General features: G+C 65.6%; 53 protein-coding genes and 1 pseudogene (1 of these 54 cut by a window edge). 38 read left to right on the top strand and 16 right to left on the bottom strand.

Translation table 11 applies throughout. The features are described 5' to 3' along the window. The 3 genes and pseudogenes from BM115_RS27330 to map form a co-directional block, all read right to left on the bottom strand. Positions 1-596, bottom strand: a pseudogene (locus tag BM115_RS27330) (16S rRNA pseudouridylate synthase); the annotation flags it as partial. A gap of 30 nt (positions 597-626) precedes the next feature. Then, positions 627-3,200, bottom strand: a complete 2,574-nt coding sequence (locus tag BM115_RS19170) for a [protein-PII] uridylyltransferase (RefSeq protein ID WP_092297604.1) — start codon at positions 3,198-3,200, stop codon at positions 627-629. Positions 3,201-3,279: 79 nt separating this feature from the next. Next, on the bottom strand, positions 3,280-4,098 hold the full coding sequence (map, locus tag BM115_RS19175) for a type I methionyl aminopeptidase (RefSeq protein ID WP_092297607.1): 819 nt from the start codon (positions 4,096-4,098) through the stop codon (positions 3,280-3,282). Between the two features lie 334 nt (positions 4,099-4,432). Between map and rpsB the strand changes: the two genes are divergently transcribed. The 16 genes from rpsB to BM115_RS19255 all read left to right on the top strand — a co-directional run bounded on the left by rpsB (position 4,433) and on the right by BM115_RS19255 (position 20,595). After that, on the top strand, positions 4,433-5,176 hold the full coding sequence (rpsB, locus tag BM115_RS19180; RefSeq protein ID WP_092297610.1) for a 30S ribosomal protein S2: 744 nt from the start codon (positions 4,433-4,435) through the stop codon (positions 5,174-5,176). Between the two features lie 253 nt (positions 5,177-5,429). Then, positions 5,430-6,308, top strand: coding sequence for a translation elongation factor Ts (tsf, locus tag BM115_RS19185; protein WP_092297613.1), 879 nt, complete (start codon positions 5,430-5,432; stop codon positions 6,306-6,308). A 336-nt stretch (positions 6,309-6,644) separates the two neighbouring features. Then, positions 6,645-7,355 carry a UMP kinase gene (gene pyrH / locus BM115_RS19190; protein WP_092297616.1) on the top strand — a complete coding sequence of 237 codons (711 nt, stop codon included), beginning with the start codon at positions 6,645-6,647 and terminating at the stop codon, positions 7,353-7,355. A 108-nt stretch (positions 7,356-7,463) separates the two neighbouring features. Beyond that, entirely contained in the window at positions 7,464-8,024 is a 561-nt protein-coding gene (gene frr, locus BM115_RS19195; RefSeq protein WP_092297619.1) for a ribosome recycling factor, read from the top strand. A gap of 48 nt (positions 8,025-8,072) precedes the next feature. After that, the gene (locus BM115_RS19200; RefSeq protein WP_092297622.1) at positions 8,073-8,843 is read left to right on the top strand and encodes an isoprenyl transferase; all 771 of its coding nucleotides are present in this window, start codon (positions 8,073-8,075) and stop codon (positions 8,841-8,843) included. A gap of 55 nt (positions 8,844-8,898) precedes the next feature. Next, entirely contained in the window at positions 8,899-9,720 is an 822-nt protein-coding gene (locus tag BM115_RS19205) for a phosphatidate cytidylyltransferase (RefSeq protein WP_092297625.1), read from the top strand. A 30-nt stretch (positions 9,721-9,750) separates the two neighbouring features. Beyond that, positions 9,751-10,929 carry a 1-deoxy-D-xylulose-5-phosphate reductoisomerase gene (ispC, locus tag BM115_RS19210; RefSeq protein ID WP_092297628.1) on the top strand — a complete coding sequence of 393 codons (1,179 nt, stop codon included), beginning with the start codon at positions 9,751-9,753 and terminating at the stop codon, positions 10,927-10,929. 54 nt (positions 10,930-10,983) lie between these two features. After that, positions 10,984-12,387: an RIP metalloprotease RseP gene (rseP, locus tag BM115_RS19215; RefSeq protein WP_092297631.1), complete on the top strand. Its 1,404-nt coding sequence runs from the start codon at positions 10,984-10,986 to the stop codon at positions 12,385-12,387. A gap of 144 nt (positions 12,388-12,531) precedes the next feature. After that, on the top strand, positions 12,532-14,871 hold the full coding sequence (gene bamA / locus BM115_RS19220; protein ID WP_369823500.1) for an outer membrane protein assembly factor BamA: 2,340 nt from the start codon (positions 12,532-12,534) through the stop codon (positions 14,869-14,871). A gap of 21 nt (positions 14,872-14,892) precedes the next feature. Next, positions 14,893-15,420 (top strand): OmpH/Skp family outer membrane protein, encoded by a 528-nt coding sequence (locus BM115_RS19225; RefSeq protein ID WP_092297637.1) that lies wholly within the window; start codon positions 14,893-14,895, stop codon positions 15,418-15,420. 49 nt (positions 15,421-15,469) lie between these two features. Continuing rightward, complete coding sequence (gene lpxD / locus BM115_RS19230) at positions 15,470-16,576, top strand: UDP-3-O-(3-hydroxymyristoyl)glucosamine N-acyltransferase (protein ID WP_092297640.1); 1,107 nt, start codon at positions 15,470-15,472, stop codon at positions 16,574-16,576. Next, positions 16,573-17,025 carry a 3-hydroxyacyl-ACP dehydratase FabZ gene (fabZ, locus tag BM115_RS19235; protein WP_092297643.1) on the top strand — a complete coding sequence of 151 codons (453 nt, stop codon included), beginning with the start codon at positions 16,573-16,575 and terminating at the stop codon, positions 17,023-17,025. The genes lpxD and fabZ overlap by 4 nt, the downstream gene beginning before the upstream one ends. An 85-nt stretch (positions 17,026-17,110) precedes the next feature. After that, complete coding sequence (lpxA, locus tag BM115_RS19240) at positions 17,111-17,914, top strand: acyl-ACP--UDP-N-acetylglucosamine O-acyltransferase (protein WP_092297646.1); 804 nt, start codon at positions 17,111-17,113, stop codon at positions 17,912-17,914. An 87-nt stretch (positions 17,915-18,001) separates the two neighbouring features. Then, positions 18,002-19,135, top strand: coding sequence for a lipid-A-disaccharide synthase (lpxB, locus tag BM115_RS19245; protein WP_369823505.1), 1,134 nt, complete (start codon positions 18,002-18,004; stop codon positions 19,133-19,135). Beyond that, on the top strand, positions 19,135-19,797 hold the full coding sequence (gene rnhB / locus BM115_RS19250) for a ribonuclease HII (RefSeq protein ID WP_092297649.1): 663 nt from the start codon (positions 19,135-19,137) through the stop codon (positions 19,795-19,797). The genes lpxB and rnhB overlap by 1 nt, the downstream gene beginning before the upstream one ends. A 9-nt stretch (positions 19,798-19,806) precedes the next feature. Then, on the top strand, positions 19,807-20,595 hold the full coding sequence (locus tag BM115_RS19255; protein ID WP_092297652.1) for a TrmH family RNA methyltransferase: 789 nt from the start codon (positions 19,807-19,809) through the stop codon (positions 20,593-20,595). A gap of 2 nt (positions 20,596-20,597) precedes the next feature. On the opposite strand, the gene BM115_RS19260 is transcribed toward BM115_RS19255, so the two are convergent. Both BM115_RS19260 and BM115_RS19265 read right to left on the bottom strand, forming a co-directional pair. Then, positions 20,598-21,080, bottom strand: a complete 483-nt coding sequence (locus BM115_RS19260; RefSeq protein ID WP_092297655.1) for a hypothetical protein — start codon at positions 21,078-21,080, stop codon at positions 20,598-20,600. Between the two features lie 78 nt (positions 21,081-21,158). After that, positions 21,159-22,094: a posphoenolpyruvate synthetase regulatory kinase/phosphorylase PpsR gene (locus BM115_RS19265; RefSeq protein ID WP_255370907.1), complete on the bottom strand. Its 936-nt coding sequence runs from the start codon at positions 22,092-22,094 to the stop codon at positions 21,159-21,161. Positions 22,095-22,340: 246 nt separating this feature from the next. On the opposite strand from BM115_RS19265, the gene ppsA reads away from it, so the two are divergent. The 3 genes from ppsA (at position 22,341) to BM115_RS19280 (ending at position 26,290) form a co-directional block, all read left to right on the top strand. Continuing rightward, entirely contained in the window at positions 22,341-24,725 is a 2,385-nt protein-coding gene (gene ppsA, locus BM115_RS19270) for a phosphoenolpyruvate synthase (RefSeq protein ID WP_092297658.1), read from the top strand. Positions 24,726-24,877: 152 nt separating this feature from the next. Then, positions 24,878-25,303, top strand: a complete 426-nt coding sequence (locus tag BM115_RS19275) for an NfeD family protein (protein ID WP_092297661.1) — start codon at positions 24,878-24,880, stop codon at positions 25,301-25,303. A gap of 57 nt (positions 25,304-25,360) precedes the next feature. Further along, entirely contained in the window at positions 25,361-26,290 is a 930-nt protein-coding gene (locus BM115_RS19280; RefSeq protein ID WP_092297664.1) for an SPFH domain-containing protein, read from the top strand. A 60-nt stretch (positions 26,291-26,350) separates the two neighbouring features. Here BM115_RS19280 and smpB read toward each other — a convergent pair whose 3' ends face one another. After that, positions 26,351-26,803: an SsrA-binding protein SmpB gene (gene smpB, locus BM115_RS19285; protein ID WP_092297666.1), complete on the bottom strand. Its 453-nt coding sequence runs from the start codon at positions 26,801-26,803 to the stop codon at positions 26,351-26,353. Between the two features lie 186 nt (positions 26,804-26,989). Between smpB and BM115_RS19290 the strand changes: the two genes are divergently transcribed. Continuing rightward, the gene (locus BM115_RS19290) at positions 26,990-27,430 is read left to right on the top strand and encodes a type II toxin-antitoxin system RatA family toxin (protein WP_092297669.1); all 441 of its coding nucleotides are present in this window, start codon (positions 26,990-26,992) and stop codon (positions 27,428-27,430) included. Further along, the gene (locus tag BM115_RS19295) at positions 27,414-27,773 is read left to right on the top strand and encodes an RnfH family protein (protein WP_255370908.1); all 360 of its coding nucleotides are present in this window, start codon (positions 27,414-27,416) and stop codon (positions 27,771-27,773) included. The genes BM115_RS19290 and BM115_RS19295 overlap by 17 nt, the downstream gene beginning before the upstream one ends. Positions 27,774-27,809: 36 nt before the next feature. Here BM115_RS19295 and BM115_RS19300 read toward each other — a convergent pair whose 3' ends face one another. Together BM115_RS19300 and BM115_RS19305 are read right to left on the bottom strand one after the other, a co-directional pair. Next, on the bottom strand, positions 27,810-28,370 hold the full coding sequence (locus BM115_RS19300; RefSeq protein WP_092297675.1) for a DUF4124 domain-containing protein: 561 nt from the start codon (positions 28,368-28,370) through the stop codon (positions 27,810-27,812). A gap of 105 nt (positions 28,371-28,475) precedes the next feature. Beyond that, positions 28,476-29,435 carry a DMT family transporter gene (locus BM115_RS19305; RefSeq protein WP_092297678.1) on the bottom strand — a complete coding sequence of 320 codons (960 nt, stop codon included), beginning with the start codon at positions 29,433-29,435 and terminating at the stop codon, positions 28,476-28,478. 115 nt (positions 29,436-29,550) lie between these two features. Between BM115_RS19305 and guaB the strand changes: the two genes are divergently transcribed. The 6 genes from guaB to BM115_RS19335 all read left to right on the top strand — a co-directional run bounded on the left by guaB (position 29,551) and on the right by BM115_RS19335 (position 37,618). Further along, on the top strand, positions 29,551-31,014 hold the full coding sequence (guaB, locus tag BM115_RS19310; protein ID WP_092297681.1) for an IMP dehydrogenase: 1,464 nt from the start codon (positions 29,551-29,553) through the stop codon (positions 31,012-31,014). Between the two features lie 107 nt (positions 31,015-31,121). Continuing rightward, positions 31,122-31,799, top strand: a complete 678-nt coding sequence (locus tag BM115_RS19315; RefSeq protein WP_092297684.1) for a hypothetical protein — start codon at positions 31,122-31,124, stop codon at positions 31,797-31,799. Continuing rightward, positions 31,774-33,393 (top strand): glutamine-hydrolyzing GMP synthase, encoded by a 1,620-nt coding sequence (gene guaA, locus BM115_RS19320; RefSeq protein WP_092297687.1) that lies wholly within the window; start codon positions 31,774-31,776, stop codon positions 33,391-33,393. The genes BM115_RS19315 and guaA overlap by 26 nt, the downstream gene beginning before the upstream one ends. A gap of 235 nt (positions 33,394-33,628) precedes the next feature. Continuing rightward, positions 33,629-35,797: a TonB-dependent siderophore receptor gene (locus tag BM115_RS19325; RefSeq protein WP_369823501.1), complete on the top strand. Its 2,169-nt coding sequence runs from the start codon at positions 33,629-33,631 to the stop codon at positions 35,795-35,797. 142 nt (positions 35,798-35,939) lie between these two features. Next, positions 35,940-36,983 (top strand): endonuclease/exonuclease/phosphatase family protein, encoded by a 1,044-nt coding sequence (locus tag BM115_RS19330; RefSeq protein ID WP_092297693.1) that lies wholly within the window; start codon positions 35,940-35,942, stop codon positions 36,981-36,983. 128 nt (positions 36,984-37,111) lie between these two features. Further along, the gene (locus BM115_RS19335; protein WP_092297696.1) at positions 37,112-37,618 is read left to right on the top strand and encodes a DUF1993 domain-containing protein; all 507 of its coding nucleotides are present in this window, start codon (positions 37,112-37,114) and stop codon (positions 37,616-37,618) included. A 7-nt stretch (positions 37,619-37,625) separates the two neighbouring features. On the opposite strand, the gene dkgB is transcribed toward BM115_RS19335, so the two are convergent. Then, on the bottom strand, positions 37,626-38,426 hold the full coding sequence (gene dkgB / locus BM115_RS19340) for a 2,5-didehydrogluconate reductase DkgB (RefSeq protein ID WP_092297698.1): 801 nt from the start codon (positions 38,424-38,426) through the stop codon (positions 37,626-37,628). A 34-nt stretch (positions 38,427-38,460) separates the two neighbouring features. Next, entirely contained in the window at positions 38,461-39,669 is a 1,209-nt protein-coding gene (locus tag BM115_RS19345; protein WP_092297947.1) for an MFS transporter, read from the bottom strand. 105 nt (positions 39,670-39,774) lie between these two features. Here BM115_RS19345 and BM115_RS19350 point away from each other — a divergent pair, with 105 nt between their 5' ends. The 6 genes from BM115_RS19350 to BM115_RS19375 all read left to right on the top strand — a co-directional run bounded on the left by BM115_RS19350 (position 39,775) and on the right by BM115_RS19375 (position 45,206). Further along, on the top strand, positions 39,775-40,662 hold the full coding sequence (locus BM115_RS19350) for a LysR substrate-binding domain-containing protein (protein ID WP_092297701.1): 888 nt from the start codon (positions 39,775-39,777) through the stop codon (positions 40,660-40,662). 75 nt (positions 40,663-40,737) lie between these two features. Then, positions 40,738-41,382 (top strand): 7-carboxy-7-deazaguanine synthase, encoded by a 645-nt coding sequence (gene queE, locus BM115_RS19355; RefSeq protein ID WP_092297704.1) that lies wholly within the window; start codon positions 40,738-40,740, stop codon positions 41,380-41,382. A 3-nt stretch (positions 41,383-41,385) separates the two neighbouring features. Continuing rightward, the gene (locus BM115_RS19360; protein WP_092297707.1) at positions 41,386-41,862 is read left to right on the top strand and encodes a 6-pyruvoyl trahydropterin synthase family protein; all 477 of its coding nucleotides are present in this window, start codon (positions 41,386-41,388) and stop codon (positions 41,860-41,862) included. 9 nt (positions 41,863-41,871) lie between these two features. Next, on the top strand, positions 41,872-42,423 hold the full coding sequence (tadA, locus tag BM115_RS19365; RefSeq protein WP_092297710.1) for a tRNA adenosine(34) deaminase TadA: 552 nt from the start codon (positions 41,872-41,874) through the stop codon (positions 42,421-42,423). After that, positions 42,420-43,343 carry a muramoyltetrapeptide carboxypeptidase gene (gene ldcA / locus BM115_RS19370; protein WP_092297713.1) on the top strand — a complete coding sequence of 308 codons (924 nt, stop codon included), beginning with the start codon at positions 42,420-42,422 and terminating at the stop codon, positions 43,341-43,343. Before tadA ends, ldcA begins: the two co-directional genes overlap by 4 nt. 240 nt (positions 43,344-43,583) lie before the next feature. Next, positions 43,584-45,206: an ABC-F family ATPase gene (locus BM115_RS19375; protein WP_092297716.1), complete on the top strand. Its 1,623-nt coding sequence runs from the start codon at positions 43,584-43,586 to the stop codon at positions 45,204-45,206. Between the two features lie 39 nt (positions 45,207-45,245). Here the strand turns inward: BM115_RS19375 and BM115_RS19380 are convergent, their stop codons facing one another. Next, positions 45,246-45,863 carry a hypothetical protein gene (locus BM115_RS19380; RefSeq protein ID WP_092297719.1) on the bottom strand — a complete coding sequence of 206 codons (618 nt, stop codon included), beginning with the start codon at positions 45,861-45,863 and terminating at the stop codon, positions 45,246-45,248. Between the two features lie 147 nt (positions 45,864-46,010). Here BM115_RS19380 and BM115_RS19385 point away from each other — a divergent pair, with 147 nt between their 5' ends. From BM115_RS19385 to BM115_RS19400, 4 genes are all read left to right on the top strand, one after another. After that, positions 46,011-47,441, top strand: coding sequence for an aldehyde dehydrogenase family protein (locus tag BM115_RS19385; protein ID WP_092297722.1), 1,431 nt, complete (start codon positions 46,011-46,013; stop codon positions 47,439-47,441). Positions 47,442-47,573: 132 nt separating this feature from the next. Beyond that, a complete protein-coding gene (locus BM115_RS19390; protein ID WP_092297725.1) occupies positions 47,574-50,036 on the top strand; it encodes a penicillin acylase family protein in 2,463 nt (820 codons plus the stop codon). 18 nt (positions 50,037-50,054) lie between these two features. Beyond that, positions 50,055-50,768, top strand: coding sequence for a glutamine amidotransferase (locus tag BM115_RS19395; RefSeq protein ID WP_092297728.1), 714 nt, complete (start codon positions 50,055-50,057; stop codon positions 50,766-50,768). Further along, positions 50,765-51,499 carry an MOSC domain-containing protein gene (locus tag BM115_RS19400; protein WP_092297731.1) on the top strand — a complete coding sequence of 245 codons (735 nt, stop codon included), beginning with the start codon at positions 50,765-50,767 and terminating at the stop codon, positions 51,497-51,499. The genes BM115_RS19395 and BM115_RS19400 overlap by 4 nt, the downstream gene beginning before the upstream one ends. Here BM115_RS19400 and BM115_RS19405 read toward each other — a convergent pair. Together BM115_RS19405 and BM115_RS19410 are read right to left on the bottom strand one after the other, a co-directional pair. Next, complete coding sequence (locus BM115_RS19405) at positions 51,486-51,710, bottom strand: DUF1289 domain-containing protein (protein WP_092297733.1); 225 nt, start codon at positions 51,708-51,710, stop codon at positions 51,486-51,488. The genes BM115_RS19400 and BM115_RS19405 overlap by 14 nt on opposite strands. 102 nt (positions 51,711-51,812) lie before the next feature. Beyond that, positions 51,813-52,682 (bottom strand): acyltransferase, encoded by an 870-nt coding sequence (locus tag BM115_RS19410; RefSeq protein ID WP_092297736.1) that lies wholly within the window; start codon positions 52,680-52,682, stop codon positions 51,813-51,815. Between the two features lie 223 nt (positions 52,683-52,905). Between BM115_RS19410 and BM115_RS19415 the strand changes: the two genes are divergently transcribed. Then, positions 52,906-53,340: a PaaI family thioesterase gene (locus BM115_RS19415; RefSeq protein WP_092297739.1), complete on the top strand. Its 435-nt coding sequence runs from the start codon at positions 52,906-52,908 to the stop codon at positions 53,338-53,340. A gap of 56 nt (positions 53,341-53,396) precedes the next feature. Here the strand turns inward: BM115_RS19415 and BM115_RS19420 are convergent, their stop codons facing one another. The 3 genes from BM115_RS19420 to acnD all read right to left on the bottom strand — a co-directional run. Then, positions 53,397-54,545, bottom strand: a complete 1,149-nt coding sequence (locus BM115_RS19420; RefSeq protein ID WP_255370909.1) for an asparaginase — start codon at positions 54,543-54,545, stop codon at positions 53,397-53,399. Between the two features lie 237 nt (positions 54,546-54,782). Further along, complete coding sequence (gene prpF / locus BM115_RS19425) at positions 54,783-55,979, bottom strand: 2-methylaconitate cis-trans isomerase PrpF (protein ID WP_092297742.1); 1,197 nt, start codon at positions 55,977-55,979, stop codon at positions 54,783-54,785. Positions 55,980-56,007: 28 nt separating this feature from the next. Beyond that, positions 56,008-56,511, bottom strand: partial view of a Fe/S-dependent 2-methylisocitrate dehydratase AcnD gene (gene acnD, locus BM115_RS19430; protein ID WP_092297745.1) — the 3' portion only. The gene runs 2,094 nt beyond the window's last position; 504 of the gene's 2,598 nt are visible here — the last part of the coding sequence; its start codon lies off the right edge, out of view — the gene reads right to left on this strand; it ends in the stop codon at positions 56,008-56,010.

Genomic DNA, 56,511 nt, shown 5'->3' on the forward strand with positions numbered 1-56,511 from the left:
GGACGGCGGTCGTCGCCGCTGAAACCACGCTGCGGGGGACGGCGGTCATCGCCGCCGAAGCCACGTTGCGGCGGGCGGCGCTCGTCATCGCCATAACGGCGCGGCGGGCGGGCCTCGTCATCGCCGAAACGGCGGGGACGCGGCGCACCGCGATCATCGTTCCCGAAGCTGCGCTGGGGCGGACGGCGATCATCGCCGCCGAAGCCACGTTGCGGCGGGCGGCGTTCGTCATCGCCATAGCGGCGCGGCGGACGGGCTTCGTCGTCACCAAAACGACGGGGGCGGGGCGGACGGTCGTCGCCATAGCGGCGCGGCGGCCGATCCCCCTCGGGGCGCGGACGGGCAGGGCGCGCCGGGCGCTCTCCACGATCCGCCCGATCAGGCCGGGCGGCGCCCTCGGCGGGAGCGGCCTTGCGCTTGTTGCGCTCGCCCGCGCGTTCCCGCGCCTCCTTGATGCCCGTCACCACGTCCTGCACGCGCTTGCGGTTCAGGTCGGAGACGCGCACCGGGCGGGTGGGCTTGCGCGGCGCGTCCGAGGTGGACGTGGCGGTCTTGATGCCCAGCGTCTTGCGGCCGGGCGTTTTGCTGTCTGTCATATCGTTGCGTTTGCCCGACCCGCGTTGCCATCAGATGGCTAGCGCGTCGAGCAAATCCTGTTCAAGCTGAATCTGCAATCGGTTGTCGGCGGCAAGACGGCTGCCATCGACCAGGAACACGTCTTCGACGCGCTCCCCCAGGGTGTTGATGCGCGCCGAATGCACGGACACGCGATGTTGGGCCAGTACGCGGGCGATCGCGTAGAGCAGGCCGGTTCGGTCGTTGGCGGACAGGGACAGCAGGTAGAACTGCCCGCGCTCGTCGGCCCGCAGGTCCACGCGGGGCTTGATCGGGAAGCTGCGCGACTGGCGCGACAGCCGGCCCTGCGCCGGATCGGGCAGCGGGCACTCCAGCCGCAGCCGTTCCGCCAGTTCGTGTTCGACCAAAGCGAGGATGTCGCGATAGTCGCCCGCCAGGCCAGGGTCGGTCACCTGGAAGGTGTCCAGCGCGTAGCCGTGGCGTGTGGTGTGGATCTTGGCGTCCTGAATCGAGAACGCCTTCCGTTCGAAATAGCCGCAGATGCGCGCGAAGAGGTCAGGCTGGTCCTTGACGTAGACGGCAATCTGCAGGCCCTCGCCAGCCGGCGAGATGCGTGCCTTGACCACCGCCGCGTCGCTATCCACCTTGTTGAACAGATGGCGCGTGAGCCAGGCGATGTCGCGGGCATCGTGGCGCAGGAAGAACGAGACGTCGAGCTTGTCCCAGAGCGGCCTGCCCAGTTCGGGGTCGAACGCCTTGAGCCGCAACTGGGCGATGGTGTCGTCCCGGCGCTGGGCCCAGAGCGAATGCGGGTCGAGCTGCGCGCCGCCGAGCACGCGCAGGGTGATGCGGTACAGGTCTTCGAGCAGCTTGCCCTTCCAGGCATTCCACACCTTGGGGCTGGTGCCGCGGATATCGGCCACGGTCAGCAGGTAGAGCGCGGTCAGGTAGCGTTCATTGCCCACCACGCCTGCGAAGGCCTTGACCACGTCCGGATCGGTCAGGTCCTGCTTCTGCGCCACGTGGCTCATGGTCAGGTGATGCTCCACGAGCCAGGCGATCAGGTCGGTGTCCTCGCGCGAAATGCCGTGCTGCTTGCAGAAGCGGCGCGCATCGACGGTGCCGAGCTTGGAGTGGTCCCCGCCCCGGCCCTTGGCGATGTCGTGGAACAGCGCGGCCACCCAGAGCACCCACGGGCGGTCGAAGCTGGCCATCAACTGGCTGCAGAACGGGAACTCGTGCGTGTGCTCGACGATGGCGAAGCGGCGGATATTGCGCACCACCATCAGGATGTGCTGGTCCACGGTGTAGACGTGGAACAGGTCGTGCTGCATCTGGCCGACGATGCGCCGGAAATTGATCAGGTAGCGGCCCAGCACGCTGGTCTGGTTCATCAGCCGCAGCGCGTGGGTGATACCCTGCGGCTCCTGCATGATGGCCAGGAACAGGCGGCGGTTCTCGGGATCGTTGCGCCAGCTCGCGTCCATGACCGTGCGCGCGTTGTAGAGCCCGCGCAGCGTACGGGGGGAGATGCCTTTCACGCCCGGCGTGCGCTCGTAGAGCAGGAAGGTCTCCAGGATTGCGTGCGGATCGCGCTCGTACAGGTCGTCGCTGGTGATTTCCAGCATGCCCTGGCGTTCCACGAAGCGGTCGTTGATCACGCGTGTGACCTTCGATTCACTCGGAAACAGCATCGCCTCGATATTGAGCAGCAGTACGCTGTTGAGCTGCGTCACCGCCTTGGCGGCCCAGTAGAAGCGGCGCATCAACTGTTCGCTGGCGCGCTTGTGCGTGGTCTGCCGATAGCCGAAGGACTCGGCCAGCGCGGTTTGCAGGTCGAACACCAGCACGTCCTGCCGGCGGCCGGCCAGCAGGTGCAGCCGTGCGCGAATCGTGCGCAACAGGCGCTCGTTGCGGGTGAGTTCCTGCGCCTCGCGCTCGGTCAGCAGGCCGCGCTCGAACAATTCCTTCCAGCTGTCGCCGAGGCCCGCCGCCTGCGTCATCCACAGGATGACCTGCAGGTCGCGCAGGCCGCCCGGGCTTTCCTTGCAGTTGGGCTCCAGCGCGTAGGGCGTGTCCTGGTACTTGGCGTGGCGCTGGCGCATTTCCAGCAGCTTGGCCTGGAAGAAGTCGGCGGCGTCGAGGTCCGCCAGATAGCGCCGGTGCATGTCGGCGAACAGTGCTTTGTTGCCGATCAGCAGGCGCGCTTCGAGCAGCGAGGTGCGGATGGTGATGTCGCCCGCCGCCTCGCGCAGGCAGTCGTCGACGGTACGCACCGACGAGCCGATCTCGAGTCCCAGGTCCCAGCACAGGCCGATGAAGCGCTCCAGCTTGCCCGCCATCTCCGCGTCCGGCTCGGCCGGCAGCAGGAGCAGCACGTCCACGTCGGAATGCGGGAACAGCTCGCCACGGCCATAGCCACCCACCGCCACCAGCGCGGCGCTGGCGGGCAACTCCAGGCCGGTCCAGGCATCGATCAGCGCGGCATCCACCGCACGGCGTAGCCGCGTGACCAGCGGATTGACCTGATTGTGCGCGTCGAATTCGGCGAAGAGCGCTTGCTTGTCGGCGCGCAGCTTGTCGCGGATGCGCTGGCAAAGCAGGAGTTCCGGCGTGGTGTCCATGGTGGGGGCGGTGTGGGTCGCGGGCACGGCTGGAAGTAGAAAGGGCGCCGCGGTCGGCGCCCTGGCGGTCAACGCGGCGTCAGGCCGCGACGGGTTCGGTAATGAAGGCCGGCGGCACGGGCGAGCCGGCCGACAGCGTCAGCACCTCGAAGCCGGTGTCCGTCACCAGCACGGTGTGCTCCCACTGCGCGGACAGGCTGCGGTCACGCGTCTTCACGGTCCACTGGTCGGGCATGGTGCGGATGTCGCGCTTGCCGGCGTTGATCATCGGCTCGACGGTGAAGATCATGCCGGACTTGATCTCGGTGCCCGTGTTGGGGCGGCCATAGTGCAGCACCTGCGGGTCCGAGTGGAACACCTTGCCGATGCCGTGGCCGCAGTACTCGCGCACCACGCTGTAGCCGGAAGCTTCGGCGTGCACCTGGATGGCATGGCCGATATCGCCCAGGCGTGCGCCATTGCGCACTTGCTGGATACCCTTCCACATGCACTCGTAGGTAACCTGCGCCAGGCGCTTGGCCAGGATCGAACCCTCGCCCACGATGAACATGCGGCTGGTGTCGCCGTAATAGCCTTCCTTCGTGATTACGGTGATATCGAGATTCACCGCGTCGCCGCTCTTGAGCACGCGGTCGCCCGGAATGCCGTGGCAGATCACGTCGTTGACCGAGGTGCAGATCGCGCCGGGGAAGGGCGGGTAGCCCGGCGGCGCGTAGTTCAGCGGCGCCGGCACGGTGCCTTGCACGTCACGCATATAGGCGTGGCAGAGCTTGTCGAGTTCGCCCGTGGTCACTCCGGGGACGATATGGGGCGTGATGTAGTCGAGGACCTCGGAGGCAAGGCGGCAAGCCACGCGCATTTGGGCGATGTCTTCGGCGGTATTCAGGTGGATGCTCATGCTGCTTCGCCAGAAATAAGTGACGGCGGGGCCGCGGGCCGCGCCGGTAATCGATTCGCAAAGTGGGATTATCGCACCATCGCGCCCCGAAAGCAGGGATTTGGCGGCGCCCGGGCCAAGAATTGGCGGGCTGGCGGGTGCGCGAGGGGCCAGACAGGGCTTGAGCCCGACGCCATTTTGTTGCTACAATCGCGGGCTGACTTGCTGCTGGCTGATGCCGGTGGCGGGTCGGGAAGCAAATTTTATTAGTAAATCGCTGGTCCGCCCATCCGGGGTGTTCCTTTTCAGGAATGTCGGGGCGGACTTCAGACCTAACCCTATTGGAGTACCTCTCATGTCCGTGACTATGCGCGAAATGCTGGAAGCCGGTTGCCACTTTGGCCACCAAACCCGCTTCTGGAACCCGAAGATGGCCCCCTTCATCTTCGGTCATCGCAACAAGATCCACATTATCAACCTCGAAAAGACCCTGCCGATGTTCCAGGACGCGATGAAGTACGTGCGTCAACTGGCAGCAAACCGCGGTAGCGTGCTTTTCGTGGGTACCAAGCGTCAATCGCGCGAAATCCTGGCTGAAGAAGCTGGCCGCGCTGGCATGCCCTACGTCGACGCCCGCTGGCTCGGCGGCATGCTGACGAACTTCAAGACCGTCAAGATCTCGATCAAGCGCCTGAAGGACATGGAAGCCGCCAAGGAAGCCGGCGCGCTGGACACCATGAGCAAGAAGGAAGCGCTGATGTTCGAGCGCGAGATGGCCAAGCTGGAAAAGTCCATCGGCGGCATCAAGGACATGGGCGGCGTGCCTGACGCCATCTTCGTGGTGGACGTGGGCTACCACAAGATCGCCGTGACGGAAGCCGCCAAGCTGGGCATCCCCGTGATCGGCGTGGTTGACACGAACCACTCGCCGGAAGGCATCGATTACGTGATCCCGGGTAACGACGACTCGAGCAAGGCCGTGGCCCTGTACGTGCGCGGCGTGGCCGACGCCATCCTGGAAGGCCGCGCCAATGCGGTTCAAGAAGTGGTGGAAGCTGCACGTGGCGGCGACGAATTCGTCGAAGTCCAGGAAGGCTGATTGCCCGCTGGCGCCTGAGGCCGGGGTACACCGGCCGCCGGCGCCCGCCTTGCGGCACATGGAAAAGGGGGCACTTCTGGCGCCCCCTTTTTGCAAACTGCGAAACGCAGTGCGCCGCAAGCTGAAACTGACTTTGTTGTCATCCGCCGCGAATACGATTCGCCGCGGGTGAGCCGGACCCAAGTTGATCAGACACCGGCGGGTGTCCCGGAAGCAGGCGGGACATCGGCCCGAACCAATCAAGGAGTGACAAATGGCGGCAATTACCGCAAGCATGGTTGCAGAACTGCGCGCGAAGACCGACGCGCCGATGATGGAATGCAAGAAGGCCCTGACGGAAGCCAATGGCGACCTGGACAAGGCTGAAGAGCTGCTGCGCGTCAAGCTGGGCAACAAGGCCAGCAAGGCTGCGTCGCGCGTGACCGCCGAAGGCGTGGTGGCCTCGTACATCGACGGCACGACCGGCGTCCTGGTCGAGCTGAACTGCGAAACCGACTTCGTGTCGAAGAACGACGACTTCCTGGCTTTCTCGGCCAAGGTCGCCGAACTGATCGCCAAGCAGAACCCGGCTGACGTGGCTGCCCTGTCGGCGCTGGAAATCGACGGCGTGTCGGTGGAAACCACCCGTGCCGCGCTGATCGGCAAGATCGGCGAGAACCTGACGATCCGCCGCTTCACCCGCTACGCCAATGGCGGCAAGCTGGTGTCGTACCTGCACGGCACGCGCATCGGCGTGATGGTCGAGTTCGACGGCGACGAAACCGCTGCCAAGGACGTGGCCATGCACGTGGCCGCCATGAAGCCGGTGTCGCTGTCGTCGGACCAGGTGCCCGCCGAGCTGATCGCCAAGGAGCGCAGCATCGCCGAGCAGAAGGCTGCCGAGTCGGGCAAGCCGGCCGAGATCGTCGCCAAGATGGTCGAAGGCTCGGTCCAGAAGTACCTGAAGGAAGTCTCGCTGTTCAACCAGCCGTTCGTGAAGAACGACAAGCAGACCGTCGAGCAGATGCTGAAGGCCGTCAACACCACGGTGAAGGGTTTCACCCTGTACGTGGTGGGCGAGGGCATCGAGAAGAAGCAGGACGACTTCGCTGCTGAAGTGGCCGCCCAGGTGGCTGCCGCCCAGAAGGGCTGATCGTCAGGGTGGGGGAGCGGCCTTTTTCGTTAAGGGCCGATTCCGCCACCGTATAATGCCGAGGGGCGCCGCAAGGTGCCCCTCTGCACAAGCGCGTCAGGCAGAACGCCGGGCGCCGCGGCTGTATCAGTCGATTTCCGCAGTCACCTGCATGTTAGGCGAGGTTCGCGTAACGATGCCGGCAGATGACAGCGAAAACCGGCTTCGAGCTGTCCCGCAATTCCGTATTTCCGCGCGGCCCTGAGCCGAGCCGGGGTCACAAGCCCCGGCAGCCCGGCTCGCGCGCGCCAATCCATCCGTTCGAACGAGCGATCAAGAACCAGCCCGAGGGTGAACATGCCAGCCTACAAGCGCGTCCTACTTAAACTTTCCGGTGAGGCCCTGATGGGCGACGATGCCTTCGGCATCAACCGCGCCACCATCGAGGGCATGGTCAACGACATTGCCGAGATCGTGAAGCTGGGCGTCCAGGTCGCCGTGGTCATCGGCGGCGGCAACATCTTCCGTGGCGTGGCCGGCGGCGCCGCCGGCATGGACCGTGCCACGGCCGACTACATGGGCATGCTGGCCACCATGATGAACGCGCTGGCCCTGCAGGACGCCATGCGCCACGCGAATATCGAAGGCCGCGTGCAATCGGCGCTGCGCATGGACCAGGTGGTCGAGCCTTATATCCGCCCGCGCGCCATCCGCCAGCTGGAAGAGGGCAAGGTCGTGATTTTCGCGGCCGGCACCGGCAACCCGTTCTTCACCACCGACACCGCCGCCGCGCTGCGCGGCGCGGAAATCGGCGCGGAAGTCGTGCTCAAGGCCACCAAGGTGGACGGCGTGTACACGGCCGACCCCAAGAAGGACCCCAGCGCCACGCGCTACACCACCATCACGTTCGACGAGGCCATCTCGCGCAACCTGCAGGTCATGGACGCCACGGCCTTCGCGCTGTGCCGCGACCAGAAGCTGCCGATCAAGGTGTTCTCCATCGTCAAGCCGGGTGCGCTGAAGCGCGTGATCCTCGGCGAAGACGAAGGTACGCTGGTGCACGTATGACGACGGCGGGCCGCGTCACAATGCGGATTCGGCCCGGCCTGAGAGTAGAATGATTCATTTTCGATCCCGTCCGGCGGGATCCTGTCTGGCTGATTTCCGGAGGTAAACATGAGCGTCGCCGACACAAAGAAGAGCGCCGAGCAGAAGATGCAGAAGTCGATCGAAGCCTTCAGGGCCGATCTGGCGAAAATTCGTACCGGTCGTGCCCACACCGGTCTGCTCGATCACGTCCAGGTGGACTACTACGGCTCGATGGTGCCGATCAGCCAGGTGGCCAATGTCGGCCTGGCCGATGCGCGCACGATCAGCGTGCAGCCCTGGGAGAAGAAGATGGTGGGCGCGGTGGAAAAAGCCATCCGCGACGCCGACCTGGGCCTGAACCCGGCCACCATGGGTGAAACCATCCGTGTGCCGATGCCCGCACTGACCGAAGAGCGCCGCAAGGAGCTGACGAAGGTGGTCAAGGGCGAGGCCGAAGGTGCCAAGGTGGCCGTGCGCAACCTGCGCCGCGACGCCATGGAGCAGTTCAAGAAGCTCGTCAAGGACAAGACCATTTCCGAGGACGACGAGCGCCGCGGCCAGGATGAAGTCCAGAAGCTGACGGACAAGTTCGTGGCCGAGATCGACAAGCTCGTGGCCGAAAAAGAAAAGGAGATCATGACGGTCTGACGGCCGCCCGGCGGGAACCCCGCCGGCTCCGTCCCCGTCCGCGAATCCATGCAGCACATCAGTTCGACGCTCGGCGTTCCCGATACCACTTACGTGCCCCGCCACGTTGCCATCATCATGGATGGCAACGGCCGTTGGGCGACCCAGCGTCATCTGCCCCGCGTGGCAGGCCACAGCCGTGGCCTGGACGCGGTACGCGCGGTGGTGGAGGCCTGTGCCACCCGCGGCGTGCAGTTCCTCACGCTGTTCGCGTTCAGTTCGGAGAACTGGCGCCGTCCGGCGGATGAGGTGTCGTTCCTGATGCGCCTGTTCATGACCGCCTTGCGCCGCGAGGTGGTCAAGATGCATGCCAATGACATCCGCGTGCGCGTGGTGGGCGACCTCGGGCGCTTCAGCCCGCGCATCCAGCAGCTGATCCGCGATGCGGAGGCCCGCACCGCCGGCAATACCGGCCTGACGGTGACCATCGCCGCGAACTACGGCGGCCGCTGGGACCTGCTTCAGGCCATGCGCAAGATGCTGGCCCGCTCGCCGATGCTCGACCCGGATGCCATCGACGAGGCTGTGCTGGCGCCGCACCTGGCGATGTCCTATGCGCCCGAGCCGGACCTGTTCATTCGCACCGGCGGCGAGCAGCGCATCAGCAATTTCCTGCTATGGCAGCTCGCGTATTCCGAGCTGTACTTCACCGATACCTACTGGCCCGATTTCGACGCCGCCGAGCTGGACAAGGCTTTCGCCTCGTACCGGCAGCGCGAGCGGCGCTTTGGCCGGACCAGCGCCCAACTGGTGGCGCCCGGTCTGTCTGGTACGGCCTGAGCGGCTCGCCGCGACCGGCCTGTCCTGATCCCACCTTCAAAGGAAACCGCAGCGCATGCTCATCACCCGCGTCATTACCGCCCTGTGCCTGTTGCTGTTGATCCTGCCGATCCTGTTCCTGGCGCCCGTGATGTGGCTGGCGGGGCTGATCGCCGTGATCGTGCTGCTGGCCGGATGGGAGTTCGGGCGACTGATCGGGCTGCGCCGTTTCTGGCCCTACGTCTACGCGGTGGCCTGCCTGCTGGTGCTGATTTACTTCCATGACGCGCCCGAACGCCGTGCCATCCATTTCCTGCTGGCCGCCGCGTTGGTGGCCTGGGGCGTGGCGCTGGTGCTGCTGGCACGGGGCGTGCGCAAGGCGACGCCGGGGTTCACGGTGCTTGGCGCCATCCTTGGGCTGATCATGCTGCCAGCGTTCGGTCACGCCGTGATGGTGCTGCGGGCCGAAGGCATCGCGGTACTGCTGTCGGCGGCCGTGCTGGTCTGGGCGGCCGATATCGGCGCCTATTTCGTCGGCAAGGCCATCGGCAAGCGCAAACTGGCGCCAACCATCAGCCCGGGCAAGTCCTGGGAGGGTGCGGTTGGCGGCTGGCTGCTGGTGATGATCGTGGCCGTGGCGCTTGGCACCACCCATGCCTTCGCACCGACCTGGTTTTCGCGCGTCGCCGATCAGGGTGGGCTGGGGCTGATGATCGGCCTCTCCACGCTGCTCGTGGCGGCCAGCGTTATCGGCGACCTGTTCGAGTCGCTGCTCAAGCGTCAGATCGGCAAGAAGGACAGCAGCCGGCTGCTGCCCGGGCACGGCGGCGTACTCGATCGCATCGACGCGCTCATTCCGGTGTTCCCGCTGGCGGCGCTGCTGCTGGCCTGGATGTGATCACAATCTGAATTTGGTTATCTGGTTCCTATGCAACGCATTACCATCCTGGGCGCCACGGGCTCCATCGGCGAAAGCACACTCGACGTAGTGCGTCGGCATCCGGACCGCTACACCGTGCATGCGTTGAGCGCCCACCGTCAGGTGGAGAAGCTGGCAGCGGCCTGCGTGGAATTCCGCCCGGCGCGTGCCGTGGTGGGCTCCGCCGATGCGGCACGCCAGCTCGAGACGCTGCTGCGCGATGCCGGCGTAAAGACCGAGGTCAGCTACGGCGAAGCCGCGCTGGAGTCGATCGCCGCCGATGACGGCACCGATGCCGTGATGGCCGCCATCGTCGGCGCGGCCGGGCTCCGTTCCTCGCTCGCCGCCGCACGGGCGGGCAAGCGCGTGCTGCTGGCCAACAAGGAATCGCTGGTCATGTCGGGCGCCATCTTCATGGACGCGGTGCGCGAGCACGGCGCCACGCTGCTGCCCATCGACAGTGAACACAACGCGATCTTCCAGTGCCTGCCGACCAGCGACCCGCGCTACGGCGCGGGCGTGTCCAAGGTGCTGCTAACCGCGTCGGGTGGCCCGTTCCGGACGCGTGATCCGTCCACCTTGCACGACATCACGCCCGATCAGGCCTGCGCCCACCCCAAATGGGTGATGGGCCGCAAGATCTCGGTGGATTCCGCCACGATGATGAACAAGGGGCTCGAGGTCATCGAGGCCCATTGGCTGTTCGGCGCTCCGGCGGACAAGATCGAGGTGCTGATCCACCCGCAAAGCATCGTTCATTCGATGGTGGCGTACGCCGATGGTTCGGTGCTCGCCCAGCTTGGCAACCCCGACATGCGCACGCCCATCGCCTATGGCATGGCGTACCCGGAGCGGATCGACTCCGGGGTGAGCCCGCTCGACCTGACCGTCGCCGGCGGCCTGCATTTTGAGATTCCTGACCTTGATCGCTTCCCCTGCCTGGGGCTAGCCTTTGATGCATTGCGCGCGGGCGGGCTAGCCCCCGCCGTGCTGAACGCCGCGAACGAGGTGGCCGTGGAGGCCTTCCTCGGCGGGGCGATCCGATTTACCGATATTGCCCGCGTGGTAGCCGGCGTGCTCGAGCAGCCGCAGTCTGGCTCGGCCGAGACACTCGAAGGCGTGCTGGCGGCCGATGCTGCGGCACGGCGTGCCGCGCAGGCATTGCTGACGCGGCTGGCCAGCCGCTAAGTAGGTAGCGCCGTCGCGCCTCGGCGCGGCTAGCTCTGGAGAGGGTGATTTGTCATGCAGACCGTAATTGCGTTCGTCGTCGCCCTGTGCATTCTGATTTTCGTGCACGAGATGGGGCACTACCTGGCCGCTCGCGCGTGCGGCGTCAAGGTGTTGCGGTTCTCGATCGGCTTCGGCCGGTCGTTGGCGCGCTGGACCAGCAAGGGGCCTGACCGCACCGAGTGGACGCTCGCCGCGATCCCCCTGGGCGGCTACGTCAAGATGCTCGACGAGCGCGAGCGGGACCCCGAGACCGATCCCCCCATCCCCCCGGAAGACTTGCCGCGCGCGTTCAACCGGCAGCCGGTGGGCAAGCGCTTCGTGATCGTCGCAGCCGGGCCGGTGGCCAACTTTGCGCTGGCCATCCTTCTATATATAGTGCTGTTCGCCGGCGGCATGCGCGAGCCGGTACCCCTGGTGGCAACCCCCGCGGCCGGCACCGTGGCTGCCCAGGCCGGTGTGCGGGACGGCGACCGCGTTTTGTCGCTGACCGCCAACGACCGGACCGAGCCGGTCCAGTCCTGGAATGACCTCCGCATGGCCGTGTTCGCCGAAGGTTTTGGCGACGCCAGCGCCGTGCTGCGCGTGCGCGGCACCGATGGGGCCGAGCGCGACATCCGGCTGCCTCGCCTGCCCAATACCGGCGGCAATCCCGAACAGGACCCGCTGGCCACGCTCGGCCTGTACCTGAAGGGCGGGCCGGTTACGATTACGGAAATCGTGCCGGATTCGGCGGCGCAGCGGGCTGGGCTGAAGGCCGGCGACCGTGTGGTGGCATGGCAGGGCCAGCCCCTGACGCAGGCGAGCGAGCTGATCCGCGCGGTACGGGCGCGGCCGGGCGAGCAGGTCACGCTGGGCATAGAACGTAATGGGCAGCGGCTGGATGTGCCGGTCAAGCTGGACGCAGCCCCGGCCCCGGACGGTGCGAAGGACGCCAGCGGGGCGGCGGCAGGCCCCACGGGCAAGCTGGGCGCCGCGCTGAACCAGGCGGTGCAGACCGAGATCGTCCGCTACGCGCCGTGGCAGGCCGTGGTGCGGGCAGCCGACCAGGTCTGGAGCACCAGCACGCTGTCCCTGAAACTGCTCGGCAAGATGCTGGTGGGGCAGGCGTCATTGCAGAATCTGAGCGGCCCGCTCACGGTGGCGGACTACGCCGGCCGTGCCGCCAACATGGGTTGGCAGCCGTTTATCAGCTTCCTGGCGCTGGTCAGCGTCAGCCTCGGTGTGCTCAATTTGTTACCCATTCCGGTTCTGGATGGGGGGCATTTGCTGTATTATTGCGTGGAATTTTTGACTGGCAGGCCCGTACCAGATCACTGGCAGGCGATGCTGCAGAAGGTCGGCATCGCGTGCATCTTGCTCCTGACCTCACTCGCTTTGTTCAATGACGTCAGCCGACTGTTTCTTGCGCGCGGCTAGATCCGCGTAGCCGAAACCGGCCGTCGGCCGAAGAAGGTCGCGTCCCGGCGGTGTCGTCGAACCCGTCGGGAGGGGACGGCCTTGTCAGCAAAGCCAGGCGTCATCATGGACGGCGTCGGGACGGCATCGGAGCCAATACCCTGCATGAAATCGAAGAGGAATAGGGGATTCACGTTGATCAGACATAAGCGCATCTCGCTGGGCGTGCTGACGAGTGCCATTATCGCGGCCTGGAGCCCGGCGGGCTGGGCCGCCGACCCGTTTGTGGTCAGGGACATCCGCGTGGAAGGCCTGCAGCGCGTGGAGCCGGGCACTGTGTTCGGCTATCTGCCTGTGCGCGTCGGGGAGACCTTCACCGACGACAAGGGCGCCGATGCGATTCGCGCACTCTACAATACCGGTTTCTTCAAGGACGTGCAGATCCGCGCCGAAGAGGGCGTGCTCGTGGTCCAGGTGGAAGAGCGCCCGGCCATCTCGCAGCTCGAGTTCGTCGGCATCAAGGAATTCGACAAGGACACGCTGCGCCGTTCGCTGCGCGCGGTGGGCGTGGCTGAAGCGCGCTACTACGACAAGGCCCTGATCGACAAGGCCGAGCAGGAGCTGAAGCGCCAGTACGTGGCGCGCGGCTACTACGCTGCCGACGTGCAGACCACGGTGACGCCGGTGGACCGCAATCGCGTGTCCGTGGTGTTCAACGTGGAAGAAGGCCCGGTCGCCAAGATCCGCCAGATCAATATCGTCGGCAACAAGGCTTTCAAGGAAAGCACGCTGCGCGACGAGATGCAGCTCTCCACGCCGAACTGGCTGTCCTGGTACACCAAGAACGACCTGTACTCGAAGCAGAAGCTCACGGCCGACCTGGAAGCGCTGCGCTCGTACTACCTGAACCGCGGCTACCTGGAGTTCCAGATCGAGTCCACGCAGGTCTCGATCACGCCGGACAAGAAGGACATCTTCCTGACGCTGAACATCAAGGAAGGCGATCAGTACAAGGTGTCCGACATTCGCCTGGCCGGCGAACTGCTCGGCAAGCAGGCCGAGATGGAAAAGCTGCTGCAGCTGAAGAAGGGCGATATCTTCTCGTCCGAAAAGCTGACGGCCAGCACCAAGTCCATCACGGATCTGCTGGGTACCTACGGCTACGCGTTCACGACTATCAATCCGCAGCCCCAGGTCAACCAGGAAACGCGCGAAGTGGCGCTGACGCTGATGGTCGACCCCGGCCGCCGCGTGTATGTACGCCGCGTGAACGTGGTGGGCAACAGCAAGACCCGCGACGAAGTGGTGCGCCGCGAAATGCGCCAGATGGAAAGCTCGTGGTTCGACAGCGAGAAGCTCACGCAGTCGCAGGCCCGTATCAACCGTACCGGCTACTTCACGGACACGAATATCACCACCGAGGACGTGGCCGGCGCGCCCGACCAGGTGGATGTCAACGTGAACGTGACCGAGAAGCCGACCGGCCAGATCAGCCTGGGCCTGGGTTTTTCGTCGACTGACAAGCTCGTGCTGCAGGCCGGCTTGCGCCAGGACAACGTGTTCGGCTCCGGTACCAGCCTGGGCCTGGACGTGAACACGGCCAAGTCGTTCCGGACCATCTCGCTGACGCAGTACGACCCGTACTTCACGGTGGATGGCATCAGCCGTTCCACGGACATCTACTACCGTACCTCCCGTCCGCTGTACTACACCGGCGACCAGGACTACAAGATCGTCTCGGCCGGCGGCGGCTTCAAGTTCGGCGTGCCGTTCTCCGAGAATGACACGGTGTTCTTCGGTATCGGTTACGAGCGCACCGAGGTGCATACCTCCGTCAACACGCCGACCCAGTACACCGCGTGGCTGAACAAGATCGGCAAGAGCAGCGGCGACCCGATCAACAACTTCCCGTTCACGATTGGCTGGGCCCGTGACCGTCGCGACAGTGCGCTGATCCCGACCAAGGGTCCATACACGCAGGCCAACCTCGAAGTGGGCGTGCCGGGCGGCGATACGCAGTACTATCGCGCCAGCTTCCAGCAGCAGTACTTCTATCCGATCTCCAAGGCCTTTACACTGGCCTTCAACGGCGAAGTGGCGTACGGCCACGGCTACGGCGACACGCCGTTCCCGGTGTTCAAGTACTTCTACGCCGGTGGTATCGGCTCGGTGCGCGGCTACCAGACCAGCACGCTTGGTCCGAAGGACCAGAACGGCAACCCGGTGGGTGGTGCGTCCAAGCTGATCGGTAACGTGGAATTTGTGTTCCCGCTGCCGGGCTCGGGTGTTGACCGCACGCTGCGCCTGTTCACGTTCTTCGACTTTGGTAACGTGTACCAGGAAGGTGCACCGATTACGTTCAGCGACCTCAAGTACTCGACCGGCTTCGGCATGTCGTGGCTGTCGCCGATCGGCCCGCTGAAGGTCAGCATGGGCTTCCCGCTGAAGAAGGACGATACGGATCGCGTACAGCGATTCCAGTTCCAGATCGGTACCGCGTTCTGATCCCCAAAAAGGATTTGTTTCATGAAACTCCATACACCACTGATGAAATCCCTGAGCGCCGCAGCGCTGGCCGCAGCGGCCCTGTGCGTAGCCGCCCCGGCGATGGCTCAGGAGGCACGCATTGCCGCGGTCAACTCGGAACGTATTCTGCGTGACTCGCAGCCGGCCAAGGCTGCCCAGGTCAAGCTCGAGCAGGAATTCTCGAAGCGCGATCGCGAACTGCAGGACATGGCCCAGAAGATCAAGGGCATGGCCGACAAGCTCGACAAGGACACGGCTGTGCTGGCCGATTCCGACCGCCAGCGCCGCCAGCGCGAAGTGGCCGATCTCGATCGCGAGTTCCAGCGCAAGCAACGCGAGTTCCGCGAGGACCTGAACCAGCGCCGTAACGAGGAACTGGCCCAGGTACTGGAGCGCGCGAACCGGGTGATCCGTCAGATTGCCGAGCAGCGCAAGTACGATCTGATCGTGCAGGAAGCGGTGTACGTCAATCCACGCATCGACATTACCGATGACGTGATGAAGGCGCTCAACGCCGGCAGCAAGTAAGCGGCGCGCGCTCGTTCGTCGCTGTCTCGTTCTTCAAGGAAGTACCGCCATGCAGACACCCACACTGGGTCAGCTCGCCACCGAAAACGGCGCGCAGGTTGTGGGTGATCCCGACCTCGCCGTGCGCGGCCTGGCGCCGCTCGACCAGGCCGGCCCCGGTGACCTGTCTTTCCTGTCCAATCCGCTGTACCTGCCGCAGGCGCTGGCCTCCAATGCCAGCGCCGTCATCGTCTCGCCGGCCGACCTCGAGCGTATTCGCGCCGATGGCCAGGCCGACGGCCGCAACTGGCTGGTCGCCCGCAACCCGTATGTCTGCTTTGCCCGCGTGGCGCAGCGCTTCGACCGTGAGGCGAATGCCGATCCGCGCACTGGCATCGACCCGCGCGCGAGCGTGGCCGCCGATGCCGTGGTGCCGGCGTCCTGCTTTATCGGCCCCAACGTGGTGATCGAGGCTGGCGCGCGGCTGGGCGAGCGGGTAAGGGTCCTGGCGAATGCCTTTATCGGCGCAGGCGCGGAGATCGGCGACGATACGCTCATTTACGCGAACGTTTCCGTCTATCATCGTTGCGTGGTGGGTGCGCGCAACATCCTGCACAGCGGCGTGGTAGTGGGCGCGGATGGCTTTGGCTTCGCGCCGGACATCGGTCCGGCCGGGGTGGAATACGTGAAAATTCCGCAGGTTGGCCGTGCCGTGCTGGGCAATGACGTGGAAGTGGGCGCCAATACGGCCATCGACCGCGGCGCGATGGCCGATACGGTCATCGAGGAGGGCTGCAAGCTCGACAACCAGGTCCAGATCGCGCACAACGTGCGGGTGGGCGCCCATACGGTCATTGCGGGCTGCGCGGCGGTGGCCGGCAGCACCCGCATCGGCCGTTTCTGCGTGATTGGCGGATCGGCCAATTTCGCGGGCCATTTGAATATCGCCGACCGGACGACGGTGTCCGGCGGCACCTCGATTACCAAATCGATTACGAAACCCGGGGGGCATTACACCAGCGTGTTTCCGTTCACGACGCATGGCGAGTGGGAGCGCAATGCGGCCATCGTGCGCGGATTGTCCAAGCTGCGCGAGCGCGTGGTCACGCTGGAACGCCGCCTGCGCGGCCAGTCCGCCGGGTCCAATACCAAACAAGACGAAGAGAAATCATCATGACCGCATCCGACATCGACATCCGCAAGATCCTGAAGCTGCTGCCGCATCGGTACCCGATCCTGCTCGTCGATCGCGTGCTGGAGTTCGAGCCGCAGAAGCGGATCAAGACGCTTAAGAACGTCACGATCAACGAGCCGTACTTCATGGGGCACTTTCCCGATCAACCCGTGATGCCGGGCGTGATGATCCTCGAGGCCCTGGCGCAGTCGGCCGGCCTGCTGACCTTCGGCGCCGATATGGAGCGCAAGGAAGGCGCGCTGTACTACTTCGTGGGTATCGATGGCGCGCGCTTCAAGCGTGTGGTCTACCCCGGCGACCAGCTGCACCTGAACGTGACCGTCGAGCGCTACATTCGCGGCATCTGGAAGTTCAAGGCCAGCGCCACCGTGGACGGCGAAATCGCCTGCGAAGCGGAACTGATGTGCACGGTCAAGCAGGCCGAAGGCTGATCGGCGCCGCCGCGCCCACCCATGGGCCCCGTCCCGCGTGGCAACGCGCGGGACTCAACCGAATTCAGACCACAGGACAGGACGTATGACGCAAATCCATCCCAGCGCACTGGTCGACCCGAAGGCAGAACTTGCCGCCGACGTGACCGTCGGTCCGTTTTCCATCATCGGTCCGAACGTGCGGATTGGCAGCGGCACCCGGATCGGCTCGCATACCACCGTCGAAGGCCATACCACCATCGGCGAAGGCAACCGCATCGGGCCGTACGCCTCGGTGGGCGGCACGCCTCAGGACATGAAGTACGCCAACGAGCCCACCCGGCTCGAGATTGGCGACCGCAACACGATTCGCGAGTTTACGACGATCCACACCGGCACGGTGCAGGACCAGGGCGTGACCAGCCTCGGCAACGACAACTGGATCATGGCCTACGTGCACATCGCGCACGACTGCCGCGTGGGAAACAACACGGTGTTTTCGAGCAACGCGCAGATCGCAGGCCACGTGGAAGTGGGCGACTGGGCCATTCTCGGCGGCATGAGCGGCGTGCACCAGTTCGTGCGCATCGGCGCCCATGCGATGCTGGGCGGCGCGTCGGCGCTCGTCCAGGATGTGCCGCCATTCGTGATCGCCGCGAGCGACAAGAACGGCAACAAGGCCACGCCGCACGGTGTCAACGTGGAAGGTCTGCGTCGCCGGGGCTTTGATGCCGGCCAGATCGCCGCCCTGCGCCAGGCCTACAAGCTGCTGTACAAGTCAGACTTGGGCTTCGACGAGGCGCGCAGCGAGATCTCGGCCCTGCTGGGCCAGACCGATGCGGCTACCGGCGCGCCACTGCGTGCCTTCGTCGAATTCCTGGCCGCGACGCAGCGCGGCATCGTCCGCTAAGCCGCGCCGCACATGATTCACGCCGCAGTGCAGGCCGATCCGCCCGCCGTAGCTCGGGCGAATGTCAACAAGCGTGGCACGATTGCCATGGTTGCCGGGGAGGCTTCCGGCGATTTGCTGGCATCGCTCCTGCTTGAAGGGCTTCATGCGCGGCTGGGCGAGTCCGTGGACTTCGCGGGCATCGGCGGCCGCCGCATGATGGCGCAGGGCTTCGTCTCGCACTGGCCGATGGAGACGCTCTCCGTCAACGGCTATGTGGAGGTGCTCGGTTCGCTGCGGGAAATCCTGGCAACGCGCCGGGCAATTCGCGAGAAGCTGCTGGCCAATCCGCCGCTGTGTTTCATCGGCGTAGACGCGCCCGACTTCAATTTCGGATTGGAAGTGCCCCTGCGCCGCTCGGGCATCCCTGTCGTGCATTTCGTCAGCCCGTCAATCTGGGCGTGGCGCGGCGGGCGCATTCGTACCATCGCGCGCGCGGTGGACCACATCCTCTGCCTGTTCCCGTTCGAGCCCGAGATCTATGCGAAGGCCGGCATTCCGGCGACCTACGTCGGTCATCCGTTGGCCGATGTGATTCCGATGGTGCCTGACGTCCAGGGCGCGCGGGAAGAGCTTGGCCTGCCCGAAGGCAAGCGCATCGTCGCGGTGCTGCCGGGTAGCCGGCAGTCCGAGGTGCGCAACCTTGGCGCGACGTTCTTTGCGGCCATGGCACGCATGCATCGCATGGACGGCAACCTGGCATTCGTTCTGCCGGCAGCCAGCGCGCCGCTGCACGAGATTATCCGCGGGCTGCACGAGCGCTATCCGGAGATCGACCTGACCGTGGTGGATGGCCAGTCGCATCTGGCCATGGAAGCCGCCGACGTCGTGCTGCTGGCCAGCGGTACGGCTACGCTCGAGGCAGCGCTCTACAAGAAGCCGATGGTCATCTCGTACAAGGTGCCCTGGCTCACCGCGCAGATCATGAAGCGACAGGGCTACCTGCCTTACGTGGGCTTGCCTAATATTCTGTCAGGGCGGTTCGTGGTGCCAGAACTGCTCCAGGACGACGCCACGCCGGAGGCGCTGGCGCGCGAGACGCTGCTGCAACTGAACGACGAGGGCAATATCGCCTTCTTGCGGGAACATTTCACGACGATGCACGAGACGCTGAAGCGCGACACGGCCAACCTCGCCGCCGGCGTGGTGGTGGATCTCATGCACGAACGGGGTGTGCGCTGATGGCCAGCCAGAAAACCGGCAAGGGTCCGTCGCCGCAGATGGGGCTGGAGTTGACCCAAACCGTTGCCGTCGTACGCCATCTTTGTGGCGTGGATGAGGCCGGGCGCGGTCCGCTGGCGGGGCCGGTCTATGCCGCCGCCGTGATCCTGAACCCGGAGCGGCAAATCCGGGGCCTCGCCGACTCGAAGATCCTGAGCGCCGATAAGCGCGCGGTACTGTTCGAACGCATCTGCGAGCGGGCGATCGGCTGGCACATCGCGTCGGCTTCGGTCGAGGAAATCGACTCGCTGAATATCCTGCACGCTTCCATGCTGGCGATGCAGCGCGCCGTGGCGGGCCTGACGGCGAGCGGCATCTTGCCCGATCTGGTGCAGGTCGATGGCAATCGCTGTCCGCAGGTCCCGTATCCGGTCGAGGCCATCGTGAAGGGCGACGCCAAGGTGCGAGCCATTTCCGCTGCGTCGATCCTTGCCAAGGTGGCCCGCGATCGCGAGCTTCACGCGCTGCACCTGGAATATCCCCAGTACGGCTTCGATGCCCACGTGGGCTATCCCACGCCCCAGCATCTGGCCGCGCTCCAGCAGTTTGGTGCGACACCGCATCACCGCCGCTCGTTTGCGCCGGTGCGGGTGGTGCTGGAGCGCGACGCGCTGCCTTTCTGAGACACATCCTTGAAGCACGTCACCTCGCGCGACAATGCGCTGTTCAAGCACCTGAAGGCCCTTACTGGGTCCACGCACGCACGCCGCAAGGCGGGGCAGTCCGTGCTCGATGGCGTGCACCTCGCGCAGGCGTATGTGGCCGCGCGAGGGCAGCCGACCAGTTGCGTCGTGTCAGAGCGGCACTACGATCACGCCGAAGTGCGCCCACTGCTGGAAGGCATTGATCCGGACCGCGTTGTCCTGCTGGCGGATGCGCTGTTCGCGCAGATTACGAGTGTGGTGAACGGCATCGACCTGATGCTCGTGATCGACACGCCCGGCGGGCACCTGCCGTCCACGATCGACACGGATTGCGTGATCCTGAACGGCGTGCAAGACGCCGGCAATGTCGGATCGATCTTGCGCAGCGCTGCCGCTGCGGGGATTCCGCACGCCTTCCTGACCACGGGCTGCGCGTTTGCGTGGTCGGTCAAGACCCTGCGCGCGGGCATGGGTGCGAATTTCCACCTCAATATCGTCGAGCACTGCACGCTCGAGATGCTCGAAAGCCGGCTTGCCGTGCCGTTGCTGGCGACGTCGTCGCATGCCGATGCAGCCGTATTCGATACCGATCTCCGCCAGCCGGTGGGCTGGGTCGTCGGCAACGAAGGCGCAGGTGTCAGTCCGGAATGGATGGCACGCGTCTCGCGGACCGTCGGCATTCCGCAGCCGGGCGGCCTTGAGTCGCTGAATGTGGCGGCGGCGACCGCTGTCTGCCTGTTTGAAACGGTCAGGCAGCGGCGCGCGGCATCGCGCTGACATCAGGAGTTCGGCTGGCGAGTGGCCGGCAACCGCCGCGCGCCGCTGTACATCCCGATGTGCTCGGCGATCCTGTCGATCTTGCCTTCCAGTCGCGCCAATCCCCGCTCGTGCCGGTCTTCCATGCGATCCATCCGGGCTTCCGATTTGTCCATCCGTGCGTCCAGCTTGTCGAACCGCTCGTTGACCTGGCCGAACTGATACAGGACCGCCGATTCGAACCGATCCAACCGTTGGCTATGGGCTTCTTGCTGGGCGTGAATGGCCTTAAGCTCGCCATCAATGGCGGCACGCGTGTGCCGGGCGCTCAGCTCGATGATGCCGAAAATTCCCCCGAGCGATGCGACAACGGCTGCGAAGATGACGCTGGCGATGCGCATGCCAAGCGTGTGCCGCACGGGCGGCGGGGGCGGGCGATCGCGCTGGCGGCGCCCGTCATTGCCGGGAGGGGGTAGGAAGGAGTGGCCAGCAACCATGGTGGTCATATTTCCTCGCAGTGAGTGATTGACCATCCGATGGTGACCCCGTAGCGCCTCCAGCGCTACGGGACGATTCTCAAAATCTCAATAGTTGTCGCGGTCGATCTTGATTTCCTGGAGGATTGTCGTGGCAATCTCCTCGATCGACTTGTGCGTCGAACTGAGCCACTTGATGCCTTCGCGGCGCATCATGGCCTCGGCCTCGTTGACCTCGTAGCGGCAGTTCTCCAGTGCCGCGTATTTGCTGCCCGGGCGCCGTTCGTTGCGGATCTCGGTGAGACGCTGCGGGTCGATCGAGAGCCCGAAGATCTTGGGCTTGAACGCGTAGAGCGCCGACGGCAGGCGGCCGCGCTCGAAATCGTCCGGGATCAGCGGATAGTTGGCGGCCTTCAGCCCGTATTGCATGGCCAGGTACAGGCTCGTCGGCGTCTTGCCGCTGCGCGACACACCCACCAGGATCACGTCGGCTTCTTCCAGGTTCTTGTGCGACTGGCCGTCGTCGTGGGCCAGCGAGAAGTTGATCGCCTCGATCCGGTTCTTGTAGGCCTCAGTGTCCGCATTCTGGTGGAAGCGGCCGATTGCATGTGTGGACTTGAGGCCCAGCTCCTTTTCCAGCGGCTCGATGAAGGTCTGGAACATGTCCAGGATCATCGCCTTGGCGCGCCGCAGGGCCTTGTTAGCCTCGGCATTGACCAGCGTGGTGAACACGATGGGCGGCACGCCCTCGTTATAGAACGCCTCGTTGATCTTGCCGACGGCCACGTGTGCCTTTTCCGGTGTGTCCACGAACGGCATCCGCACCTTGCGGAAGCGCATTTCGAACTGGGCCAGAATGGAGTGGCTGAAGGTCTCGGCCGTGATGCCGGTGCCGTCCGATACGATAAAAACCGTACGGATGGCAGGGCGATCGCCAGTGCTGGCGGTGGCCGGGGGCGACGCGGCGGGAGAGGTGGCAGGGCTTGCCGCCGTGCCGGGCGCAGGCGCCTGTTGGGGCGCATCAGGCGCTTCGGGAAGGGACATGTCTGGTCAATTTTTGAGGCTGCCACGCGAAAGTGCGGTGCGGCACGGTAGAATAGCGGCGATCTTTTGGCTAAGCAATTCCGTACGCGCCGGTGCAGCAACGATCTGCGGCACGATTGTCGACAATGTGCGCCGCAGCATCCGCACGCGCTCCGGAATGGTTTAGCCAAGCGATCCGCCGGGAACAGAACCCCAACAACATACCGGTCGGTGACACCGATTTCTTACTTTGTTTTTGAGGCTTTTATGACTAACCAGGCAGATAACGGCGCCTATGTGCTGCCGTTCGAGCAGTTGCGCATGCATGACGTGGAAACCGTCGGCGGCAAGAACTCTTCGCTGGGGGAGATGATCTCCCAGTTGGCAGAGGCTGGCGTCCGTGTTCCCGGCGGTTTTGCTACCACCTCGCTCGCGTTCCGCGACTTCCTGCAACACAACGACCTGACCGCCCGCATTTCGGATCGCCTGAAGACGCTCGACGTCGATGACGTGAAGGCCCTGGCGGAAGCCGGCGCCGAGATCCGCGGCTGGGTTGCCGCCGCTCCGTTCCAGCCGCGCCTGGAACAGGAGATCCGCGAATTCTATGCCCGCGTGTCGGCCCGTGAAGGCGCCGAGGCATCGTTCGCCGTCCGTTCCTCGGCCACGGCCGAAGACCTGCCGGACGCCTCGTTCGCCGGCCAGCAGGAGTCGTACCTCAACGTCAGCGGCATCGACGACGTGCTCGACAAGATCAAGCACGTGTTCGCCTCGCTCTACAACGACCGCGCCATCTCGTACCGCGTGCACAAGGGCTTTGCCCACGATGTCGTGGCACTGTCCGCCGGCGTGCAGCGCATGGTCCGTTCGGACCTCGCGGCGTCGGGCGTGATGTTCACCATCGACACCGAATCGGGCTTCCCCGACGTGGTCTTCATCACGTCGAGCTATGGCCTCGGCGAGACCGTGGTGCAAGGCGCCGTGAACCCGGACGAGTTCTACGTCTTCAAGCCGACCCTGGAGCTGAACAAGTACCCGATCATCCGCCGCTCGATTGGCTCGAAGCTGATCAAGATGGAATTCACGGGCCCGGGTGAAGCCGGCCGCGTGAAGACCGTCGATGTGGCGCCCGAACTGCGTAACCGCTACTCGATCACCGACGCCGATGTGTCGGAGCTGGCCAAGTACGCGATGATCATCGAGAAGCACTATGCCCGCCCGATGGACATCGAGTGGGGCAAGGACGGCAAGGACGGCAAGATCTACATCCTCCAGGCGCGCCCGGAGACGGTGAAGAGCCAGTCCGCCGGCAAGGCCGAGCTGCGCTTCAAGCTGAAAGGCACGGCGCCCGTGCTGACCAGCGGTCGCGCCATCGGCCAGAAGATTGGTACCGGCCCGGTCCGCGTGATTAACGATCCGTCCGAGATGGAACGCGTGCAGCCGGGCGACGTGCTGGTGGCAGACATGACCGACCCGAACTGGGAGCCGGTGATGAAGCGTGCCTCGGCCATCGTGACCAACCGTGGCGGCCGTACCTGCCACGCGGCCATCATTGCCCGTGAACTGGGCGTGCCGGCCGTGGTCGGCTGCGGCGATGCGACCGATCTGCTGAAGGACGGCACGCTGGTGACGGTGTCGTGCGCCGAAGGCGACGAAGGCCGCATCTACGACGGCCTGCTCGAAACCGAGATCACCGAGGTCCAGCGCGGCGAGATGCCTGAGATCGAAACCAAGATCATGATGAACGTGGGCAATCCGCAGCTCGCGTTCGACTTCGCGCAGATCCCGAACCACGGTGTGGGCCTGGCCCGCCTCGAGTTCATCATCAACAACAACATTGGCGTTCACCCGAAGGCCATCCTCGACTATCCGCAGGTCGATGCCGACCTGAAGAAGGCCGTGGAATCGGTGGCCCGTGGCCACGCCAGCCCGCGCGCGTTCTACGTCGACAAGCTGGCGGAAGGCATCGCCACGATCGGCGCGGCGTTCTATCCGAAGCCCGTGATCGTGCGCCTGTCCGACTTCAAGTCGAACGAATACAAGAAGCTGATCGGTGGTTCGCGCTACGAGCCGGACGAGGAAAACCCGATGTTGGGCTTCCGTGGCGCGTCGCGCTACATCGCCGAGGACTTCGCCGAAGCGTTCGAGATGGAATGCAAGGCCATGAAGCGCGTGCGCGACGAAATGGGCCTGACGAACGTCGAGATCATGGTGCCGTTCGTGCGCACGCTGGGCCAGGCCAAGAAGGTCATCGAGCTGCTGGCCAAGCACGGCCTGAAGCGCGGCGAAAACGGCCTGCGCATCATCATGATGTGCGAAGTGCCGTCGAACGCGATCCTGGCCGAGGAGTTCCTGGAGTTCTTCGATGGGTTCTCGATCGGCTCGAACGACCTGACGCAGCTGACGCTGGGTCTGGACCGCGATTCCGGCATGGAGCTGCTGGCCAAGGACTTCGACGAGCGCGATCCCGCTGTGATCTTCATGCTGCAGCGCGCCATTTCCACGGCGCTACGCCTCGACAAGTACGTCGGTATCTGCGGTCAGGGCCCTTCGGACCATCCGGATTTCGCGCTGTGGCTCGCCAAGGAAGGCATCAAGTCGATCTCGCTGAATCCTGATTCGGTGGTCGAAACCTGGAAGCAACTGGCTTCGTAAGGCATTTGGCGTCACAATAGCGATAACTCATCCAAAGCGGTGCCCGGCTGAACCCGGGACGCCGCGTGGCACCGGCCCTGCGGCAGGTGTTGCAACAGCCCCCGCAGGCGCCTATGGCGCGGCGGGGGTTTTTTATTGGGAAAAGGAGCGGGATGTCGTCTTACTACATATGGTTCGCCGCGGCAGTGGTGCTGGTGATTGCCGAGATGGCGACGGGCACCTTCTATCTGCTGATGATCGCCGTGGGCGTGGCGGCCGGTGGTGTGGCCGCGCTTGCCGGCCTCGGTGTACCGGCGCAAACGGTCACGGCGGCCCTGGTAGCCATCGCGTGTATCGCGGCCTTGCGCCGCACACGCTATGGCACGCTGCGTCGGGGTACGGCATCGACGGATCCCGATGTAAACCTCGATATCGGCCAGGAACTCGATGTCTCCGCCTGGGACCCGAGTGGGCGTGCCCGCGTGCCGTATCGCGGCGCTGACTGGAGCGTGGAGCTGGCGCCGAACACCGAGCCGCTTCCGGGGCGCTTCCGCATTGTCGAGGTGCGGGGTACCACGCTGATCGTCTCGCCGCGCTGATTCCTGCGCGGCACCCATCCAATGACTAGCAGTTTTCCTATTTGACGGGAGTTGTACATGCTTGCCTACCAGCTCGGGCTGTTTCCACTGATTCTGCTCATCGCGGCCATCGTGCTGATTGCCAAGGGCATCAAGATCGTGCCGCAGCAGCACGCATGGGTGCTTGAGCGTCTGGGGCGCTACCACGCCACGCTGACGCCCGGCCTGACGATCGTGGTGCCGTTCGTGGATCGCGTGGCCTACAAGCACATCCTCAAGGAGATTCCGCTCGATGTGCCGAGCCAGGTCTGCATCACGAAGGACAACACACAGCTGCAGGTGGATGGCGTGCTGTACTTCCAGGTGACGGATCCGATGAAGGCGTCTTATGGCTCGAGCAACTTCGTGGTCGCGATCACGCAGCTGTCGCAGACCACGCTGCGGTCGGTGATCGGCAAGCTGGAACTGGACAAGACCTTCGAGGAGCGCGAGTACATCAACCACAGCGTGGTCAATGCGCTCGACGAAGCCGCCGCCAACTGGGGCGTGAAGGTACTGCGCTACGAAATCAAGGACCTGACGCCGCCGAAGGAGATCCTGCATGCGATGCAGGCCCAGATCACGGCCGAGCGCGAGAAGCGGGCGCTGATCGCGGCTTCCGAAGGCAAGCGGCAGGAGCAGATCAATCTGGCCTCCGGCGCCCGTGAGGCGGCGATCCAGAAGTCCGAGGGCGAGCGGCAGGCGGCGATCAACAGGGCCCAGGGCGACGCGTCGGCGATCCTGGCCGTGGCCGAAGCCAACGCGCAGGCCATCGAAAAGATCGGCCACGCGATTCGGGGCGAGGGCGGCGCGGAAGCCGTCAACCTCAAGGTGGCCGAGGAATACGTTGCCGCGTTTGGCAACCTCGCCAAGCAGGGCAACACCCTGATCGTGCCGGGCAACCTTGGCGAAATGAGTTCGATGATCGCCTCGGCACTGCAAATTGTGAAAACCCAGCAGAAGACCTGAGCGACGCGCACTGACGCGGCATCGCCAGACAAGAACGGAGGCCATGGCCTCCGTTTTTTCTTATTCCTTGTTATCGCTCTTCATCAGGCGCGCCTTTTCGCGCTGCCAGTCCCGATTTTTCTCGGTTTCGCGCTTGTCGAACTGCTTCTTGCCCTTGCCGAGGCCGATTTCGCACTTCACGCGGCCGCGCGTGTAGTGCAGGTTCAACGGCACGAGCGTATAGCCGCGCTGCTCGACCTTGCCGATCAGCTTCTTGATCTCGTCCGCCTTGAGCAGCAGCTTGCGCGTGCGCACGGGGTCCGGCGTCACGTGCGTGGAGGCGCTCTGCAGCGGGCTGATATGGGCGCCGATTAGGTACATCTCGGCGTTGCGCACCACGACGTAGCCTTCCTTGATCTGCACACGGTTGGCCCGGATGGCCTTGACTTCCCAGCCCTCCAGCACAATCCCGGCTTCGTAGCGTTCTTCGATGAAGTAGTCGAAAAAGGCTTTCTTGTTATCAGCGATGGTCATGCGTACGTGGTGGATTCCTGAGCAAGGCTGCCGCGCTGCGGCAAAGAGGGGAGCGACCGTTGTGGCGTCATCGAGGGGCGCCATGTGCGCCGGGGATGCCGTCGACCCGCGTGTCGGCTAAAATCGGGATTCTAGCAAACCCGCCCCGTTCGGGCCCAGCCCCTGGCGGCGCCCGCATCCGATTACATGGCAGACGTCCATAAATCCGTCCTGCTTGGCTTTTCGGCCGAGCAGATGTATGACCTGGTCACCCGCGTGGAGGACTATCCCAAGTTCCTGCCATGGTGTGGTGGCGTCGAGATCTTCGAGAACACCGAGACGCTGCTCGACGCGAAGATCCATATCCATTTCAACGGCATCAAGCAGTATTTCCATACCCGGAACGTGCAGGAGCGTCCTACACGCATTGATATGACGTTCGCGGACGGTCCTTTCAAGACCTTCAATGGCTCCTGGCGCTTTACGCCGCTGCGCGCCGACGCCTGCAAGATCGAATTTCACCTCCATTACGAGTTTTCGAGCTTCATCCTCGAGAAAATCATCGGTCCCGTGTTCAGCATGATTGCCAATACGTTCGTCGATGCCTTCGTCAAGCGCGCCGAGGTGGTGTATGCCAACAACGGCTGATCCTGGCGCCATGGTGCGGCTCTCGGTCTGCTACGCCAAGCCTGAGGCGGTGTTCCTGAAGGATGTCTCGGTGCCGGCTGGCACGAGCGTCGAGGGGGCGATTCGCGCCAGCGGCCTGACCGAGGCGTATCCCGAAGTGGACCCGACGACGGCACGGGTCGGCATCTACGGCAAGCTCAAGACCGTGGAAACACTGGTTCGGGAGGGAGATCGGGTAGAGGTCTACCGGCCGCTGACCGCCGATCCCAAGCAGGCACGCCGCAAGCGCGTGCAGAAGACCCGGGCTACCGGGACGCGCGAGGGCCTGAAATGGCTGCGCGGCGGGGGCGGGCAGGGGAGTTGACTGGGCGGGCGGCCTATCCGGCGCCCCCCCCATGCCTCAGCTGCAGTGCTGGGCCATCGACTGGCTGACCTTGTCGAGTTCGGCGGCGCGTTCATCGCCGTTCAGGCGGTGCGCGGCGCCATCCGGGCCGGCCTTCGAGATGCGCATGCCTTCGCGCAGCCCCGTGGCGTAATTCGACATCTCTTCGCAGCGCGTCTGGCGGGCCAGTTGCTCGCGTTCCTTGGTGGCGGCTTCCAGGTCGGCCTTGAGGCGCTCCTCGCGGCGCTCGCGGAAGGCCTGATCGGGATCTGTCCCGGCGGCCGGCTTGTCCTTGGCCCGCGCGCTCACCTGGCGGGCCCGGGGCGCGTCGCCTGCAGGGGCCTTGGCGTCGGCTTGTCCGTCGGCCTTGATGGCTGTTTCGGCTTCCACCGGGCGATAGGCGCCTGCCGCACGGCCGGGTGCCATCACGATGGCGCGGTCCGGTACGGAGGGCGGCGGCGGTACATCGCTATAAACCATGCGGCCGGTGCCGTCCTTCCACTGCCATTGGGAAAAGGCCGTGGCGGGCACGGCGAGACTGGCGGCAACAAGCAGGTACAGCGCGGTCGAACGGTTCATGGCAAGAGTGTCTGTGGCGTCTGGGCGGAAAAATGCCAGGTTGGCGATGAAAACCGGACGGTAGGAGGGTTGACAACCATGTGACCCCCGCGTCATGCCGGTAGTCTACGCAGACTTGTCCGTGGCGTGCAAGCGCACGGACCAGGCCACCCCGACGATCAGCAGGGCGACAGCGGCCAACTCCAGCGGCCGTGGCCAGCGGTGATCGAACACAAACCCGTATGCCAGCGCGAACAGCGTCTCAAAAACGATCATTTGCCCCGAAAGCGTCAGGGGTAGGCGGCGACTGGCGATGTTCCAGAGGTTGTTGCCAATTAGCGACGCCCCGAGCGCCACGGCGGCGTTGACCGTCCAGAACCACTGCCATTCGCGCCCGCTGCCCGGGGCGGTCAGCGCGTCGCCGGCCACGAGCCAGCCGATGCCAGCCAGCACCACGGAAACCAGCCCGGTAGATAGCCCGTACAGGGCCGACCACTCGTTCCCGCTGTAATGCGGATGGCGCTGGAGGTAGCGCGCGTTGTCCACGGCGTAGAGCGTCCAGCAGACCAGCGCGCCCGCCGCGCAGGCCACGCCAGCCAGTTTCTGCCACGCCGGGCGGGCCAGGGCGTCCACCGCCGCGCCATGCGCACCGCCGCCCCCGGCAAACAGGTCGATATTGATGCTGGCGATGCCGGCCGCCACCACCAGCAGCGGCCAGACCAGCCGCGAGAGCGGCACAGCGCCGTGGTCGCGGCGGCCCATGATGGTGATGGAAACCGGCAGGATGCCGATGATCAGCGAGGTCGGCCCGACTCCGGCCAGCTGCACGCCAAACGCCAGCAGTACGTAATAGAGCAGGTTCCCGGTGAACGCCTGGCGCAGCAAGGCGACGCAATCGCCCCGAGTTAGCTTTTTTGCGAGGCGCCGCATCAGCGGCAGCGCCGCCACGAAGGCGACCAGCCCATAGGCCAGGTAGCGGCCAATGGCGAGTTCCCAGGGCGAAAACGCCGGCAGCAGCTTCGGCGCGATGAACACCATGCCCCAGAACGCGCCGGCCAGCAGCCCGCACAAAACGCCGATGCCCATCGGACTCCTGTTGTGATCTGTGGAAGGGAGGCCGAGAATAGCAAGGGGGATGCAAGAACGCATCAGCAAATCCTGCATTCCTGTATAATCTGCTTTTGCGCCTAGAGGATTTGCTATGCGTCTTGTCCAGAAAGCACTCACATTCGATGACGTGCTGCTTGTACCGGCCTATTCGGCCGTCCTGCCCCGGGATGTTTCCCTCCGCACCCGCCTGACCCGTTCAATCGAACTGAACATTCCGCTCGTGTCCGCCGCCATGGATACCGTGACGGAAGCCCGGCTTGCCATTGCGATGGCTCAGGCCGGCGGCATCGGCATTGTCCACAAGAACCTGAAACCGGCCGACCAGGCGCGTGAAGTGGCGCGCGTGAAGCGGTACGAATCGGGTGTGCTGCGTGATCCGATCACCATTTCGCCGGACATGAAGATCCGCGATGTGATCGCGCTGTCGCAGCACCATGGCATTTCCGGCTTCCCCGTGCTCGAAGGCAAGACCGTCGTCGGTATCATCACCAATCGCGACCTGCGCTTCGAGGAAGAACTCGACGCCCCGGTGCGCGCCAAGATGACCCCGCGCGAGAAACTCGTCACCGTGGCCGAAGGCGCCCCGCTGGACGAGGCCAAGCGCCTGATGAACCGTCACCGCCTGGAGCGCGTGCTGGTGGTCAATAGCGCATTCGAGCTGCGCGGCCTGATCACCGTGAAAGACATCCAGAAGGCCGTGGACAACCCGCTGGCCAGCAAGGACGATCACGGCCAGCTGCGCGTCGGCGCCGCCGTGGGCGTGGGTCCGGACAACGACGAACGCGTGGAACTGCTGGTCAAGGCCGGCGTGGACGTGATTGTGGTGGATACCGCGCATGGCCACAGCCAGGGCGTGCTGGACCGTGTGCGCTGGGTCAAGCAGAACTTCCCGCAGGTGCAGGTCGTGGGCGGCAACATCGCCACCGGCGCGGCCGCGCTGGCGCTGGTCGAGCATGGCGCGGACGGCGTGAAGGTGGGCATCGGCCCCGGTTCGATCTGCACCACGCGGATCGTGGCCGGCGTGGGCGTGCCCCAGATCACCGCTGTTTCCAACGTGGCCGAGGCGCTCAAGGGCACCGGCGTGCCGCTGATCGCCGATGGCGGCGTCCGTTATTCGGGCGATGTGGCCAAGGCCCTGGCGGCCGGGGCGCACACCGTGATGATGGGCGGCATGTTCTCGGGTACCGAGGAAGCGCCGGGCGAAGTGTTCCTGTATCAGGGCCGCTCGTTCAAGAGCTATCGCGGCATGGGTTCCGTGGGCGCGATGAAGGACGGCGCCGCCGACCGCTACTTCCAGGAAGACAACACCGCCAACGTCGACAAGCTCGTGCCGGAAGGTATCGAGGGCCGGGTCCCCTACAAGGGCTCGGTCATGGCGATCATCCACCAGCTGACCGGTGGCGTGCGTGCGTCGATGGGCTACTGCGGCAGTAGCTCCATCGCCACCTGGCACGAGACGGCCGAGTTCATGCAGATCACGGCCGCCGGCATGCGCGAATCGCACGTCCACGATGTGCAGATCACCAAGGAAGCGCCGAACTACCATATCGACTGATCACGATATGGCCCGCCCGACCTGGGCATCACGGCCGCGCTGGCAACGTCGAGGTTGACGAGGCCGCGCGGCCGCGACGCAAGAAGCATCAGGAAAAAGGAGCGCCCATGAAAGTACTATTGCGAGCCGTGCTGTTCTTCGACGCCTTGCTAGACCTGCTGCTCGGCATCCTGCTGCTGATGTCGCCGTTCACGACGCTGTATGCCGCACTCCAGTTGCCGCAGCCGCAGCCGGCCATGTTCGGCCAGCTGCTCGGCGTGGCGATGATCGGCATGGCGTGGCTGCTGTTCCAGGCTGCCATTAACGGCCAGCTGACCGTGCCCGTGGCGCGCACGGTGGGCCAGGTGAACCTGGTGAGCGCTGTGCTGATCGTGGCGTGGACGCTGTTCCTGGACATGCCCGTACAGGGCGCCGGCAAGGTCTGGCTGCTGACGCTGGCCGCTGTCATGCTGTTCTTCGCCGTGGTGCAGATGCCCGCCGCGAAGCGCGTGCGCCTGCGCGAGCGGGAGCAACTGGCCCAGCGCGAAGCCGAACTGCGCGCCGCCCGGCATGGCGATGGCCCCGTGTACTACCCCGGCACGCCGGTCGATGCCGTCGACCCCGCCGACCCGCACCAACAACCCGGCGCCGCCAACCCGGCACGCCCGCATGGATCCCCCGAATACCGGCGCGAACCGGTCATCACCCCGCCACCCGGCTACGGCCCAGGCACCGAGGTCATGCCCGAACCCGAGCCGGAAGCTCTGCCAAACGCCCATCATGCACGACAAAATCCTCATCCTTGATTTCGGCTCGCAGGTCACGCAGCTGATTGCCCGCCGCGTTCGCGAGGCGCACGTCTACTGCGAGATCCATCCTAACGATGTGACCGACGAATTCGTCCGCGAGTACGCGCCGAAGGCGGTCATCCTGTCCGGCAGCCACGCCAGCACCTACGAAGACCACCAGCTGCGCGCGCCGCAGGCCGTGTGGGACCTCGGCGTGCCGGTGCTGGGCATCTGCTACGGCATGCAGACCATGGCCGTGCAGCTGGGCGGCAAGGTGGAGTGGAGCGACCATCGCGAATTCGGCTACGCCGAGGTGCGCGCCCATGGGCATACCAAGCTGCTCGATGGCGTCGAGGATTTCTCGACGCCCGAAGGCCACGGCATGCTCAAGGTCTGGATGAGCCATGGCGACAAGGTGGCCGAACTGCCGGCGGGCTTCAAGCTGATGGCGTCCACGCCGAGCTGCCCGATCGCCGGCATGGCCGACGAGGCGCGCGGCTACTACGCGGTGCAGTTCCACCCGGAAGTCACGCATACGGCGAAGGGTCGGGAGATGCTCGAGCGCTTCGTGCTCAAGATCGCCGGCGCGAAGGCCGACTGGGTGATGCGCGACCACATCGCCGAAGCCGTGGCCAAGATCCGCGAGCAGGTAGGTGACGAAGAAGTCATTCTGGGCCTGTCCGGCGGCGTGGATTCGTCCGTGGCGGCGGCGCTGATCCATCGCGCCATCGGTGACCAGCTGACCTGCGTGTTCGTCGACCACGGCCTGCTGCGCCTGGACGAGGGCAAGATGGTCATGGAGATGTTCGCGGGCCGCCTGCACGCCAAGGTCGTCAATATCGACGCCTCCGAGCAGTTCCTGGGCCATCTGGCCGGCGTGACGGACCCCGAGCAGAAGCGCAAGATCATCGGCCGCGAGTTCGTCGAAGTCTTCCAGGCCGAGGCCAAGAAGCTGTCCAACGCCAAGTGGCTGGCGCAGGGCACGATCTACCCGGACGTGGTGGAATCGGGCGGCACCAAGACCAAGAAGGCGACCACGATCAAGAGCCACCACAACGTCGGCGGCCTGCCCGAGACGCTGGGCCTGAAGCTGCTGGAGCCGCTGCGCGACCTGTTCAAGGACGAAGTGCGCGAGCTGGGCGTGGCGCTGGGCCTGCCGCCCGAGATGGTGTACCGCCATCCGTTCCCGGGCCCGGGCCTTGGCGTGCGGATTCTGGGCGAGGTCAAGCGCGACTACGCCGAGCTGCTGCGCCGCGCGGACGCCATCTTCATCGAGGAACTGCGCAAGACCATCGCCACGGAGCAAGACGCCGCGGCGGGCCTGTGCGAGCCGCAGCAGGTGGGCAAGAGCTGGTACGACCTGACCAGCCAGGCCTTCGCGGTGTTCCTGCCGGTGAAGTCCGTGGGCGTGATGGGCGATGGCCGCACGTACGACTACGTGGTGGCCCTGCGCGCGGTGCAAACCACGGACTTCATGACCGCTCACTGGGCGCACCTGCCGTATGCGCTGCTCGGCCGCTGCTCGAACCGCATCATCAACGAGGTGCGTGGCCTGAATCGGGTGGTGTACGACGTCTCGGGCAAGCCGCCGGCGACGATCGAGTGGGAATAAACCCAGGCCCTTCGGGGCCTGCGGAGCAGTGACGTATCAACGGCCGGGGCCCATCGCCCCGGCCGTTTTCTTTTCGGGATCCCCAAACGAGACAGCCAATAGCAGTGTGGTGCGTGCGCGACGCCTGACAATCAAACCGGCGATAAATGTATCGAGACCATTACATGACATTACAATGGCAAAAGAAATGCGAGTCATTCGCATTATCATTTCCCATCAGTAGAGAGATCTTGCAATGTCTGTATGCGCCCGGCGCCGCGTTCGCGGCTCGCACGCCTTCCGCCTGACCACCTTTGCCTTGAGCATGCAAGCCGCCAGCGTCACGCTGGCCCAGGAGCAGGCACCTGCTCCCGCCCACCAGGAGTTGCCGACGATCACCGTCCGAGGCAGCAGTCTCCCCGAATCGCCGACCGGCCCGGTACACGGCTTCGTGGCGAAACAAGCCGTGACCGCCACCAAGACCGACACGCCGATCATGGAAACGCCGCAGTCGATCACCGTCATCACGCGCGACCGGATCGAACTCACGGGCGCCCAGTCGGTGGCGCAGGCGGCGGGCTACACGGCCGGCGTCTCGGCGGCGGGGTTCGGCACGGACAACCGCACGGATTCGATCAAGATCCGTGGCACCGATTCCACGCAGTACCTCGACGGGCTGCTCAATGCCGTCGGGTTCTATAACAACACGCGCCCGGATCCATACGCCCTGGAGCGCATCGAGATCCTGAAAGGGCCGTCCGGCATGCTGTACGGCCAGGGCTCGGTGGGCGGCGTGGTCAATCTCGTGTCGAAGCGTCCGCAGGCGGAGGCCGCGCGTGAAATCGGCGTGAGTTTCGGTAATTTCAACCGCAAGCAGATCCAGGCCGACTTCACGGGGCCGATCGATGCCGACGGCAAGTGGCTCTACCGCTTCGTGGCCCTGGCGCGCGACAGCGATGCCTCGGTGGGCTACGTCAAGGACAACCGCTACTATATTGCCCCCTCGTTGACCTATCGCCCGACGTCCGACACCAGCTTCACTTTGCTGGCCAACTTCCAGAAGGACGATACGGGCTCGATGATCGGCTTCTTCCCGTGGCGCGGCACCCAGATCGAGAACCCGGCCGGCCAGATCCCGCAGAGCTTCTTCATCAGCGAGCCCGGCTTCGACAAGTACACGGCCGAGCAGCACGCCGTGGGCTACCAGTTCGAGCACAAGTTCAACGATACCTTCACGGTGCGCCAGAACCTGCGCTATTCGCACAGCACGGTTGACTACCGCAGCATCTACACGGCCGGCTACACCGGCGCCACGCATGGATGGGTGCCCGGCAGCGACACGATGCTGCGCCGCACCATCTACCTGAACCAGCCGACGCTGAACCAGCTGGCCGTCGACACGCAGGTGCAGTCGAAGTTCGGCACCGGCCCCGTGCGCCACACGCTGCTGTCCGGCTTCGACTACCAGAACAACGAGATCACGGGCCGCACCGGCGTGGGCGGCTTTGCCGCGCCGATCAACGTGTTCAACCCCGTTTATGGCAACTATCAGGCGCCAACGTCCACGCGCGACCTGGCCCCGGCCAAGCAGATCCAGACCGGCGCCTACCTGCAGGACCAGATCGAATGGAACAAGTGGCTGCTGATGCTGGGCCTGCGCTACGACTGGTCGCGCGCGGCGCAGGACAACACGCCGGCGGGCTCGCGTGACGACAACGAGCTGACCAAGCGCTTCGGCCTGATGTACCGCTCGGACTTCGGCCTCAACCCCTACGTCAGCTATGCGGAATCGTTCCAGGGCCAGGCCGGCTTCAATGTGGACGGGGGCGCGTTCAAGCCGCTGCGCGGCAAGCAGTGGGAAGTGGGCGTCAAGTACCAGCCGCCCGGCAAGAACATGACGCTGACCGCCTCGCTGTTCGATATGCGCGAAGAAAACCGCAAGGTGGCCGGCGTGGTCAACGGCCTGCCCGGCACGGTGCAGGTGGGCGAGGCGCGCACGCGCGGGGCGGAACTGGAGGCGCTGGTGTCGCTGGGCCGGCTGGACCTGATCGCCACGTACACCTACCTGGACGCCAAGGTCATCGAAGGCACGGCCGCCGAGCAGGGCCAGCGGCTGGCGAGCATCCCGGCGAACATGGCGTCGCTGTGGGCCAACTACCGCTTCAGCCTGTTCGACATGCCGGGCTTTGTGACCGGGGCGGGTGTGCGCTACAACGGTCCGTCCTATGACGGCACTGGCAACAACCGCGTGGGCGGCTTCACGCTGTTCGATGCCGTGCTCGCCTACGATCACGGCCCGATCCGCGTGTCGCTGAACATGAACAACCTGTTCAACAAGCAGTACGTCAACACCTGTATCGCACGCGGTGATTGCTTCTTCGGCACGCAGCGCACGATCATCGGCAATGTGACCTACCGCTTCTGATCGCCCAATCAGGAATGCGAACGCCGGCTGCCCAAGGGTAGCCGGCGTTTTTTTTGACCCTCGTCAGACAATTCCCAGGATCGACCAGAACTGTCTTAGTCTGCTGTGACAATGCGTCTCACCATCCACCCCGGAGTGACACATGCCGTATTACGCAGGGTTGAAACAGATCGAGGACGCGGAGATCCGCAAGCGGACCATCGACGGGCTGAAACGCCTGCGGCCCGCGCTGGCCGGCGCCATTCCCGCGCGCACCGCCACCCGCACGCTGCTGCTGGCCACCTGGAATATCCGCGAGTTCGACTCGGGCAAGTACGGCTACCGGGACGACGAGCCGTATTACTACATCGCCGAAATCCTGAGCCGCTTCGACCTGATCGCGATCCAGGAGGTGCGCAGCGGGCTCTATCCGCTCCAGCGGCTGCAACGGATATTGGGTAGCTGGTGGGATTTCCTCGTGACGGACGTGACGCTGGGCACCTCGGGCAACGCCGAGCGCATGGCCTACCTGTACGACCGGCGCAAGGTCTCGTTCACCGGGCTGGCCGCCGAGCTGGTGCTGGCGAAGGAAAAGGGCGCGCCCGAGGAGCCGGTGCAGATGGCGCGCTCGCCTTATATCGCGGGCTTCCGCGCCGGCTGGGCCTACCTGACGCTGGCGACGGTCCACATCTACTATGGCAAGAGCGTGGCCGTGGACCCGCGCCGGCTGGCCGAGATCACGGCGTTCGCCCGCACGCTGGCCAAAAACGCGGGAAAGCTCTCCAGCGCCCCGCAATACGCGCCCGGCACGCCGCCGGAGGCGGATAACCTGATCGTGCTGGGCGACTTCAACATCTTCAACCGCAACGACGTGACCATGGAGGCCATGACCCGGGCCGGATTCGCGGTGCCGGACGCCCTGCAGGCCGTGCCGGGCTCCAACGTCGACAAGAACAAGCATTACGACCAGATTGCCTACCTCAGCAAGCTGGCGCACCTGGCGCCCACCGGCCAGGCCGGCGTGTTCGATTTCTACGAGCACGTCTACCGGCTCGAGGACGAGCCCGCCTATGCGCGGCAGCGGGCCGCCAAGCCGGGGCGCGGCTTCAAGGAGTGGCGCACCTACCGGATGAGCGACCATCTGCCGATGTGGGTCGAATTCGGCATCGACGATGGCGACGCCTATCTCGACGGGCTGCTGGCGTAACCGCACGGGCCGCCCGGGGTGCCCGGGGTGCCTTCAGCAAGCCGGGCCGATTCGATCTATCCTCCGGTCTGCAGCACAGACGGCGGCACCGCCGCGCACCCCCACGACACCGCACCCAAGGAGCCCAAATGGCCCTCTCGATGTATGACGTTTCGATCCCGGCGTTCATCCGCGCGCTGAACAACCTGTCGGCGATTCTTGAAAAAGGTGCCGCCCACGCCAAGGCGCAGGGGATCGATGAATCCGAGCTGATTCAGACGCGTCTGATTGCCGACATGGACGCGCTGCCCGCCCAGGTGCAGCGCGCCAGCGATGCCGCCAAGGGCTGCGCCGCCCGGCTGGCCGGGATCGAGATTCCGTCCTATGCCGATACGGAGGCGACGTTCCCCGAGTTGCAGGAGCGCATCGCCAAGACCATCGGCTTCCTGAAGTCGATCCGTCCCGAACAGCTGGAAGGCAGCGAGACGCGCACCGTGGAACTCAAGCTCCGCAACGGCCCGGTCACCTTCGACGGCAAGAGCTACCTGCTGGGCTTTGCGCTGCCGAACTTCTACTTCCACGTGACCACCGCCTACGACCTGCTGCGCCACAAGGGCGTGCAGATCGGCAAGCTGGACTACCTCGGCGCGCGGTAAGCCGCCGTTAATCCCATTGCGGCGCGAAGCCGGGGTTGGCCAGCCGCTCGCCCCGGTCCAGCGCGGCAATCTCGGCCATCTCGCCCGCCGTCAGCGTGATCCGCGCCGCGCCAAGATTGCTCTCAAGGTTGGCGCGCCGGGTGGACGACGGAATCACCGCATAGCCCTGTTGCATCAGCCACGCCAGCGCCACCTGCGCCGGCGTGGCGTCACGCACGGCGGCAATCCGCCGTAGCACCGCATCCTCCATCACCTTGCCGTAGGCCAGCGGCATGTAGGCCGTCAGATGGATCCCCTGTTCGCGCATGAACGCCGCCACCTTGCGGTTCTGCAGGAAGGGATGCAGTTCGATCTGGTTCGTGGCGATGGCCGGCGCGCCAACGGCGTCGATGGCCTGCTTCAGATGCCCGATCGTGAAATTCGACACGCCAATCGCGCGCGTCAGCCCGGCGGCCTGGGCCTGCGCCAGCGCCTCCATATACTCGGCCACCGGTAGCGCGTTGCCCGGTGACGGCCAGTGGATCAGCGTCAGATCGACCCGATCGAGCTTCAGTTTCTCAAGACTCGTCTCAAGGCTGGCGCGCAGGGCGTCGCGGCCCAGGTGTTCGGTCCAGATCTTGGTCGTCACGAACAGGTCGTCGCGCAGCACGCCGCTGGCGGCAATCGCGCGGCCCACTTCGGCCTCGTTGCCGTAGATCTGGGCCGTGTCGATGTGGCGATAACCCACCTCCAGCCCCATCGTCACGGAATCGATGACCTGCTGGTCCTTGAGTCGGAAGGTGCCAAGGCCAAGTTGCGGAATCTGCATGAATTTCTCCGATGAAAGGAAGGTTGGCGAACAATCAGTGAGACATCGCCCCGGCCGGCACATTGCCCGCACGGTGATCGATGCCGGCGGCGCGGTCCAGCCGGCCACTCCATTCGGTCAGGCCCAGCGCCACGAGCACCACCAGCGCGCCGATCCACGGCGTATGCATCAGCCCCAGATGCTGGACGATCAGCCCGCCCGCCCAGGCCGCCCCGGCAATGCCGAGGTTGAACGCGGCGATGTTGAGGCCGGACGCCACGTCCACGGCCTGCGGCGTATGGCGCTCCGCCTGCTTCACCACGTAGACCTGCAGGCCCGGCACGTTGCCGAAGGCGACCGCGCCCCAGGCCAGCACCGTGGCCACCACCAGCCAGCGGTGCGGCGCGGTGAAGGTCAGCACGAACAGCACGGCGGCAAGTAGGAGAAATACGATGCGCAGCGCCGGAATCGGGCCATGCCGGTCCGCCAGCCGGCCGCCCCAGATATTGCCCACCGCCACGGAGACGCCATACACCAGCATCACCAGGCCCACGGCGCCGGCGCTGAAGCCCGAGACGTCCTGCAGGATCGGGGCGAGGAAAGTGAACGGAATGAACGATCCGCCGTAGCCGATGGCCGTCTTCGCGTAGACCAGCAGCAGCCGCGGCTCGGCCAGCACCCGCGCCTGCTGCAGCAGCGAGGCAGGCGGCGAATGGCGGATCTGCGAGGGCACGAACAGCAGGCTGCCGATAAAGGCGACCACGCCGAGGCCGGACACGGCCAGGAAGGTCTCGCGCCAGCCAAAGTGCTGGCCGATGAAGGTACCGAGCGGCACGCCGGTCACCAGCGCCACGGTCAGCCCGGTAAACATGATGGCGATGGCGCTCGCGGCACGCTCCTTCGGCACCAGGCCGGTGGCGATGGTCGAGCCGATCGAGAAGAACACGCCATGCGCAAGGCCGGTGAGGATGCGCGCCATGATCAGCGATTCATAGCTCGGCGCCTTCCACGCGAGCAGGTTGCCGGCCGTGAACAGCGCCATCAGCGAGAGCAGCAGCAGCTTGCGCGGCAGGCGGCCGGTGAGGGCGGTCAGCACCGGCGCGCCCACGGCCACGCCCAGCGCGTACAGGCTCACCAACAGGCCGGCGGAGGGTACCGAGATATGCAAATCCGCCGCGATGGTCGGAATCAGGCCGACGATGACGAATTCCGTCGTCCCGATGGCAAAGGCGCTGATCGTCAGCGCGAGCAAGGCAATAGGCATGTCGAACATCCTCAAGCAGGGTTTTTTCGATGGGCGCAGTGTGCCGCGTGCTTTCTTGCAGAAAAACCCCGTGATCAGCCAAAGATATTTGACTAAAATTCAAGGATGAAGCTGACGCTCGAAGAATTGCTCGCCTTTGCGACCGTGGTGGATAGCGGCTCGATCACCGCCGCTGCGGAGCAACTCGACCAGACCGTCTCCGGGGTCAGCCGGGCGCTGTCCCGGCTGGAGGAGAAGCTGGAAACCACGCTGCTGCGCCGGACCACGCGGCGGCTGGAACTGACCGAGGAGGGCGCGGCGATGCTCGCCCACGCGCGCCAGATCCTGGCGGCGGCCGATCTGGCCGAGGAGCAGATGGCGGTGCGGCGCCAGCGGCCGGCAGGGCGGCTGCGGGTGAACGCGGCGTCCCCGTTCATGCTCCACGTGGTGGTGCCGCTGGTCGGCGCCTTCCGCGCAGCCTACCCGGAAATCGAACTCGAACTGAACACGAACGATCAGATCATCGATCTGCTCGAACATCGCACCGATGTGGCGATCCGTATCGGCACGCTGCGCGATTCCACGCTGCACGCGCGGCCGTTGGGCAGCAACCGCATCCGCGTGCTGGCCAGTCCGGACTACCTGAAGGCGCGTGGCACCCCGGCCGTCGTGGACGAGCTTGCCGATCACACATTGCTTGGCTTTACCCAGCCGGAGTCGCTGAATCGCTGGCCGCTGCGCGGGGAAAATGGTGCGGAAGTGGAGATTCGTCCACAAATCTCGGCATCGAGCGGCGAGACCCTGCGGCAACTGGCATTAGCCGGGCAGGGCATCGTCAGTCTGGCCGATTTCATGACCGATGCGGACCGGCGCGCGGGCCGGCTGGTGCAGGTGCTGGAGGCCAGCACGATCGAGGTCCGGCAGCCGATCCACGCCGTTTATTACCTCAACACGCAGCTTTCGGCGCGTATCGCCGTGTTCCTGGACTTCCTGCAGGAACGGCTGGCGCCGTAGGCGGGGCGGGGTGTGTCTTAGCGAAAACCCTAGTCCCTTGCTATACTAATGGGTTGCTCGTCGCTACCCCACACAATGACTTACGCCGTCAAGGAAATCTTCTACACGCTGCAGGGCGAAGGCGCCAACGCCGGCCGCGCCGCGGTGTTCTGCCGTTTCTCGGGTTGCAACCTGTGGACCGGCCGCGAAGAAGACCGGGCGCGCGCAGTCTGCCAGTTCTGTGACACCGATTTCGTCGGCACGGACGGCACGCGCGGCGGCAAGTACAAGACCGCCGAGGAACTGGCGGCCGTGGTGGCCTCCGAATGGCCCCAGGGTCCGGGCAGCGCCGGCGGCAAGCCGCTCGTGGTCTGCACCGGCGGCGAGCCGCTGCTCCAGCTGGACGCGCCGCTGATCGACGCGCTGCACGCGCAGGGCTTCGAGATCGCCATCGAGACCAACGGCACGCTGCCCGTGCCGGAAGGCATCGACTGGGTCTGCGTGAGCCCCAAGATGGGCGCGGAACTCGTGGTCACGCGCGGCGACGAACTCAAGGTCGTCATCCCGCAGGACGGCCAGGACTTCGCAGCATATGAACAACTGGATTTCCGCTATTTCATGGTGCAGGCCATGGATGGCCCGCTGGCCCGGCAAAATACGGCCGCGGCGGTGGAATTCTGCCAGCGCCACCCGCGCTGGCGCCTGTCGCTGCAGACCCACAAGCTGCTGGGCATTCGCTGATCCATGACCAAACAAGTCTCCATCACCCGTCGCCTGGAGTTCGATTCCGGCCACCGTATTCCCAGCCATGGCGGCCAGTGCCGCAACATCCATGGCCATCGCTATCGCCTGGACCTGACCCTGTCGGGCGAAGTCCTGCACAAGGAAGGCGCCTCCGACGACGGCATGATCCTCGACTTCGGCGACATCAAGACGCTCGCCAACGAGCATCTGGTGTCGAAATGGGATCACGCCTTCCTGATCTACCGGGGCGACACGGCGCTGCTGAATTTCCTCCAGTCGATGGACAACCACAAGACCGTGGTGCTCGAGTCCATTCCCACGGTGGAGAACCTTGCCCAGGTGGCGTTCGACATCCTCGCGCCTGTGTTCAAGGACTGCTTCGGCCACCATCTGCAACTGACCCGCCTCGTGCTGTTCGAAACGCCGAACTGCTGGGCCGAAGTCAGCGCGCCGGTGCGCCTGCCTGCCCAGGACTGATCCGGGCCGATGTCCGATCCGCTGCCCCAGACCTTCCCCGATCCGGACGCGCGCGACCGCTTCTACATGAGCGCCGCGCTGGAAGAGGCGCGTCTGGCCGAGGCAGCGGGCGAGGTGCCGGTGGGTGCCGTGGTGGTCTGGAACGACAAGATCATCGCGCGCGGCCACAACCTGCCGATCCGCTCGATGGACCCGTCCGCCCACGCCGAAATGCAGGCACTGCGCGCCGCCGCCCAAGTGCTCGGCAACTACCGCATGCCCGAGTGCGAGCTATATGTGACGTTGGAGCCCTGCGCGATGTGCTCGGGCGCCATCCTCCACGCCCGCCTGCGCCACGTGGTCTTCGGCGCGACCGACCCCAAGACCGGCGCGGCCGGCAGCGTGGTGGACCTGTTCGCGCAGGCCACGCTCAACCACCAGACCACGGTGGCCCGGGGCGTGATGGCCGAGGAATGCGGCCAGATGCTGCGTGATTTCTTTGGCGCGCGGCGCCGTGCGCAGAAGTCGGCGCGCGTTAAAATCGCGGCTCCAGATTCCGGCGAAGAGAATTCAGGTTCATGAGCGAATCGATCGAAGTCCGTCTGATTGCATCCTCCGGTTATCCGCATGATGTGGCGATTGCGGCACGCGGCTGCGCCTGGCTCAAGCATCACGGCTATCACGTGGGCAATCCCGATGTGCTGGCGCGCCGCTACCAGCGCTTTGGGGGGACGGACGCCGAACGGCTGGCCGACCTGCACGCCATCGGCACCGGCGCCCAGCGTGAACTGACGCTGGCCGTGCGCGGCGGCTACGGGCTCGGGCGGCTGCTCGGCAAGATCGATTTCGCGCGGATTGCCGACCAGGCGCACGCCAGCGGCACGCCCATCGTCGGACATAGCGATTTCACGGGGTTTCAACTGGCCTACCTCGCCGCCACCGGGGGCGTGACGTTTGCCGGCCCGATGCTGCTGGCCGACTTCGGCGCCGAGCCGGTGGACGCGTACATGTGGCAGCACTTCGAGGCCATCCTGCGCGACCCGGCCTACACGGTGACGGTGGAGGCCCCACAGGCGCTGGGCCGGCCCGTGGCCGTGGACGGCACGCTCTGGGGCGGCAACCTCGCCATGCTCTGCAGCCTGCTCGGCACCCCGTACATGCCGAAGATCGATGGCGGCATCCTGTTCATCGAGGACATCAACGAGCCGCCGTACCGCATCGAACGGATGCTGCTGCAACTGGCGCAGGCCGGCGTGCTGGCGCGCCAGCAGGCGCTGGTGCTGGGGGATTTCTCCAATTACCGCACCACGGACTACGACAACGGCTACGACATGGACGCCGTGTTCGACTACGTGCGTGCCGAAGTCGGCATTCCGGTGCTGACCGGCCTGCCGTTCGGCCACTGCCCACGCAAGCTGACGCTGCCGGTGGGTGCCCAGGCCCGGCTAACCGCCCAGGCGGACGGCTTCACGCTGGCCCTGTCCGGCTACCCGACGCTGTAACGGCGTCACACCAGACGTCACATCCCGCCGCGGCTCCGGCAATCGCCCCAGCAATCCCCGCTAACGGCCCGCGAGTGGTAAAATCTCGGGTTATTTCCGCATTTTTGCCAGGTCGGACGCGCTGATGGGCAGGTCTTCCACGCGATCCCCCAGCCTTGGCAAGCCCGGGCCGGCCCGGGCGGCGCAGGCGCCCCGCGCAGCCTCCCTCTACGCACCCATACGCATTCAAAGGTTCCAGACGTGCTTTCTACCGCAAACATCACCATGCAGTTCGGCCCCAAGCCGCTGTTCGAGAACATCACGGTCAAGTTCGGCGAAGGCAACCGCTACGGCCTGATCGGCGCGAACGGCTGCGGCAAGTCCACCTTCATGAAGATTCTCGGCAGCGACCTGGAGCCCTCGTCGGGCCAGGTCATGCTGGAGCCGGGCGTGCGCCTGGGCAAGCTGCGCCAGGACCAGTTCGGCTATGAAGACAACCGCGTGCTGGACGTGGTGATGATGGGCCATACCGAGATGTGGGCTGCCGCGACCGAGCGCGACGCCATCTACGCCAATCCGGAAGCCACGGACGAGGACTACATGAAGGCGGCCGAGCTGGAAGCCCGCTATGCCGAGTTCGACGGCTACACCGCCGAGGCGCGCGCCGGCGAGCTGCTGCTGGGCGTGGGCATTCCCACCGACCAGCACCAGGGCGCGATGAGCGACATCGCTCCCGGCTGGAAGCTGCGTGTGCTGCTGGCGCAGGCGCTGTTCTCGAACCCGGACGTGCTGCTGCTCGACGAACCGACCAATAACCTGGACATCAACACGATCCGCTGGCTGGAAGATGTGCTCAACGAGCGCAATTCCACGATGATCATCATCTCCCACGATCGACATTTCCTGAATTCGGTGTGCACGCACATGGCCGACATGGACTACGGCACGCTGAAGGTCTACCCGGGCAACTACGACGACTATATGGAAGCGTCGATGCAGGCCCGCGAGCGCCAGGTGGCCGCCAACGCGCGCGCCAAGGAGCGCATCACGGAACTGCAGGACTTCGTGCGCCGCTTCTCGGCCAACAAGTCCAAGGCCCGCCAGGCCACGTCGCGCGCCAAGCAGATCGACAAGATCAAGGTGGAAGACATCAAGCCGTCGTCGCGCCAGAACCCGTTCGTCCGCTTCGAGTTCGAGAAGAAGCTGCATAACCTGGCGGTCGAGGTGGAGGGCATCACCAAGACCTACGACCGCAAGATCATCAACAACCTGACGCTGGCGATCCAGGCCGGCGAGCGCGTGGCGATCATCGGTGAAAACGGCGCCGGCAAGACCACGCTGCTGCGCAGCCTGCTGAACAATATCGTCCAGACTGGCGTGCAGCGCGGCGTGGAAGTGGATCGCGGCGAGGTGAAGTGGGCCGAGAACGCCAACGTCGGCTACATGCCGCAGGACACCTACGAAGAATTCCCGGTGGACCGCGACGTGATGGACTGGATGAGCCAGTGGACGCAGGCCGGCGACGACGACCAGTCGCTGCGCGGCACGCTGGGCCGGCTGCTGTTCTCGGCCGACGACATCAAGAAGAACGTCAAGGTGCTGTCCGGTGGCGAGAAGGGCCGCATGATCTGGGGCAAGCTGATGCTGGGCCGCCACAACGTGCTGGCCATGGACGAGCCGACCAACCACATGGACATGGAGTCGATCGAGTCGCTGCAGATCGCCCTGGACAAGTTCACCGGGACCCTGATCTTTGTGTCGCACGACCGCGAACTGATCAACGGCCTGGCCACGCGTGTGATCGAAGTCCGCACGGACGGCAAGATCACCGACTACCTCGGCACGTACGACGAGTACCTGGAGTCGCAGGGTATCGCGGCTTAAGCAGGGAACGCCCCTCTCCTCTGGGGAGGGGCGATGGTTTTACCTGGCGGCCGCCCCCTGCGCCGCCAGCATCGCATCCAGCTGATCAAGAATCGCCCGCGCGGTGATCTCGCCCTTGGCCTTCTGCAAGGCCGCGCCCAGTGCGTCGCGCAACTCGGCCAGTTCGGCTACCGTTCCCGCCTTTTCCACCTTCACCTGCAGGACGTAGCCGCGCAATCCCAGATGATTGCCGATCACATCGGTATAGAAGTGATAGAGCTGCTTGTAGCTGTCCGCGCCGCCTACTGTCACCGGCATAGGTGCGATGGCGGTATCGGCCAGCACGTCATCCAGTCCCTTGCTAAGTGCTGAATACGCCGCAAACAGGTTGGTGTCCGGCGGCCCGGAGCGGGCCGGGCGCTGTGGGGTGGTGCTCGCCGGCGTGGCGAGGGGTTTGGCGGCCTCCGAGGTTTCTGCGACCAGCAGCCCCAGTTCCACCAGCGTATCCAGCGCTTCCTCCCCGACCCCCATCCCGCCCACCTGCGCCAGCAGCGCCGATTTGGGGCGTTCGCCATTCACGATAAGCAGCAGCGCGCGCAGCTTGTGATCGAGCTTGCGGGCACGCGTGCGGATCTCCTCCTGACCTGCCTCCGTCTTCTGAAAGACCGGATCGACCATGTCTCGCTCCTCTTTTCTTTGTTTTCGATCGGCGTCATGCGCCCGGAATCAAACAAAATCCGAGTTGGCATTCCGCTCTACAATGTGAGGCACCCTAAAAGTAACAAAAAATTGCAACCGCCGATTCACCTATTGAGAACTGTGGCCATGCAACAACGAGACAAACTTTTCATCAACGGCAAGTGGATTCAGCCCCATGGCAGCGGGCTGATCGATGTGGTTCATTCCGCCACCGAGGCGGTCATGGGCAAGATTCCCGAGGGCGACGCCCGGGACGCCGAGGACGCCATCGCCGCCGCGCGGGCCGCCTTCGACGGCTGGTCCAACACCCCGCCGGCCGTGCGTGCCGGCTACATCCGCAAGATCGCCGAGGGGCTCAAGGACCGTACCGAGGAACTGGCGCAGCTGATTGCCGCCGAAGTGGGCATGCCGATCAAGCTGGCGCGGGCCATCCAGGTGGGTGGGCCGGTCTATAACTGGGGCCAGGCCGCCTCGCTGCTGGAGCAGTTCCAGTTCGAGGAACAGGTCGGCAATTCGCTGGTGGTGCGCGAGCCCGTGGGCGTAGTGGCCGCCATCACGCCATGGAATTACCCGCTGAACCAGATCACGCTGAAGGTGGCGCCGGCGCTGGCCGCCGGCTGCACGGTGGTGCTCAAGCCGTCCGAGGTGGCGCCGCTGAACGCCTTCGTGCTGGCCGAGGTGATCGAGGCCGCCGGCCTGCCGCCGGGCGTGTTCAACCTCGTCACCGGCTATGGCCCGATCGTGGGCGAAGTGCTGGCGAGCCACCCCGAAGTGGACATGGTGTCGTTCACCGGCAGCACGCGGGCCGGCAAGCGCGTGTCCGAGCTGGCCGCGCAGTCGGTCAAGCGCGTGGCGCTGGAACTGGGCGGCAAGTCCGCCTCGGTGATCCTGGACGACGCGGACCTGCCGCAGGCCGTCAAGGGCACCATCAACGCCTGCTTCCTGAATTCGGGCCAGACCTGCTCGGCCCATACCCGCATGCTGGTGCCGCGCGCCCGTTATGACGAGGTCAAGGCCATCGCCGCGAAGGTGGTGGAGAACTTCACGCTTGGCGACCCGCTGGTGGAGACCACGCGCCTCGGCCCGCTGATCTCGGCCGTGCAGAAGGAGCGCGTGACGGGCTACATCCGCCGCGGACTGGAGGAGGGCGCCGAACTGCTGGCCGGCGGCCCCGACGCCCCCGAGGGGCTCGACAAGGGCTTTTTCGTCAAGCCGACGGTGCTCGGGAATGTCGATCCGAAGGCAACCGTGGCGCAGGAAGAGATCTTCGGCCCGGTGCTGACCGTGATCTGCTATGACACCGAGGACGATGCCGTGCGCATCGCCAATGACAGCGTCTACGGGCTGGGCGGCGGGGTCTGGTCCGGCGACGAGGCCCGCGCGATCCGCGTGGCGCGCCGCATCCGCACCGGGCAGGTGGACATCAACGGCGGTCCGTTCAACATGAACGCGCCGTTCGGCGGCTTCAAGCAGTCCGGCAACGGGCGCGAGGCTGGCAAGTACGGACTCGAGGAATTCCTCGAATACAAGTCGCTGCAGCTGAAGAAGCCCGCCTGACGGGCGCTTCCTGGCGTTGCATCGCATGCCCGGCACGTCCGGGCATTTTTTCTGGCGCCGGAATCTGCGATGCTTCGGTCTTTGATCGATCCCAATCGACCTGAATCGATCTGAAATTTTCGGAGGAATACGATGCGCTGGTGGAAACGGCTCGGCGGCTGGCTGCTCTCGCTCATGTTGCTGCTGGCGACGGGTGCGGTGGGCGGCTATGCCTGGTATCGCCAGGCCTCGCAGCCGGACACGGCCGGCACGCTGATCCTGCCCGACCTGCACGACCGCGTCGTCGTGGTGCGGGACCGCAACGCCGTGCCGCACATCCAGGCCGCCCACGTGCTGGACGCCTATTACGCGCTCGGCTACGTCCACGCGCAGGACCGGCTCTGGCAGATGCAGATGAACAAGCGCGTGGTGGCCGGCCGGCTGGCGGAGATCCTCGGCCCTGGCGCGCTGGACACCGACCGCTTCCTGCGCACGCTCGGGGTGCGGCGAAACGCCGAGGCCATCCTCGCCCAGACTTCCCCCGAGACCCGCGCGGCGCTGCAAGCCTATGCCGATGGCGTGAACGCGTTTATCGATACGCGCAAGTCCGCGCTCCCCCCCGAGTTCCTGATCCTCGGCACCAAGCCCGAGCGCTGGGAGCCCGTCGACACGCTCGGCTGGCAGACCATGATGGCGTGGGACCTGGGCGGCAACTGGACGCAGGAGGTCCTGCGCATGGGACTGGCCCAGCAACTGCCGACGGCGCGCATCGCCGAGATCCTCGCGCCGTATCCGGGCGATGTGCCGCTGCGCACGATGGACTACGCGGCCTTCTATCGCCAACTCGCGCCCGTGGCCACAGCCATGGCGAGCGTGGTGGAGCGGGCGCCGGCGGGTTATGTGGAGGGCATGGGATCGAACAACTGGGTGGTCTCGGGCGCCCACACGGTCAGCGGCAAGCCCTTGCTGGCCAATGACCCGCACCTGGGCTTGCAGGCGCCGTCGCTCTGGTACTTCGCCCAGATGCAGGCGCCGGGGCTCGACGTAACGGGCGCCACGCTGCCCGGCATTCCGCTGGTCGTGCTCGGCCATAACGCGCGCATTGCCTGGGGCTTCACCAATACCGCGCCGGACGTGCAGGACCTCTATATAGAACGGATCGATCCCGCGCACCCCACCCGCTACCAGACGCCGGACGGCTGGGCGGAGTTCGAGACCCGCACCGAGACCATCCGCGTGAAGGGCGCCCCGGACATGAACCTGACCGTCCGGGCCACGCGCCACGGCCCGGTGCTATCCGATGTGGCCGAGCCGCTGACCATCGCCGCCAAGCCGCTGGGCGCGCAGTACGTGGTGGCGTTTCAGTGGACCGCGCTACGCCCGGACGACAAGACCTTCGAAGGCGGCCTGAAGCTGGCCGGCGCGCGCGACTGGAACACCTTCCTGGCGGCGATGCGGGACCTCCACGCGCCGCAGCAGAACATCGTCTATGCCGATGTGGACGGGAATATCGGCTATATCGCGCCGGGCCGGGTGCCGCTGCGCCGGGCGGACAACGACCTGAAGGGCCTTGCGCCGGCGCCGGGCTGGGATGCGCGCTATGACTGGACCGGCTTCGTGCCGTTCGACGCGCTGCCGCGCCGCTTCAACCCGCCGGACGGCATGATCGTGACGGCCAACCAGAAGATCGTGGCCGACGACTACCCGTACTTCATCACCAGCGAGTGGACGGTGCCGTACCGCCACGATCGCATCCGGGCGCTGCTGGAGGCCACCCCGCGCCATACGCCGGACACCTTCGCGGCCATCCAGAAGGACGTGCTCTCGCTGGCCGTGCGCGACGCCTTGCCGCTGCTGCTGGCCGCCCCGGTGGCCAGCGACGCCAAGCGCCCGGACCGCGAGCGCGCCTTGTTCGATGCCCTGCGCAAGTGGGACGCCACCATGGCGGCGGACCGCGCCGAGCCGCTGGTCGCCACCGCGTGGCTGCGCGAGCTGTCGCGGCTGCTGTTCGAGGACAAGCTCGACGAAACCCAGTTCAACCGGCTCTGGGACCAGCGCAACGTGCAGTTACCGATGCTCAACGCGCTGCGCGCCCCGAACGGCGCCGGCGCGTTCTGGTGCGACAACACTCGTACGCCGACGCGCGAGACCTGCGCGGAGACCATCGGCCTGGCCTGGCAGCGGGCCATCGCCGACCTGGACACCCGCTATGGCAGCAATCCGGAAAAATGGCGCTGGGGCCGGGCCCATACGGCGCGCGCCGAGCACAAGCCATTCGGCAAGGTTTCGTACTTGTCAGGGTTCTTCAACGTGCGCGTGCCGACCGGCGGTGATACGTATACGGTGGATGTCGGCCGTCACGCCCTCCGCGACGAGGCCGCGCCGTTCGAGAGCGTGCACGCGGCCAGCCTGCGCGCGATTTACGACCTTTCAGATTTGTCCCATTCCCGCTTCATGACCTCGACGGGACAATCGGGCAATGCCTTATCTCCGCACTACCGCGACTGGACCGAGCGCTGGGCGGCAGTACAGTTCATTACGATTGGCGCGCCACGCCGCAATCCCGGCGGCGACGCGTTCGACACATTGGTGCTCCGGCCAGCCGGCGCACCCTAAGCATCAGGAGAATTGACGATGACCGAGACCCGACGCCGCACCGACGTGATCCAGCATGTGCCGTTCGAGCATGCCGGTGTGATTGCGAATGCCGTGCGCGACCGCGGGCACGAGATCCGCGTGTTCCAGGCCGGCGTGGACGACCTGACGCTGGTCGCGGCCGATCCGGCGGACCTGCTGGTGGTGCTGGGCGGGCCGATCGGGGTCTATGAAACCGAGGCCTATCCGTGGCTGGAGGCCGAGATCGCGGTGATCCGCGAGCGGCTCGGCACGCGGCGGCCGATGATCGGCGCCTGCCTGGGCGCGCAGCTGATCGCGGCGGCATCTGGCGCGCGCGTCTATCCGGGCACGCGCGAGATTGGCTGGGGGCCAGTTACGCCGACCGAGGCCGGCCTGCGCTCGCCACTCGCGGCGCTGGCGGACGCCGACTGGCAGGTGCTGCACTGGCACGGCGACACCTTCGACCTGCCGCCTGGCGCCGAACTGCTGGCCTCCACGGCCGGCACGCCGCATCAGGCGTATGCGATCGGCCAGCACGTGCTGGCGCTGCAATTCCACCCCGAGGTGCTGCCCGGCGACATCGAGACCTGGCTGATCGGCCATACCGTGGAACTGGCCAAGGCCGGCATCGACCCGCGCACCATCCGCCGCCGCACCGCCGAGATCGGCGCCACCGTGGCCGCCGCCGGGGAGCGCATGTTCATGCGCTGGCTCGACGAGGCCGGGCTGTGACCGTGCCGGACATCGATATCGCCATCGACGCCTTGCTCGCGGGCAAGGTGCGCCCGTTCGGCCCGAAGGGGGTGCCGAGCGGCATCGACAAGCAGTTGCAGGACGGATCGCTGCGTGTGACCACGCTCGGGCTGGCTGGGGACGAGCAGGGCGATCCGCGCCATCACGGCGGCCCGGAAAAGGCCGTCCATCACTATCCGCGCGATCACTACCCGGCCTGGGCGGCGGAACTGGCGCGGGAAGATGGCGTGACCGATGTCCTGTCGCGCCCCGGTGCCTTCGGCGAGAACCTGAGCACCCGGGGTTTGACGGAAGCGGACGTGTGCATCGGCGACCAGTTCCGGCTCGGTTCGGCGCTGGTGGAGGTCTCGCAGGCGCGCCAGCCATGCTGGAAGCTCAATCACCGCTTTGGCTACGCGGGCATGTCGCGCGCGGTGCAGCAGAGCCAGCGCACGGGCTGGTATTACCGGGTGATCGAGGAAGGCGAGGTACGCGCCGGGGACCGGCTGGTGCTGGCCGCACGGCCTTATCCGCAATGGAGCCTGCAGCGGCTGCTGCACGTGCTCTATGTCGACCGGCTCAACCATGCAGCGCTGGCCGAGATGGCGGAACTGGCGCCGCTGGCGGAAAGCTGGCGAAAACTCGCCCGCGAGCGCGTAGCGCGGCGCGAAGTCGAGGATATGGAGAAGCGGCTGACCGGGGTCATCTCCGGATCCCTCAGCCCTGGCTGAAGCGGCGCGCAGTGCCCTCGCGCGTGATGCGGTCCCAGATCACCTGCTTTTCGGCATCGGAGTAGAACACCCAGTTACTGACCTCGACGGCGGTGCGGCCGCAACCCTGGCAGATCTCATCGAACAAGGTGGAGCAGATGCCGATGCAGGGGCTGTCGGGCCGGTCACTGAGACCTTGGGCTTCGGTAATGTCGGACGGTTCGGCAGGCATGCAGGGGTGGGGCGGGGACGGCTGGAACGATTGGGGGGCCATTATACCGGCCGGCGCCCCGGCGCCAGGGTGTGCAGCCGGAGGCTCAGGGCCGATTCTCGCTCAGGCGTAGAAGCGCGCCTTGTTGCCGGCCAGGAATTTCAGCACGCCGCGCTCGGCGCCGGTCATGGCCTTGACGTAGCGCTTATTCTCCACGCAGCCCAGCGTGGTCTTGCCGGGGCGATTAACGACCGCCTTGTCGTAATCGGCCGCGTGCTTGTAGAACGTGACCTTCTCCACGTCATCCCAGTGCACGGTGATCGCGTCGCCGTCACGCTCCAGGGACGGTGCATCCATCGTTGGCATTCCGGCAATCTGCCCGAGCCAGCCAGCCAGCATCTCGAATTTCTCGTCCAGCGTCACCGGCTTGTAAAAGGACAGCCCGTCCTTGACCTTCGCTGGCGACCCGGCCAGCACCACTTCGGCAGGCGCGTCCTTGGTCAGGTTCGAGCCGATCAGCGCAACCGTGCGACGGCCGATGCGCACGCCAGACGCCACGATGCAAGAGCCGACCAGCCAGACATCGGATTCCACATGGATCGGGCGCTCGCCGAATAGGGTGCAGCCCTCGATCTGCTCGCCGGCGGCCACGTGGGACCAGAGCTGCGAGTACATGCCGACGCGTACGCCATTCTCGATGGTCAGGCCGCCCGTGCCGTCGAGCACCGTGTTCTGCCCGAACCAGCAGTGCTGGCCGATTTCGACACCGGTCTTCGACAGGACCAGGGTGTCTGAATGGAGGGTGGTCCAGTCGCCGATGCGCACGTCGCCACCGTCGACGACCAGCTTGACGCCATCGCCCAGCGACACGTAGTCGCCAATCTGCACGGTGGCGGGGCGCAGGAAAATCACCTGCACGTTCTCGCCAATCGACGTGGCGTTCCCTACCTGAATCATCCCTTCGCCCTTCTGCTGAATCTTCTCTGCGGTCATGGACCTCCTTGTTGTATAGCCGAAGTGTACTACTCGCCACAGGTCGCTCTATGAGTATCCGACTAGGTTGGTGCGGTGTTGCGCCGCAATGAGAAGTAGCACTACCGAGGAAAGAGGCCTTGAGCCTGCTCAACTACCCCTCAGGTCATTGAGCGAATGGGCGGGGCCGGCTAGGCTGGGTGGAATCGAATTCGTACCATGCCGTATGTTCTGGAGCCTTCCTATGCCTGAATCGACTGTGGACCCGCGCCTGGCCGCGATGGTGGCGTCCGTCCTGATGGAATCGCCGGTGGCGCGCACGCTGGGCATCCGCCTGGATGCACTGGCGGTGGACCGCGTGGAGCTGGTGCTGCCGTTCAGCCCGAACAACGTGACGGTGCGGAAGGTCGTGCATGGCGGGGTGATCGCCACGCTGATCGATGTGGCCGGCGCGGCGGCGGCGTTCTCGAACGTGGATCTGGAGGTGGTACGCGGCGGCGCCACCGGGGCGCTGTCGATCCAGTACCTGGCGCCCGCCGATGGCGTGGCGTTACGCGCGGTGGCGGAGGTGATCCGCCGGGGCAAGCGGCAGGTGTCGCTCGAAGTGTCGGTCTACGCCGACGGTGCTAACGAGGGGCCGCTGGTGGCCAAGGCGCTGATGACGACGGCGCTGTTCTGAGGGGGCGAGGGGCGGTGCGGATGCCCCCTCCCGCGGGCGGGAAGGGGCGGGGGACATCAATACTTCCAGAACATCTGTTGCAGCGCCTTCGGGTCGTTGGTCTTGGTCAGCGCCAGCGCCATCAGGATGCGTGCCTTTTGCGGCAGTTGGTCGTCGGTGACGATCCAGTCGTACTTGTCGTCCGGCTGCTCGGCGTTGCGTACCACCACGCCGCTGCCCGTGCGGGAGGCGCGCACGATCTGCACGCCCTTGGCGCGGGCCGCCTTGAGCGGTTCCACCATGTAGTCGCCCACGCTGCCGTTGCCGGTGGCGGCATAGACGATGGCCTTGGCGCCATTCTTCACTGCCGCGTCGATGCTGGCCGGGTTCACGTTGCCGTAGGCGTAGACCACAGCGACTTCGGGCAGCTTGTCGATCTTGTCGATATCGAACTCGGTCTGCGTGGTGTGCGGGCGCGCCAGCGTGCGGTAGTACAGCGTGCGGCCTTCCACCACATAGCCGAGCGGGCCGAACGGCGAGCGGAAGGTCTCGGTCTTGAACGTGTTGGTCTTGGTCACGTCGCGGCCGGTGTGGATCTCGTCGTTCAGCACCACCAGCGTGCCCTTGCCGCGCGACTCGGGCCGGGAGGCCACCAGCACCGCGTCATACAGGTTCAGCGCGCCATCGGCGCCCAGCGCCGTGCCCGGGCGCATCGAGCCGACCACTACCACGGGCTTGTCGCTCTTGAGCGTGAGGTTCAGGAAGTACGACGTTTCCTCGATCGTGTCGGTGCCGTGCGTGATGACGATGCCGTCCACGTCCGGCTGCTTCAGGAGTTCGGACACGCGCTTGCCCAACTTCAGCAGGCGCTCGTTGTTGAAGCTCTCCGAGCCGATCTGGAAGACCTGCTCGCCCTTGACGTTGGCGACCTTCGAAATCTCGGGCACCGAGGCGATGATCTTGTCCACCGGCACCACGGCCGACTGGTAGGCCGCTGTGTTGGTGGCCGATGCGCCTGCGCCGGCGATGGTGCCGCCCGTGCCGATGATGACCACGTTGGCCTTGCGCGCCTCGGCAGGGGCGGTAGTGGTGGTGGCCGGGTCAGCGCCCGGGGCCGGAGCCAGTTGCGCGTGGGCCAGGCCGGACATCAGCCCGGCGGACAGCAGCAGCGCGGCGATGGGTGTCGCCATCGGCTTGGCAAGCGATTTCAGGCAGGTACGTTGCATGATGCTCCTCATGTCGGCAGGTTCGGGCGTCTTGTGGAAGCGCCGCCCCGTGTCTTCGATTCATGGACTCCGTCCGGCGTCGGACGGAGCGAGCACTATACCCACCGGCGGCGGTTGCGTCGACAACCGTCATCGCCCGCAAACGTATGCCCCATAAGACAAAGCGGCATCCTCCCCGGGGGAAGGATGCCGCTTTTTAGAGGTATTGCGAGTTGGGAGACGAGTCGGGCGAAACGGTCAGAACGCGTCGCCCGGCACGCGCACCCAGCCTTCCATCAGCACGCGTGCGCTGCGGCTCATGATGGCCTTGGTGACGGTCCACTGGCCATCGGCCTGGCTGGCCTGCGCGCCCACCCGCAGCGTGCCGGACGGGTGCCCGAAGCGCACCGCCTCGCGCTCGCCGCCGCCGGCTGCGAGGTTGACCAGCGTGCCCGGCACCGCCGCCGCCGTGCCGATAGCCACCGCCGCCGTGCCCATCATGGCGTGGTGCAACTTGCCCATCGACAGCGCGCGCACCAGCAGGTCCACGTCGCCAGCGTTGACGGCCTTGCCGCTGGACGCCGTGTACGAGACCGGCCGCGCCACGAACGCCACCTTCGGCGTGTGCTGGCGCCGTGCGGCCTCGTCGATGTCGCGGATCAGCCCCATGCGCTTTGCGCCGTAGGCCCGGATGGTCTCGAACATCGCCAGCGCCTTCGGATCGCCGTTGATGGCGTCCTGCAGCTCGGTGCCGGTGTAGCCGATGGCGTCGGCATTGACGAAGATCGTCGGAATGCCGGCGTTGATCATCGTCGCCTTGAGCGTGCCCACGCCGGGGACCTCCAGGTCGTCGACGAGGTTGCCGGTCGGGAACATCGCGCCGCCGCCATCCTCGCCTTCCTCGGCGGGGTCCATGAACTCCAACTGCACCTCGGCGGCGGGGAAGGTCACCCCGTCCAGTTCGAAGTCGCCGGTCTCCTGCACCGCGCCGTCCGTCACCGGCACGTGCGCGACGATGGTCTTGCCGATATTGGCCTGCCAGATCCGCACGGTGACCATGCCGCTGCCGCTGCGCGGGATGCGCGCGGCGTCGATGAAGCCGTTGCTGATGGCGAACGGCCCCACGGCGGCGGAGAGGTTGCCGCAGTTGCCGCTCCAGTCGATGAACGGCTGGTCGATCGACACCTGGCCGAACAGGTAGTCCACGTCGTGGTCCGGCCGCGTGCTGGCGCTGATGATTACCGTCTTGCTGGTGCTCGACGTGGCCGCACCCATGCCGTCGATCTGCTTGCCGTACGGGTCCGGGCTGCCGATGACGCGCATCAGCAGCTTGTCGCGCGGCGCGCCGGGCACGCGCGCGGCCTCGGGCAGGTCCTGCAGGCGGAAGAAGACGCCCTTGCTGGTGCCGCCACGCATGTAGGTGGCGGGAATCTTGACTTGCGCTACGTGAGTCATGCTTCGTCCAGTTTCCGGTGAATTCCCATCAAGCCGCGGCACGCGCCGATTCCAGGAAGTCCTGCGCGAACCGTTGCAGCACGCCGCCGGCCTCGTAGATCGACACTTCCTCGGCGGTGTCCAGCCGGCACTGCACCGGCACGTCCACGCGCTCGCCGTTCTTGCGATGGATGACCAGCGTCAGTTCGGCGCGCGGCTTGCGGGCGCCGACGATGTCGTACGTCTCGGTACCATCCAGGCCCAGCGTGGTGCGGTTCACCCCCGGCTTGAACTCCACCGGCAGCACGCCCATGCCAATCAGGTTGGTACGGTGGATGCGCTCGAAGCCCTCGGCCACGATGGCTTCCACGCCGGCCAGCCGCACGCCCTTGGCCGCCCAGTCACGCGACGAGCCCTGGCCATAGTCGGCCCCGGCCACCACGATCAGCGGCTGCTTGCGCTCCATATAGGTCTCGATGGCTTCCCACATGCGCACGACCTTGCCTTCCGGCTCGATCCGCGTCAGCGAACCCTTCTTGATCGTGCCATCGAC

Origin of the sequence: Cupriavidus sp. OV096, from assembly GCF_900115455.1 — a bacterium.
Lineage (GTDB): Bacteria > Pseudomonadota > Gammaproteobacteria > Burkholderiales > Burkholderiaceae > Cupriavidus.

Bases quoted from the DNA above. Each gene is read 5' to 3' on its own strand.
- BM115_RS19170 (WP_092297604.1), bottom strand. From the start codon at position 3,200: ATGGACACCACGCCGGAACTCCTGCTTTGCCAGCGCATCCGCGACAAG.
- map (WP_092297607.1), bottom strand. From the start codon at position 4,098: ATGAGCATCCACCTGAATACCGCCGAAGACATCGCCCAAATGCGCGTG.
- rpsB (WP_092297610.1), top strand. From the start codon at position 4,433: ATGTCCGTGACTATGCGCGAAATGCTGGAAGCCGGTTGCCACTTTGGC.
- tsf (WP_092297613.1), top strand. From the start codon at position 5,430: ATGGCGGCAATTACCGCAAGCATGGTTGCAGAACTGCGCGCGAAGACC.
- pyrH (WP_092297616.1), top strand. From the start codon at position 6,645: ATGCCAGCCTACAAGCGCGTCCTACTTAAACTTTCCGGTGAGGCCCTG.
- frr (WP_092297619.1), top strand. From the start codon at position 7,464: ATGAGCGTCGCCGACACAAAGAAGAGCGCCGAGCAGAAGATGCAGAAG.
- BM115_RS19200 (WP_092297622.1), top strand. From the start codon at position 8,073: ATGCAGCACATCAGTTCGACGCTCGGCGTTCCCGATACCACTTACGTG.
- BM115_RS19205 (WP_092297625.1), top strand. From the start codon at position 8,899: ATGCTCATCACCCGCGTCATTACCGCCCTGTGCCTGTTGCTGTTGATC.
- ispC (WP_092297628.1), top strand. From the start codon at position 9,751: ATGCAACGCATTACCATCCTGGGCGCCACGGGCTCCATCGGCGAAAGC.
- rseP (WP_092297631.1), top strand. From the start codon at position 10,984: ATGCAGACCGTAATTGCGTTCGTCGTCGCCCTGTGCATTCTGATTTTC.
- bamA (WP_369823500.1), top strand. From the start codon at position 12,532: ATGAAATCGAAGAGGAATAGGGGATTCACGTTGATCAGACATAAGCGC.
- BM115_RS19225 (WP_092297637.1), top strand. From the start codon at position 14,893: ATGAAACTCCATACACCACTGATGAAATCCCTGAGCGCCGCAGCGCTG.
- lpxD (WP_092297640.1), top strand. From the start codon at position 15,470: ATGCAGACACCCACACTGGGTCAGCTCGCCACCGAAAACGGCGCGCAG.
- fabZ (WP_092297643.1), top strand. From the start codon at position 16,573: ATGACCGCATCCGACATCGACATCCGCAAGATCCTGAAGCTGCTGCCG.
- lpxA (WP_092297646.1), top strand. From the start codon at position 17,111: ATGACGCAAATCCATCCCAGCGCACTGGTCGACCCGAAGGCAGAACTT.
- lpxB (WP_369823505.1), top strand. From the start codon at position 18,002: ATGGTTGCCGGGGAGGCTTCCGGCGATTTGCTGGCATCGCTCCTGCTT.
- rnhB (WP_092297649.1), top strand. From the start codon at position 19,135: ATGGCCAGCCAGAAAACCGGCAAGGGTCCGTCGCCGCAGATGGGGCTG.
- BM115_RS19260 (WP_092297655.1), bottom strand. From the start codon at position 21,080: ATGACCACCATGGTTGCTGGCCACTCCTTCCTACCCCCTCCCGGCAAT.
- BM115_RS19265 (WP_255370907.1), bottom strand. From the start codon at position 22,094: ATGTCCCTTCCCGAAGCGCCTGATGCGCCCCAACAGGCGCCTGCGCCC.
- ppsA (WP_092297658.1), top strand. From the start codon at position 22,341: ATGACTAACCAGGCAGATAACGGCGCCTATGTGCTGCCGTTCGAGCAG.
- BM115_RS19275 (WP_092297661.1), top strand. From the start codon at position 24,878: ATGTCGTCTTACTACATATGGTTCGCCGCGGCAGTGGTGCTGGTGATT.
- BM115_RS19280 (WP_092297664.1), top strand. From the start codon at position 25,361: ATGCTTGCCTACCAGCTCGGGCTGTTTCCACTGATTCTGCTCATCGCG.
- smpB (WP_092297666.1), bottom strand. From the start codon at position 26,803: ATGACCATCGCTGATAACAAGAAAGCCTTTTTCGACTACTTCATCGAA.
- BM115_RS19290 (WP_092297669.1), top strand. From the start codon at position 26,990: ATGGCAGACGTCCATAAATCCGTCCTGCTTGGCTTTTCGGCCGAGCAG.
- BM115_RS19295 (WP_255370908.1), top strand. From the start codon at position 27,414: ATGCCAACAACGGCTGATCCTGGCGCCATGGTGCGGCTCTCGGTCTGC.
- BM115_RS19300 (WP_092297675.1), bottom strand. From the start codon at position 28,370: ATGAACCGTTCGACCGCGCTGTACCTGCTTGTTGCCGCCAGTCTCGCC.
- BM115_RS19305 (WP_092297678.1), bottom strand. From the start codon at position 29,435: ATGGGCATCGGCGTTTTGTGCGGGCTGCTGGCCGGCGCGTTCTGGGGC.
- guaB (WP_092297681.1), top strand. From the start codon at position 29,551: ATGCGTCTTGTCCAGAAAGCACTCACATTCGATGACGTGCTGCTTGTA.
- BM115_RS19315 (WP_092297684.1), top strand. From the start codon at position 31,122: ATGAAAGTACTATTGCGAGCCGTGCTGTTCTTCGACGCCTTGCTAGAC.
- guaA (WP_092297687.1), top strand. From the start codon at position 31,774: ATGCACGACAAAATCCTCATCCTTGATTTCGGCTCGCAGGTCACGCAG.
- BM115_RS19325 (WP_369823501.1), top strand. From the start codon at position 33,629: ATGTCTGTATGCGCCCGGCGCCGCGTTCGCGGCTCGCACGCCTTCCGC.
- BM115_RS19330 (WP_092297693.1), top strand. From the start codon at position 35,940: ATGCCGTATTACGCAGGGTTGAAACAGATCGAGGACGCGGAGATCCGC.
- BM115_RS19335 (WP_092297696.1), top strand. From the start codon at position 37,112: ATGGCCCTCTCGATGTATGACGTTTCGATCCCGGCGTTCATCCGCGCG.
- dkgB (WP_092297698.1), bottom strand. From the start codon at position 38,426: ATGCAGATTCCGCAACTTGGCCTTGGCACCTTCCGACTCAAGGACCAG.
- BM115_RS19345 (WP_092297947.1), bottom strand. From the start codon at position 39,669: ATGCCTATTGCCTTGCTCGCGCTGACGATCAGCGCCTTTGCCATCGGG.
- BM115_RS19350 (WP_092297701.1), top strand. From the start codon at position 39,775: ATGAAGCTGACGCTCGAAGAATTGCTCGCCTTTGCGACCGTGGTGGAT.
- queE (WP_092297704.1), top strand. From the start codon at position 40,738: ATGACTTACGCCGTCAAGGAAATCTTCTACACGCTGCAGGGCGAAGGC.
- BM115_RS19360 (WP_092297707.1), top strand. From the start codon at position 41,386: ATGACCAAACAAGTCTCCATCACCCGTCGCCTGGAGTTCGATTCCGGC.
- tadA (WP_092297710.1), top strand. From the start codon at position 41,872: ATGTCCGATCCGCTGCCCCAGACCTTCCCCGATCCGGACGCGCGCGAC.
- ldcA (WP_092297713.1), top strand. From the start codon at position 42,420: ATGAGCGAATCGATCGAAGTCCGTCTGATTGCATCCTCCGGTTATCCG.
- BM115_RS19380 (WP_092297719.1), bottom strand. From the start codon at position 45,863: ATGGTCGATCCGGTCTTTCAGAAGACGGAGGCAGGTCAGGAGGAGATC.
- BM115_RS19385 (WP_092297722.1), top strand. From the start codon at position 46,011: ATGCAACAACGAGACAAACTTTTCATCAACGGCAAGTGGATTCAGCCC.
- BM115_RS19390 (WP_092297725.1), top strand. From the start codon at position 47,574: ATGCGCTGGTGGAAACGGCTCGGCGGCTGGCTGCTCTCGCTCATGTTG.
- BM115_RS19395 (WP_092297728.1), top strand. From the start codon at position 50,055: ATGACCGAGACCCGACGCCGCACCGACGTGATCCAGCATGTGCCGTTC.
- BM115_RS19405 (WP_092297733.1), bottom strand. From the start codon at position 51,710: ATGCCTGCCGAACCGTCCGACATTACCGAAGCCCAAGGTCTCAGTGAC.
- BM115_RS19410 (WP_092297736.1), bottom strand. From the start codon at position 52,682: ATGACCGCAGAGAAGATTCAGCAGAAGGGCGAAGGGATGATTCAGGTA.
- BM115_RS19415 (WP_092297739.1), top strand. From the start codon at position 52,906: ATGCCTGAATCGACTGTGGACCCGCGCCTGGCCGCGATGGTGGCGTCC.
- BM115_RS19420 (WP_255370909.1), bottom strand. From the start codon at position 54,545: ATGCAACGTACCTGCCTGAAATCGCTTGCCAAGCCGATGGCGACACCC.
- prpF (WP_092297742.1), bottom strand. From the start codon at position 55,979: ATGACTCACGTAGCGCAAGTCAAGATTCCCGCCACCTACATGCGTGGC.